This is a genomic window from Paenibacillus sophorae, from assembly GCF_018966525.1.
Classification (GTDB): domain Bacteria; phylum Bacillota; class Bacilli; order Paenibacillales; family Paenibacillaceae; genus Paenibacillus_AQ; species Paenibacillus_AQ sophorae.
This window is the reverse complement of sequence record NZ_CP076607.1, coordinates 2,815,966-2,873,636: the sequence shown is the minus strand read 5'-3', so window position 1 is coordinate 2,873,636 and position 57,671 is coordinate 2,815,966. Positions and strand designations below refer to the sequence as shown.

Genomic DNA, 57,671 nt, shown 5'->3' with positions numbered 1-57,671 from the left:
GATAATGACGACTTTGCGTGAAGCTCCGTTCATGGCCGTCCTGCCTTCAGTTCGCCAGCCCGGTCCCGCACCACGTCGCTCAGCACCGCCATAAAAGATGGGTCGTTGTTCAGCGATTCAATCCGCATCAGACGCATATCCAACTCGGCAGCAACGCTTTGGGCTTCAATATCCAGATCGTACAGTACCTCGAGATGGTCGGATACGAATCCGATCGGGGCGGACAGCACGTATTCCACCTGTTCCTTGCTCAGCTCGCGGAGCGTATCGAGAATATCCGGCCCAAGCCAGGGCTCCGCCGTTCTTCCGGCGCTTTGCCAAGTGAACTGCCACGAAGTAACCCCGGTTTGCTCCGCAACGGCCTTTGAAGTCTCGAGCAGCTGATCCCGGTATGGATCGCCCATGGAGAGAATTCGCTCCGGCAGGCTGTGGGCGCTGAAAAGCACCCGAACGTCCTCCCGGTTCGCGCCCGCTTCCTCGTACTGGTCCAGCCTTGCGGATACGCGCCGGCTAAGCGCTTCGATAAGCTGCGGATGAAGATGGTAGCTTTGCACAAATGTCATTTGGATGCCGCTGCTTTCCGCTTTTTCTTTGGCCCGTTTGATGTAGCCACCGACACTCATGACCGAATAATGCGGAGCGAGCACGATGCCCACCGCCTGGTTGATGCCGCTCTCCGCCATTCGCTCCACTCCATCCTCAATGAAAGGACGAGCGTGCTTTAGGCCCTGAAAGCAAATATATTCGACATCCTTGTCCTTATTATCTCGGTTTAGCGCTTCCTGCAGCGCCTTTACCTGACGGTCCGTATTTTCCCGCAGCGGGAACACTCCGCCTACTATGGCTTCATAGCGGTCCTTCAGATCTTTCAGCTGTTCCGCCGATGGCGGATTGCCGCGCCGGATATGCGTATAATAGGACTTAACACCCTCCAGGCTTTCAGGAGTGCCGTAGGACATAACGAGAACGCCGATTTGTGTTGTCACGTGGGGATCACCTCTTTGCGATTAATTATGAGCGATTTTCAGGAGCGAAGCCTTGAGGCTTCCTTGAGCGCCAGCGCTTCCTTGGAATAGTCGTGGACGTACTCCGTCAATTCACGCAGCTTGTCCAGCGACGCCTCGGGGAACAGACCGTGCCCCAGGTTGAACACAAAGCCGGGCTTACGAATGCCTTCATCAATTAGGGCTTTCGCGCGATCCTTGATAAGTTCCATCGGAGCGGTCAGGATGTAAGGATCAAGATTGCCCTGCATCGCAAAATTCCCGTCGGTTCTGCGCCGGCCTTCGTCCAGCGACACCCGCCAGTCGAGACCAATCACATCCGCTTGAAGTCCCGTAAGGGTGGACAGCAGTTCGCCGGAGCTCACGCCGGGAAAATAGATTTTGGGCACATCTAAATCGGATAATTCGGCAAAAATACGGGAGACCGTCGGCAGAACAAAGACTTCAAAATCCTGCGGCGACAAGGCCCCCACCCAGCTGTCGAATAATTGAAACGCCTTGCCTCCACTGCGGACATGAGCCCGCAGATAAGCGATAACCATGTCGCCGAGCTTGTCCATCAGCATCTCCCAGACACTGGGCTGCGTGTACATCAGCTCTTTAGTGCGAATATAGCTCTTGGATGGGCGGCCTTCTATTAGATAGCTGGCAATCGTAAAGGGAGCGCCGGCAAATGTAATCAGCGGCACCTTCAGTTCTTTATCCAGAATTGCGATCGTTTCCAAAATATGGCCGAGATCGCCTTCCACATCCACCGGCTTCAGCCTCTCTACGTCGGTTCCGCTGCGGATCGGATGCTCAATCACAGGCCCGATATTTTGCACAATGTCGAATTCCACCCCGATAGAGGCAACCGGATTCATGATGTCTGAATATAGAATGGCCGCATCAACGCCCAGTTTACGCACCGGCATCATCGTAATTTCCGCCGCCAATTCAGGCTGCCGGCTGATTTCAAGCAGTGAATACTTTTCCTTGATCTTCCGGTATTCGGGATCGTAGCGGCCTGCTTGCCGCATATACCACACAGGGATATGCTCCGTCTCCTGCTTCTTGCAGGCCCGGATAAAAGTATCGTTATAGGTCATGATAAGATCTCCATAAGTTTAGATAAAATTTTCTCAAATTATATTATGCCCTTTTTAAAAGAATGTAACAACCGTCACACCTTACAAGCCATGACAATTACTTGACAAAGGACGGAATGCGTCTCCGGTTCCAAAGAAAATTATGGTATACTACTAGAATGTCATCTTTGTGAACTGTTTGAATTTTGAAAGGATGTGAAAGCACATTGAAAAAGTGGAAAACTTGGGAGACTTGGCAGATCAATCTCTATGTGCTTTGGTTTGGACAATTTCTGGTGAATGCCGGGATGACGATGATTACCCCGTTTCTGTCGCTCTATCTGGCCAAGGACCTCGGCGTCCGTGGGGATGCCGTCGGGATTTGGGCCGGTATTATTTTTTCCGCCAACTTTATGACTTCGTTTCTGTTTCAGCCGCTGTGGGGCTCGCTTTCCGACAAATATGGCCGTAAAATCATGCTGCTGCGATCCGGTTTTGGCATGGCAATCGTCATCACGATGATGGGCTTTGCGCAGACGCCCTGGCAGCTGCTCCTTCTCCGGCTGCTCAACGGCACCATCTCCGGATTCAATCCCGCTTCCATCTCGCTCGTCTCGGGGACGACGCCGAAGCATCGGATGGGCTTCTCTATGGGCCTTATGCAGTCCGGCTCCGTGGCCGGAACGATTCTCGGACCGCTGATCGGCGGACTGCTGGCGGACTGGATCGGATTCCGTCCGATTTTTTACGTGATTGGCCTGCTGCTGTCCATCGCCACTCTGCTCGCCATGTTCCTGGTTAAAGAGAATTTCAACCGCGAGGAAGCCGCTCACAAGCCGCAGGTATCCACGTTTGAAGGATTAAAAGACCTCATCAAGGTTCCGCAGCTTCCGGCGCTGTTCGCCGTCACGTTCCTGATCCAGTTCGCCATGATCAGCCCGATGGCCTTGCTGCCCTTATATGTCGAGAGGCTGCATGGGACCGCTGTCAATATCGCGTTCTGGGCAGGTGTGGTCACCGCCGTGACAGGGGTCTCGAATATGATTGCCTCGCCGGTACTCGGCAAACTCAGCGATAAGGTCGGCGCCCACCGGATTCTGACCTACGCTCTGATCGGCGCTGCCCTGTTTGTTATTCCGCAGGCGTTCGTCGGCAGCGTCTGGCAGCTCATATTCGTCCGCTTTCTAATGGGCGTCTTCATGGGCGGACTTCTTCCGAGCGTAAACGCCCTGATCCGTTCTTATACACCGGATGGCAAGGAGAGCCGGGCTTTCGGCTTCAACAGCAGCACGCTGGCCCTCGGCAACATGTTGGGATCGCTGATCGGCGGCTTCCTGGCTGGGTATATAGGCATCGAAGGCCTGTTCATCGTCTCTGGCGCCATGCTGCTGCTCAATACGATATGGGTCCGTTTCATGCTGTACAAGGCTGCCCCGCTGAGGCTGTTTCGTTAACTAACTACTAAAATTTCCGGCCCGCTCCGCCTTTATTTCACTATCGCAAGAGCGAGTCCGTCATAAGCGGGCAGCAGCGTGCTGGCAAGCCGGCTGTCACCCGCGATCATTTCGTTAAAACGGCGCATCGCCTGCACCGCAGGTCCGTTCTTGTCCGTATTCAGGGTACGTCCGCGCAGGAAGATATTATCGCCCGCGATGACCGCTCCCGGCTTCGCCAGCAGTATCGCGTATTCCAGATAGTTCGGATAGTTCTCCTTGTCGGCGTCGATAAAAAAGAAATCGAACGTTCTTCCTTCCTCCGCCAGCCGGGCAAGACTGTCCAGAGCGGGGCCTGTCCGATATTCGGCCATGCCGCCGAACCCGGCAAGTTCCAGATGGCGGCGTGCCATCTCGGCATATTCCGGCTTCAGTTCCAAAGAGGTTAGCGTTCCTCCCGAAGCCAGGCCTCTAGCGAGGCAAATGCCGCTGTATCCGCCAAGCGCTCCAATCTCCAGCACGCTGGATGCGCGGGATAGCGAAACGAGCATGCTCAGCAGCCTTCCGTAACCCGGCGCAATCGACACTTCGGGCATGCCGCCTGCACGGATGGCCTTTTTTACCGACAGCAGAAGTTCATCCTCCGTATATAGCTGCTCACTGTATATCTCTTGATTAAAGTATTGTTCTTGATTAAGCATATCTGATCTCCTTTTTGTTCACATTCTACATATGTAGGGAAGCAATGCCGTCCCCCGGGCAATCGGGACGTTGTGGTGCGTCCTTCCTTCGCCTATACTTGAAATATTAAGTATAACTGTCTACGAGATGCAGGTCTGCCCCTAAAGGGAGGCACCGGACGTTTCTACTTGATTGTACTGGCTTTACTCACATACCTACAAGCAACGGAGTTGAGATTCTTGAGCAAACTGCAGTTGATTGCCACCGCCCCAATGGGACTGGAGGCTGTCGTCGCACGCGAATTAAATGAATTGGGTTATGAAACGACTACCGAGAACGGCCGTGTTCTCTTCAGCGGAGATATTATCGATATTTGCCGCTGCAACCTGTGGCTGCGCACCTCGGACCGGGTCCTGATCAAAATGGGGCAATTTCCGGCTAAAACTTTTGACGAGCTGTTCGAAGGGGTCAAAGCGCTACCCTGGCAGGATTGGATTCCCGAGCATGGCGAATTCCCCGTAGAGGGACGCTCGCACAAGTCGCAGCTCACCAGCGTCCCGGCCGCGCAGGGCATTGTCAAAAAAGCGGTCGTCGAAAAAATGAAGCAGTATTACCGCACCGACTGGTTTCCCGAGAACGGTCCGCGGTACGTCATCGAGGTTACGCTGCTGAATGATATCGCATTGATTACGCTGGACACTACCGGCCCTGCGCTGCATAAGCGCGGCTACCGCAAGCTGGTTACAGAAGCGCCGATCAAAGAAACAATGGCCGCCGCGCTGCTGAAGCTCAGCCGCTGGAACGGCAGCCGCCCTCTCTATGACCCCTGCTGCGGCTCGGGCACATTTCTGATCGAAGCGGCCATGATGGCCTGGAATATCGCTCCGGGGCTCCGGCGCTCTTTCCCGTCCGAGCACTGGCCGGCGATTCCGCCGGAAGCGTGGCAGACCGCCCGCGAAGAAGCGTTCGACGCCGTCCGCGACGATTCTCCGCTGCAGTTGACCGGCAGCGACATTGATCCGAAGGCGATTGAAATCGCGCAGGCCGCCGCCAAGAGCGCGGGCCTGTCCGGTGAAATCACCTTCTCCGTCCTGCCCGCCTCCAAAGCAAGGCCGGAAGGCGAATATGGCTGTATCATCACCAATCCGCCTTACGGGGAGCGGCTGAGCGACGACAAGGAAGTGGAGAAGCTCACACGCCAGTTTGGGCAGATGATGCTGCACCTGCCTACCTGGTCGTTCTTCGCCATCAGTCCGGCCAAGCAGTTCGAGCATTATTTTGGCAGAAAAGCGGACAAACGGCGCAAGCTTTATAACGGACGGATCGAGTGCCAGTATTATCAGTACCTTGGTCCCCTGCCGCCAAGAGCGCCAAAGAAGGAGACGGATTCGCAGTAGTTGAACGCGCTAAGACCGGATCGGACTATCATCTCCGGCAGTGCTGTATACGCTGAACGAAATACAGGCAGGCTGCGGTCCCCCGCGGCCTGCCTGTTTCCTTTAAATAGTCAGTCGGTTAATCTTCCACAAATGCCGACAGTTCCGGCTTCTTAGAACACCAACTCGTCCGGATGCCTGCCGATTCGTTCCCCAGTATCCAGAGTATCGATAGCGTCCATTTCCTCCTGGGATAACTCGAAATCGAAAATCTCACTATTCTCCTTAATACGGGAAGACGTTACGGATTTCGGAATAATGACGATGTCATGCTGCAATTCCCAGCGGAGAATGACCTGTGAGACCGATTTGCCGTGCAAACGCGCAATGGATGTCAGCGTTCCGTTATCCTGCAGCTGCCCCTTCATAAGCGGCGCCCAGGCTTCGATCTGGATATTGTTCAGCAAGCAGAAATCATGCAGCGGCCGCTGTCTTAGACGGGGATGCAGCTCAACCTGGTTCACCGCCGGAACAGTGTTGCTGTCATTCATCAGCGACTCCAGATGGTGAATCTGGAAATTGCTGACGCCGATTGCGCGGACACTGCCTTCCTCATACAGACGCTCCAGCGCGCGCCACGTCTCCTTGTATTTGTTCAGTCCCGGCCAATGAATCAGGTACAAGTCGATCACTTCAAGACCCAGGGCTTCGCGGCTCTTCTCAAAAGCAGCCAACGCCTGGTCATAGCCCTGATCGTCATTCCATATCTTGGTCGTGACGAACAGGTCTTCCCTCCGCAGACCGCTGGCCCGAATTGCCCGTCCCACTTCATGCTCGTTCCCGTACAGGGACGCCGTATCGATGCTCCGGTAGCCCAGTTCAAGCGCCGCCGTCACCGCATTTTCCACCTCATTGCCCTCGGCCTTATACGTTCCCAACCCGAAGCACGGCATGGCAACTCCGTTATTCAGTAAAATGGTATCCGATAATTGTCTCATTGGATCACCCGCTCCTCTATGTACTCGGTCGATTTCAATCTATCCAGTCTATTATATCACGTCGCCCTATTCTGCCAAATCTCAGTCCCGAGTCATAAGAGAATAGAAAAGGCCACTCTTGCAGCTAACCTGCAAAAATGGCCTAATGGGACGCGCTCTCCGATGTCCGGTAAAGCGCAGATCCATTTTTTGAGTCCTATCTATTTCTTTACTGCGGGCTGCTTTATGAAAGGCTCCACTTTCTTCAGCACCTCGTCCTCGGTCGGAGCGCTGACATATCGACCGTTGATGTAGACGAAAGCGCGCTTGCCGCATGGGCCGCAGTAGGACTTGCAGCCGATTTTGATCTCGGCGTCAGGCGCCATTTTGCGGAGCTTCGGCAGTACGCTTTTGATGCTCATATGATTGCATTTATCACAAATGCGTATATCGTTAGCCATTGCTGTTCCCTTCTTTACCGTCCAGACAGCTTCAGCCTGCAAAAGCCGAATAAGCTTAGTGGTCTCCGTGGTTACCCTGGGACGGATTCGTAATAACAAACCCTTCTTCCGGAAAATACAGATAGTCGACCTTTACGCCGTCAAGAAGCGGCTGCCCCTTCTCCAGAATAACGTCGATGTCCTTATCCGTCGGAATGATTTCATCGTTCTCCTTGGGCGTGTCCAAATCAAGACCGTAGTGGGCATGGTCACCATGCGAATGGGTAATCAGAACGCGCAGCTTCAGATCCTTATTTTCTTCCAGATCCATCTGTTTCTTTATAACTTTAGCCGCGTTGCGGGTAATTTTGACTTTCATAGTCCGTCCATCTCCTGACAACTGGATTTCTATACTCTAGTGATCTATTTTAAAGGAAAACTGCCGGATAATGCAACCAAACTTTAAATTTTATCTGCTCCCGTCGTTCAGCCTCAATCTTTTCGCGCCATTCAGCGCCGGGTATTTACGGTCCATTCTGGAAACGAACCAGGCCATCAGCATCATCGACACACCAATATCGTCAATCGGCATAAAAGGCATAACATCGGGCAGCACCCAATACAGCGCCACCGGAATCGCGAACAACAGTTTGTCCCCTAGCGCGACATGCGGAGAGACGACGTATTGCCATGTGCTTCGCAGCACTTGAGACCATCCTTTAAGCGACAGCAGCTTCTTTAGTTTCATCTTTGGTCTCCTTCCTCCAAGCTCTATATTTCATCCATACCCCTTTGGCCAGCATTTAAGCAGATCGAAGCAATCAGACACCGGATTCAGTAAAAAGGGTACGGCCGTGCAACGGCTTTTAGCGAAGTATACGGCGGTACCCTCTGTATATAGATTACGCATCTGTGCTGAAAATGTTTCACTTACTTTCATTGGGATAGAATAGAAGCCAGAATCTGCCCCGTCTCCAAAGTTAAATCTTCAAAATCCTCAAGCGGGAGCGGATTTCTGCCCAGACCCAGTTCCACGGTGAACCCCGGCTTCCCGAATTTCATAATGAACCAGTCCTTAAATCCCGCGTCACTTTCCGTCAAAGCAACGGCGCGGTAGCCGCCGGCCAGCGCCAGACGTTCTGCGATTTCCCGGCTCTCCGGAGGCTCATATCCGCGATAGTTCCAGTAGATCTCCTGGCCTTGACTGTGCAGCGACACCGCCATGTCCGCAGGCGCCTTCTCGCACAGCGAGACCAGCGCAGCAGCCTCCGGCTCGCTGAGCGGCGATGGGCCGCCATAATCCCTGGGAGAAGGTCCGCTCATGCCCCGGCGCGATTGTTCCTCTTCCCAAAAGGCAGGGAACTGGTCCCCAAGGTCCACGCCCCGGATATTGGCTTTCCAGTGGCGGAAGCTGCGGCGCCCGCCGTTCCATTCCACAAGCTCCCGCCTGTAAGGATGCCAGGGACCGGCTCCTTCCTGCACGAGCTCAACACCGTCGGGGTTCGCCATCGGAACGGCCCATACCGTCCAGTTGTTGAACCAGTCTTCCGGGCTGTGACCGTTCCATTTCCGGCCTTTCGCATAAGCTTCGGCATACTGCTCCAGAAATGCCAGAAGACATGGCGAGGTCAGCCACTCATTGGCATGCAGCGCCGCATTCACATGCAGTCTGCGTCGGCCGCTGCCGATCCGCAGCAAATGCAGCGGTTTGCCAAGGACACTGGAGCCTATCGTGCCTGCCGAGATAAAAGGATATTTATTTGTCAGAAGGCTGATATCTGCCTCCAGTTCCGAATGCCCGTACTCGCCGCGCAGGTGCACGACCGCCGACTGCTCGGACATCGGAATCACCAAGGTTTTTCCAGGTGTGCAGAACCCGTCCGGAGATATACCGGGATTTAGCTGTTCCAGCGCTTCCAGGCTGACCCCGTAGAGTGCCGCCACATCCCTCATGCGTTCCCCTTCCTGCGCAGTATATCGTCTGCGCTGGACGGAAGGTAGAAACAGCACCTGCCCCGGAAAGAGGTACGGCTGATCCGCCGTCCAGGGATTCCCCTGTATTACATGCCCTGGAGTAAGTCCGTAGGCGGCGGCTATCCGCCTCACGGTATCTCCCTTGCGGACAATATATTGAAGCATACACCTCATCCTCTCCGCTGCGTTTTTTACAGTAGCTGTGACGACTTTGTTAATTGTATGCGAATTCTCTTGTCCTACATGCGCAAAGAACGGCCGGGCTCACGCCGCCCGGCCGTTATGAATGCGAATATTATTTTGACATCGAATGAAAGAGTTGTTGCAGGTTACACTCAGACGTCCGTAGGTTCGAGCGATGATACCTGCCAAACAACCGGCGTGCGTTTGATCTGCTCTCCAAGCCAGTCCATGGCGATTCTTTGGAATATGCCGGCGTCGCCGCTGCAGAAGAACTGATGCACCGGACTGTCGTCTCCCCTCGCCAGCTTTCCCTTGTCGTACAAAATGGTGCTGATCTCGCGCGCCGTCTCGTCCGCGGAACTGATCAGCTTGACTCCAGGACCCATTGCCCGGCCGATCGGATCAACAAGAAACGGGTAATGTGTACACCCGAGTATCAGGGTATCAATCGGTTCATGCTTGATTCCGTTCAGCGAATCACGCACCGCAAGATCGCACTCCTCCGAGCGGAACATCCCCTGTTCGACCAGCGGGACAAGCGCCGGACATGCCTGACTGATCACCTCAACATATGGGGACAGCTGTTTCAGCGCTGCCGTGTAAGCACCGCTGCCGATCGTTCCTACGGTGCCGATAACGCCTACCCGTCCGGTCTTTGTCGCGCTGATGGCGGCGCGGGCGCCGGGATGAATGACGCCAATGACCGGAATCTCCACTTTCGCCGATATATAATCGAGGGCGGCCGCAGTCGCCGTGTTGCAAGCGATCACGATCACTTTAGGATTGAATTGAATAAGATAATCGACAATTTGCTCGGTAAAAAGTTTTACTTCTTCGGACGAACGGGGTCCGTACGGGGCGCGGGCGGTGTCTCCGAAATAAATGATTTTCTCCCTCGGGAGCTGCCTCATTACTTCCTTGGCAACCGTCAATCCTCCTACGCCCGAGTCTAGTATAGCGATAGCTTGCTGCACGAACACACGCTTCCTTCATCTTGTTTTGAATAGCTTATGTAAGGCGGAAGCAAAGTGTACCGGGCTTCCTGTCCCAATTGCAGATAATACTCCATTTATCTCCCCAGTTCAAGAGAAGAAACTGCCCCTCGGCCTTAATCCTGCACATTGAAGCCTCTTGCCCCAGCCCGTAGGAATTTTCCATAGACCCGCAAAAGATTAAATGCCCTTGAAGGAGCGCCTGTTCGCAGTGAGCGATACAACGGCCTTTCAAGGGCATATCGTACAGCTGTGGAAGCAATGGCTTGCCGGTTTCATCCGTCTGCGCGATCTGACCGGCAGGCTGCCGTCTAAGCTGCTGCCGGCGTGACAGCCGTCACGCCTTTTCCCCTGTGTCATCCGCGGCTGATGAGTCAATTTCATCCCCAGGGCCGGAGCTGCCGGCTGCCGAATCAATATCGGCAGCCGAAATGACTGCGGCTTCATCCTCTGCCTTTGTGAACTGTTTGCTCCAGTCCGTTACCTCTTGAATCACCTGCTCCACCGAATCCTTGGCTTTGCCGTACCATTCCACGGTCTTGTCTGAGGCCTGATGAACAAGTTCCTGCGCTTTATCCACTGTTGCCGCAGCGCCGTCCGAGATATCCTTGCGCAGCTCTTTTCCGGATTTGGGCGCCAGCAGCAGAGCGGTCACTGAACCGACGGCGCCCCCGGCAACGATTCCCCACAGCAAGCTTTTCGTGTTCTTCTTCATCTTTCATTTCTCCTTTACGGGCGAATGCCTAGTTCCTGCTAATATCATAAGCAAAGAGGGTCTGTCCCGTGACTGGTGAAGAAGTTTTTTTGCTGCCTATCATTTGCCGGTTTCCTTACGAATGGTTTACCGGTTTAATCGAGTACCTGCAGCACTGCCCGCCCTCGGCCATGCAGTCACTTCGCGAAACTCTCGCATTCAGCAATTCCTCGAACAAATTCTGCTCACACTCGCAGGCCTTGCGGTACTGGACGGCAACCTGGCGGATGGGGCAGTTGTACTCCCGGAGCACGAAAGATCCGTCCTCTTCCCGGTCCCATTCTGCCATGTAACCACCGGAATTCTGGATGGCGGACAGTTCCGCCACTCTCTCTTCGAGATTTCTCCGCTCCATCATGGGGCTGTACTGAGCCAGCAGCCTGCGCCTCCGCCCCTCGAACAGGACGTTCACGGCGTCGGTCCCGCTGTTGTGGTCCAATTCGCGCAGAAGCTCCAGCGTAAGGTTGTGATAATTTTTTGGAAAATAGTCTTCGGCTCTTTCCGTCAGCGAATACATATGCATGGGCCGGCCCATGGCCTGCCGCACAATCTTGTTTCTAGCCAGGCCTTCCCGCTCAAGCTGCAGAACATGGCGTCTTACTCCCATTTCCGTAATGCCGAGTTCCTCGGCCAGTGCTCCGATGGTCAACGGTCCTTTCATTTTTAGAAGCGTCATGATGATGTGTCTGGTCGAACCGTTTTCCTGCCCTCTCTTCATCTCGGTCCCCCCCTTCTGCTCACATATTTCCACAGGCTGCGGCGGATCTTAGCTCTCCGGCAGGGCGGTGCCCAGTTCCTGATTCAGATAGTTTCTGACCTCGGCGGCAAAGCGGGGCAGCAGTTCCGGAAGCACAGCCGCCAGCGGATGCAGCCGCTCCCGCTCCCAGGCGTAATATTCCTGTACAAGAGGCTTGCGCAGCGACACCAGCTCGATAAGCCGGTCATACATCTCTTTATCGCGAAATACCGACTCCTCATGAATGATGGTGATGATATCCTCGTAACTGCCGGCGTCACGCATTATAAAACCGTCAATGAGGCAGCTGCCGACATCGGTGACGACCTCGATCGAGAGATGAAGGCAGCGTTCCTGCACCAGTCCCCAAATCTTTCCTCCGTCCCAGGAAGCCGCCGCCATTCGCAGCCCGTCCGCAATATCGGGAATTTGTCCTAAAATGTATTCAATTTGTTCGCGGTTTACATAGTACATTTCAGGTACTCCTTTGCTATTTGCGGCGTTTGCCTCGGCGCTTCAGCCAAAAAAGCATAATAAAGCAGGCCGCAAAAAATACCACAAGATACGTTAACGCTTCCATCGGGTATTCCAGCTCACTCATCCCGGTCACCGCTTTCCGTCATCAGATGGCCGTGCTTATGGCAGATAAATACCGCTTAAATTTCGTAATCCACAACGAAGGAAAGCTCTTTAACCTCGGTAATATGAGCGATAACTTCCTTGTGGGCAGGATGTACCTGGTAAGCGTCGAGATCTTCAAGATTGGCAAAAACCGCCGTCAAAACGATATCGAATGAGCGCTCGGTGCGCAGAATGTCGGCTCCGATTTCGAGCGAGATCAGCTGAGGGATTTTCCCTTCCATATTGCGCAGTACGGCGACGGTCTTGGCCACGCTGGCCTCCGAACCATCCTTTAGTTTGAAAAATACAACATGCTTTATCATTTTCTTTTCGCTCCCTGTTATTGGATTGTAATGGTGTTACAAGTTTAATAAAAATATATCATAACCCCCCGTTTTCCGAAAGGAAAGCTATCGCCGGCAGGGAATGTGTAAGGAATATCCATTGCCTTGAAACGGACAAATATTGTAGTATATTTTCAAAAAGAAACGCTGCGCGTCCCGCTTAGAGGCGGCACCGTTTCTCGTCGAAATATTAGGTCAAGGATAAGCGTAAAGCTTATTCTTTCTTATATTTCAAGAAATCGGAGGTAGTATGCCTACAAATCAGTCAGAGCCTTATAAAATTCAGGCGTGGTCTCTGGTTAACCGCAAATATCTGGGGAAGGGTGTCCGGATAAAGAGATTCCGCCGTCCTCAGAGAAGCCAGATCCGCAACCGCGTGCTGCTCGCCGTGCTGATGTCCCGCGATATCAAGCTGTCAAGGTTTGCGGAAGAACTTTCCGTATCTTCCAGGAGCGTCAGCGCCTGGGTGTATGAAAGCCGCATTCCGTCCAGGACCAATATGGACAAAGCCTGCCGCTATCTCGGTTATCCCCAGCATGTCTTGTTTAATGAAGCGCTGCTTCGGCAGAGTCCGATTCTGTGCCAGCCGGCTCCTTCGAGGTACATGAAGCGGAGCAAGGCGTATCCCCGCCGCAGCGACATTCTGACCGGGCTGTGCATGGTGCATGATCTTTCCGTCACCGATGCCGGTCATTGGATCGGAGTCCATCCCGGCACCTTTCGCAAATGGCTGCACAATAGCCAGCTCCCGTCTCCTTCCCTGCAGGAAAAGGCGGAAGCGTTCTTCCGGATACCCCGGGCGATTTTGTTCGCCGATTGCGTCCGAGAGGGCAAATATAATTAGTTCTGCCAATCCCGCTGTTTTCACTTCTTCGATACCAGGTTAATGAAGATTGAGTAACCTATATTGCAGGTATTGCAGGGAACTCACAATGTCTCTCGGGTTCATGGCGGGAACGGTGCTGGGCAACAGTCTGGCGTATTATTCGGCTGGTAGAACCCGGTTTCATTGGAGTTTGCCTTGTTCGGCGGAATCGCGGGAATCTTCTTCGGCGCCGCGCGGTTCTTCCGGTGCGATGACGATTCTTCCTGGTGCGATTAATGATTATTACAAGCGGCGGTGACTTCGGAGATTCCGGCTTAGCCTTTTTTCCCGGCGGCGATCGTTCTCAAAATATACTCATGCTGCCCCTCGCCCGGCCCGCCAAGCATCTCCTTCAAGGTACCGATTTCCAATATTTCCATTCCTGGGAAATGCGCCTTGAGATCGTCCTCGCTGAAAAAGTGGGCGAACTTCCCCTCTTTATAACGGTAGGTTCCCGGTTCAAGCCGCTCACCGCAACCGTTATTGGGATCTTCGTCGGAGAAGCAAGTAAAATAGACGAGGCCCCCGGGCCGCAATCGGTTCAGGCAGGCAGTCACCAGCTTACGGCGGTCCGGCTCCAGGAACAAATGCAGCACATCATAACAGTATATCGCATCATAGCATTCGCCCTGCTCCGGGTTATCCAGCGCGGAGCTGCATGTGATCCGGCTGTCCGGGTCCCACTTCTCCGCTATCTTCACGGCGGCCTCGCTTAATTCCGCCCCTTCCACCTCGAACCTTTGTGAGAAAGCTTTCGTATTGCGGCCATACCCGGCGCCGGGCACGAATACCGTCCGGACACCTTTGGACAGGAACAGATCTCTCGCCATATAGGCGGTCGGACTGGGCTCCGTTCCCCAAATCATGCCTTCCTTCCCGAATCTTCGGTTCCAATATTGTTCGTGGCTTTGCATACTGTCCCCCGTTCGTTTCTCTCATTTCTCTTGCTTTTCACAACTATTCGCTTCAATAGATTCCAAATCCTTCCTCAGCGCAAAAAAACAAGCTCGCATCGAATATGCCAAAAAGGCCGGTCCCCACCTTGCGGTAAGAGAGTCGGCCTCGAGCCTTTCAATATTTCGATTTAGCGCCAGCCAGCTTGATTTACGCTGCGCCGGGATTGCCTTCAGCGCCAGTTTAAGTTAATTTCCGGCAGGCATTAATTCCTCCTCGGACGGCCAAGGAAGCGGATTGTTGAACGTGCTCCAGTCCTGCTTCATCTCCTCATCGGTCAACAAGCAGCGATCCAGCCTCGCTTCGATATCGGCGCGGTTCATGTCCATTCCGATGAACACGATCTCCGTCATCCGGTCCCCCCATTGCTCGTCCCATTTTTCTTTGATCTCCGGCTCGTTTTCCAATACCTCAAGCTGCTGCTGCTTTGGCAGCGATGCCAGCCAGTAACCGGCAGGTCCGAACTGGATAGAAGGTCCCGCTTGGCTCAGTGAAGCGGCAATGTCGCCGCGCGTCCCCATCCACGCGAAGCCCTTGGCACGCACAACTTCAACCGGCCAATTGTTGAAAAAGAAACTCAGCCGCTGCGGATGCAAAGGTCTTCTGCGGCGATACACGAAGGAAGCGATGCCGTATTCTTCCGTCTCCGGCGCATGGCTGTCTTTGTTAAGCTCGGAGATCCATCCCGAGGACATGCTCGTTCTTTCAAAATCAAACAGACCGGTATTCAGGATTTCCTTCGGATCGACGACGCCCTTGACCGTCCGAATGATCTTGGCCGACGGCTGAAGCTTGCGGAGAACCGCTTCCAGCTTGTTCAGCTCCTCTTCCGCCACCAGATCGCATTTGTTCAGCAGCAGCACGTCACAGGTCTCAATCTGGTCGATCAGCAGATCGACGATATCCCGGGTATCGTCCTCGCCCATTTCCTGATTGCGGTCAAGAAGACTGTCGCCCGAGCCAAAGTCATGCCAGAAACGGTTCGCATCTACAACGGTCACCATGGTGTCCAGACGGGCCAGCTCCGTCAGATCGACATCCAGATCGGGACTCGCATACGTGAACGTCTGCGCGACCGGAACCGGCTCGCTGATCCCCGAGGATTCGATCAAAATATAGTCGAACCGGTCCTCCTGAGCCAGCTTCTTCACCTCTAGCAGCAGGTCGTCGCGCAGCGTGCAGCAGATACAGCCGTTGGACATTTCCACCAGCTTCTCTTCAGTCCGGGATAGCGTATTTCCCGACTTGACCAGATTGGCATCCACATTCACTTCGCTCATGTCGTTGACGATAACGGCCACTTTCAGGCCGTCCCGGTTGTGCAAAATATGATTCAGCAGCGTCGTTTTGCCTGAACCGAGATATCCGCTAAGCACGGTAACGGGTATTTTTTTCATGGATCGGATTACACTCCTTATTATCTATTTGTCCGCTTAGGCATGGCTGTTACCTGGTTTCACGGTGCAGTGTATGTCTTTTAAGACGGGGGCAGTATTTGCGCATTTCGATCCGCCCCGGATGTGTCTTCTTGTTCTTGATCGTCGTGTAATTGCGATCTCCTGTTTCGGTACAGGCCAAAGTAACGATCACTCTCACTGTATCCCACTCCTTTAATCGTAATATTTACGATTTAAACATTTTAATTCTCCTATGTCAACTATAACGCAGCAAAATGCCGCCCCCTCTATTCGGACAGACGCAAGAAAATCGGTCTTTATATGGTGCCGGACACGTATAGATAGAATTGAGAATATAGCAATCTTAACGGAGAGTCGGAGAATCGGAGGAGAGAGAATGAGAATACCGGTAATTATTCTGAGCGGATTTCTGGGAAGCGGCAAAACGACCCTGCTGCTGTCCCTGCTAAAAGAGAGCTATGAACGTGGGCTGCAGCCGGGAGTCCTGATGAACGAGCTTGGCAAGCAGGATGTGGACGGGTACATCTTGGAGGAGCAGACCGGTGCTGCGGTTGAGAAGCTGCTGGACGGCTGCGTGTGCTGCAGCCGCAGGGAAGAACTCGGAGACAGTCTGGAGGTGCTGATCAAGCGGCGTCCCGACGTGATATTCATAGAGCTTACCGGCGTAGCCGATCCCGATGAAATCGCCCGGTCCCTTCATGAGCCGTACCTAGCAACCCGCCTGTCAGCGCATGCTGTGGTTACACTGGTTGATGCTGAAAATATGCTCGACTATAACAGCCGGCTGTCCTCGGATAAACAGCTCGTGCGTACGCTGCGGAGCCAACTGTCTTCAGCGAATCTCATTATTGTGAACAAAAGCGATCTCGTAACGCCGGAAATTCTAACCAAGATTGAAAAAGCGATCCGCAAGCGGAATGCCAATGCGAAGATTGAATTCACGGCCTACAGCCGGATTCAGGTGCAGCCCCTGCTGGCCGGAATTGTCCCGAAAGAGGCGAAGCCGCTGCCCATTCGGGCACCGCTCAGCTTCCAAGGAAGCACGCTCCGGAAAACGGCAGCGGGACGGAGTGAAGCCGTACCGGACAACGCGCCCGGGGAGCACGCCGCCTCGTTCACGCAGGTTGGCGCGGTAACGCTGGCTTTTCCGCAAGGCAAGACGCTGCCAAAGGCGGTGCTTGAAGAGTTTTTCCGGGAATGGGCGGACAGGCTGCTGCGCGCTAAAGGGCATGTGCAGCTCCCCGGCGGAAAGCCGGTGCAGTTGGTTCAGCATGCCGGTTCCCGGACAACATGGGAAGATTCCCGTTATCCCGGTTCACCTTATCTCGTATTCATCGGCACGAATATCAACGGGGAACAGTTGGCTGAGCGCTGGTCCGCCCTGTTCCGCTGACAGAAAGGGGAAGCCGCATGACCTCCTTTTCGCCATTCAAAATGCTGCCGCTGCTCCTGCCTGCGGCTTTTCTGATCATCCCCGTCGTTCTTTGGTTTCCGCAGCACCGCGAGCTGCTGGACAGCGCTTATCTCTATACGTTCAAGACGGGCTTTATCGGCGTTTTGCTGGAGGCTCTTCCTTTCGTTCTGGCCGGTGCGCTGCTGTCCTCGGTGATCGGCGTCTTCGTCCCCGATGAGACAATTACCCGCTGGATTCCGCGGCGGGTGCTTCCGGCGCTGCTGTTCGCCTGTCTTCTGGGCGTTATCTTCCCCATCTGCGAATGCGGGATGATTCCTCTCGTCCGGCGGCTGCTCCGCAAAGGAATGCCGCTTCATGTCGGGATTGCGTTCATCTTGTCGGGCCCCATCCTTAATCCGATCGTCTTCAGCGCCACACTGACCGCCTTCCGCAGTCACCCCGGCCTGGCTTACGCCCGGATGGGCCTTGCCTTCGCCGTTTCACTTATCATCGGGCTTATCGTTTACACCACCGTCAAGCGCTCGCCGCTCCGTCTATCGATGCAGCGCGGCGATGAAGAACTGCATCATGAAGGATTGAACGGTGGCAAGCTCGCGGCCGTGTTCACGCATGCTGCGGATGATTTTTTTGAAATGGGAAAATATTTGATATTCGGCTGTCTGCTTACTTCCCTCATCCAGACATTCGTCGTTCAGAGCAGCCTTGCTTCCATCGGCGGCAGACCGCTTGGCTCTTATCTCTTCATGATGGGCTTCGCCTTCATCCTGTCGCTCTGTTCCACCTCCGACGCCTTCGTAGCCTCGTCATTTGCACATTCATTCCCATCCGGATCGCTGCTGGCATTTATGGTACTCGGTCCGATGCTCGACTTCAAAAATGCCATGATGCTGATGTCGCTGTTCAAGACAAGGTTTGCGCTCTATTTGTTCTTTCTGATTGCTTCCACTGTGTTTACCGGCGCGATTCTGCTGTCCGGATGGCTGTGATCCGCATAACTTACCCTATGCTCCGCAAAACTTTTAGGAGGAGACGTATTATGTATAGTTCCGGCAGCGTCAAACGCCATTACATATTCCGGGCGGCCGTTCTGCTGGCATTCGCCGTCTATATCGAACACCTGGCACGGCATGATGCGCTCCACTATTATGTCACGCCAAGGCTCGCGGTCTGGGTCAGGCTCTGCCCGGTTCCGCTCTCATTAATGGCGCTCAGCCTGGCTATCCAGGCCTTGTTCGGCGGAAAAAGCGCTATATGCGGCTGCGGCCATCAGCTTCCGCGTTCACGTGCCGGGAGCGCCGCGATGTACGGCGTCTTCCTGCTCCCTCTGCTGCTCGGATTCGCTCTGCCGAACCGCGCGCTCGGGAGCGCCGCCGCAGCCCATAAGGGAATGTCGTTAAACTACACTTCGCTTGCGGCCAAAGAATCCTCCCGGTTCCAGACCAAAGATCCATTCGCCGCGGAGTTCGCGGCCTTGGCGAAGAAGCTGTACACCCAGCCGGTCATTCCTGTATATCCGCAAATATTTTCAGAAACCTTGGGAACGCTCGATATGTTCAAGCATGATTTCAAGGGAAAAGAGGTCGTAGTCAACGGCTTTTTGTACCACGAGAATACCGGCTCCATGGGTGGCCGCTTCGTGGTAAGCCGTTTTCTTGTGCAGTGCTGCACCGCGGATGCAACACCGCTCGGTATTCTAGTAGATGCGAAGCAGCAAAAAAGCCTGCCCGCGGATACCTGGATCAAGGTTCGGGGCAAGCTTCAAGTTGTTGTTTACAAGGGCAAGGAAACGCTGCAAATAGACGCGGATTCCGTGACGCCGGTGGAGCAATCTTCCACTCCATACGTATATACCAGCCCTGATTCCGTAGAGGAATGGAACCAACTGCAGACTGCGGCGAAATAGCGGAATTCAGACGGATCATCTGTCTCAATCGCTCTCGCTCACCATTGTTTTGCCGGTTAATGCGCTCCCCGGCCCCCACTGCTTCAGCACCCTGTCCAGATCATCCCCTTGGATCGGCTTGGAAATGAAATCCTGCATTCCCGCTTTGATGCACATCTCCCTGTCTTCTTTTCTGGCGAAAGCCGTTACCGCGATAATGATTGGGCGGGGGCCGTGCTTTTCCCTGATCAGAGCGGTCGCTTCAAGGCCGTCCATTAACGGCATCTGGATATCCATGAATATTAGATCATAGTCTTTTAAGTGCGCGGCCCGTACAGCCTGTTCACCGTCCTCCGCGATATCCGGATAATATCCCCGTTTCTGCAAAAAGGTCTTCATCAAATAACGGTTGACCGGATGATCTTCAGCGATCAGGATGGATAAGGGACCGTACCGGCCTTCGGCATATGATTCCGGTCCAAGCGATTCACCCGCCGTTTCCGCCTCCGCCTCCGCTTCGGAGGGCGCCGCTCCGCCCGGAAGTACGGCTTCCACCGTAAAGTAGAAAGACGAACCCTCGCCTTCCCGGCTGTCCACACCGATCGTGCCTCCGAGAAGCTCGGCCAGTTTTTTACTGATTGCAAGCCCAAGGCCCGTTCCGCCGTATTTTCGGTTAATGGATGGATGAAGCTGCGTAAAGGACTGGAACAACTGTCCCTGTCTGTCCTCAGGAATGCCTATACCGGTATCTTTTACCGTGAACAGCACGATGATCCGGGAAGGATTCCGGACCGCGCCCAGCTTCACTTCAATGTCAATGCTGCCGCTATTCGTGAACTTAACGGCGTTGCCCACCAGATTCACAAGAATCTGCCGCAGTCTGGCCTCGTCGGTGATCAGCATATCCGGGAGATCCGGATCAATGTCGTAGCTGAGATTTAGTCTTTTATCCGCCACCTTTGGATAGAACAGATCACTTACGCCCTGCAGCACACTTCGCAAGTCCACCTCTTTCAGTTCGAGGGTCATCATGCCCGCTTCGATTTTGCTGAAATCGAGCACCTCGTTCAGAATGTGCAGCAGCGATTCGCCGCTCTGGCTGATGATCTCGGCATATCCGCGCTGCTCCTCGTTAAGCTCCGTATCCTTGAGCAGATCCGTCATACCGATTATGCCGTTCATCGGCGTGCGCAGTTCATGGCTAATAATCGCCAGAAACTCAGATTTGGCGCGGTCCGCCTGCTCGGCGGATTCTTTGGCCCGCCTGATCTCCTTCTCTTCCGTAATGTCCCGGAATACGACGACGGTTCCCTTTCTTACCCCCTTGTCATACAGCGGAGACATGCGGTAATTGACCAGGAAGCTCGAACCGTCCTGCCGCCAGAAGACGCCCTCCCGCTCGTCGTGCATTCCGCTCTCCGAGAACATTCGAAGCAGGCTCATTTGTTCGCCCGCATATTCGCCGCTCAGCCGCATCAGCTGAATCGGATCTTCATGGCTGCGGCCCGTCCACTCCCCCGGTCCGTATCCGAGCAGATCGGCTGCCGCCGGGTTAATGAACATCGTCCGGCCTTCTATATCGATGCCGAATATTCCCTCGGATACCGAGTTCAGGATCAGCGCATGCTCGTAGCTCAGCTTTTCGATTTGATTGAGATGGCGCTTATGTTCCGTAATGTCGCTTGTAATGCTGAACACACCTACAACATCGCCATCCACCAGTATGGGCACGAAAATCATGCTGGCCTCCACGATATGACCGTCCCGGTGAACGATTCGGCTCTCAAAGGTCTGGGCAATGCCTTCGGCAGCGCGCCGGTAACGTTCGCTCACATAGTCCAATTCATCCGAATCAATCACCTCGGTGAAATGGGACATGAGAAGATCGGAGCGGGCATAGCCGGTCATATATTCCATGCTTGAATTCACAGACAGAGTCCGGCCGAGCAAATCCATGACGCTGATGGCGGAAGGATTATACTCGAACAGAGATTTGTACCGGGTCTGGCTCTCCTCCAGCCTCATTTCATACTGTTTGCGGCCCCCGGCATCCCGCGAGACCGCGATAATCTCATAGTCCTGCTTATCTTCGGAATACACGTGGCGGATCGTTGTCTCAGTCCACATATAGGTTCCGTCCTTACGCAGAAAGCGGAACAGAATCGGAAGATTCTCCTTGCCCCTTATGCAGTCTTTCAGGTAATTCTTTACCATGCCCAAATCATCGGGATGGATATAATCAAGCGCCCGGGTGCCGGTCATCTCTTCCGGAGTATAGCCGTACATCGGCAGGCAGATCGACGAGGCGTACAGATAAGTGGCAAATCCGTCGACCGCGTTTCGCGAGATAAAGTCCAGCGAATTCTCGGAGATCAGGCGATAGTTCCGCTCGCTGTCCCGCAGCTTCTCTTCGGCCTGCTTGCGATTGGTGATATCGGTCATTTCGATAACCAGACAATGAGGCTCGTCTTCCGGTTGTTCCCGAATCAATATCAGATGAAGCTTCGCCCACAGCAGCCCGCCGTCTTTGCGGGTGAACCGTTTTTCTTTGTAACATTCCTCACCGGGCTGGGCCAGCATAAATGTAAGAATGGAGGAGGGATCAGAGGTGCAAACTTCACCAGGCATCACAAGCTCGCCATAACGAAATGCCATCAGTTCTTGCTCGGTATAGCCGAACATTCGGCAGAGAGCCGGATTGCAGCGAATCATCGTTCCATCCTGCAGGGAAATCATGGCAATTCCGCTGGATGAACGAAGATAGATCTGCTCAAATATTAAATCGGACACAAAGGAGCCCTCCTCAGCAAGCATGTAACAATTTATTAAAGCTCTATAGATTCAAGTATAGCGGGTTTCGAAAAAATAATCTAAGCGCTTGCCGCAAAAAAAGAAGCGGATAGGCGGGATTGTAGCTCCAATGCAGCTTGGCATTTTAACAAAAACAAACCGCCGGGAAAGAATTCTTCCCCGGCGGATGCATCATTCATGTCAACAAGTCAAATATGCTGACAAAAGAATCATTCCCCTATCTCATCCCTATCACTCTTTAAGTTTTTTCTTAAACCAATCTATAATTTCTGGATAAACCTCATCCAGGTAGTCCATTGTACAGTGTTCAGCCTGCTCATAGTATTGCAGCGTCTTTTCTCCCTTCGCCCATCTCATCACCTTATCTGCGTGGAGCTTGGGTGAAGGCATAACCTCATCCTTCCCTGCATGATAGAATAGCAAAGGTACATTTAAGCCGGGATCACGCTCAATATCCCAGTCAAATTGAGCTACCGCCTGTTCAAGCGTCTCACATCCGGTCATATATGTGACGCCCCGCTGCCATAATGGATTAAGCTTCTTCAGCCCTTCTAATCCGCCGATAAATACAAGTCCGCTATTCCCAACCACACATTTTACCCGCTTATCATATGCCGCACACATCGGCGCCAGATATCCACCCAAGCTGAAACCTATAAGGCCGATTCTTCCCATGTCCATTCCGTAGATCTGATGCTGTTCGAACCAGTCGATGATCGCCGTTACTGCTTTATGATATTCTTTTACATCGAATTTCATATCTTTCCACAGTTCGCCTTGACCTGGCCCGTCGAATGTAAAATAGTTAAACCCATTCTGTTTAAATAAATTTCCCTGTGAGTTCCCTTCAGCCTCTTTAATGTTATCCATCCCGTTTACAAATATAATAAGCGGGCTGTCGGGCACTGTCGAAAGCCTCAAATATCCCGGAATTTTCACACCGTTAAAAGGCACATCAATGCGTATGGGCCTTTCCTTTTCATTGTATAGGCTTATTGCTCTTTGATAGCTTTTTCTGGCTTTTTCCTGTGTTTTTTCCTTTTGACTGCTGTCAATAAAAAACACGTGCTGACCGGCATGGTAGCAGCCGACGGCTTCATGGAACAATGCCCGTGCCTTCACACTATTTCCTTTATCTAATGCTTCCTCAGCCATTTTAACAAGCGCATCGCCTTCTTTAGTCCATTGCCCGCACCAATTCAGCCAGTTATGCACCCTTGCCACTACTCTTCTCAATCTCCCATAATCTATTCCGAAGGATAAAAATCTTCCATACCATCGGTGATAAACCCTGCCCTCACTAAAAATAAACTTAAATGCAAATTTCTCCTTTAAAGTTAAATGAACCATTGCTCTCCCTCCCCCGCATCAACGTTAGTACGTTTGTACTAAATTGCATTTTGATATTAGCACGATTGTACTAATCCGTCAAGTATGGTATGCTGCTATGGAAATTTTTATTTTCGGAGGGATCTCATGACTACCAAAAAAGTGATTTTGGATAAGGCCATAGAATTATTTAATAAAAATGGATATGCCACCGTCTCGATGCGTGATATTGCCGATGCAGCCAATAAGAGTGTGGGGAATATAACCTACCATTACAAAAAAAAATCCGATTTAATCTTTGCTATCGTTGAACTCCAATATGAAGATTTACAATCCTTGGATTTGCAAACGGAGGTTGACATAGAGGGTTTAAATGAGCAATTGAAAATGATGCTTGACTTTCAAAAGAAATACTATTTCTATTTTGGCAATATGATTGAATTGCGCAAAACCTATCATGAAATATTAGAATTCCAATTAAAAATAAGAGAAGAGCTTACGCTGCATTTCATCAGAATTATTGAGAATTTTGAGAAAAAAGAAATATTCAGGGCATCCCCAAATAAAGAGCTCCATGCGTGTTTGGCAAAAGGAATTGTATTATTGATGATGTCGTGGATACAACAAACTTCACTGGGGGAAACAGAACAACATGAGGAGCTTTTAAATATTGTCTGGGGCATCCTGTATTTTAACTTAACAGAAAAGGGTATCGGCTTTTATAACCAGATTTTTAACAAAAATTTACACTAAAAAAGGTTTACAAAACTGCTGCGGTAGCAATTTCATAAACCCGCTGAATTTCAGCTGCTAAGTAGGGTCAAAAAAGATCCTTTTTTGTAATGCCATAATACACTCTATCATCGTATTCATCCGTATCGCTGTAGTAGAAGCTCTGTCTTAAAGTTCCTTCATACTTCATTTGAGCTTTTTGCAAAACCTTTGCCGAAGGGACATTTCTGCCCCGATGAAAAGCTTGAAGCCTGTTTAACCCGGTTTGCTTAAATGTAAACTCGATTACCGCTGCCAACGCCTCGCTGGCGTATCCTTTGTTCTGGTATGACTTTCCGATGCAGTACTCAATATCTGCAAAATGATGCTGTTCATCAACGCTGCAAAAGGCAATTTGTGCAATGCACTCCTCATCGTCTCTAAGGATAATAGCCCACCTGTAAAACTCGCTTCGAGAGTAGGATGCAATCCATTGCTGCAGCAATTCTTTTACCGAGTCGACATCTTCATAAGCTGGTTCACCGTAGTTCCACTGTACTTCCTGGTCGCTAATCCAGTTTTTATGCATACTGCCGGCATCCTGCAAAACAAATGGCCTTAACGTAAGCCTATCCGTTTCAATGATTTGAGTTCCAACACGCAAGTCTCTCCCCCCTTTTAAAATCATATTTTTATCAACGACGACTCATGGTTCTCTTCTTGTGTTTCCTAGTTTGTCTAATTCTATCAAATATTTGGAAATCCAGATACCACATGCACACATTTTTCATACTTTTCATAACCTGAATTATCAATTTAACTCAAGGAAGCGCAGGGGGAGAACATTGGACAAAATATCTATTGTAACGCCTTGCTATAATGCTGAAAAGTATATTATGGAGACCGTTCAATCGGTAATTACGCAGACGGCCGTGGACTCGGGACGAGTTGAATTGGAATATATCATCTGTGATGGCGGCTCAACGGATCGAACGATTGAACTGATAAATAGTGTAAACAGCGGATTCATAAAGATCATATCCGAGCCTGATGCGGGGATGTATCATGCTTTATCCAAAGGCTTCCAGCTCGCGACTGGCGACATTTGCGCTTATCTTAATGCCGGGGATTATTACTCCAGGCACGCTTTCGATGTTGTTCTGGATCTGTTCGAAACGAAACCGGTAAAGTGGCTTACAGGATTGAATGTCAGCTACAATGACCGTTCACAGTTTGTTTCGTCCTTTCTGCCTTTTAAATACAGAAAAAACCTGCTTGGCTGCGGGTATTACGGCATGAAGCTCCCCTTTCTACAGCAGGAATCTACGTTTTGGAGCAGGAAACTGAATAAGTTAATTGATTATGATTTTTGGCCGACGTTCAAGTATGCCGGAGATTATTATTTGTGGCGGCGATTCTCGGAGGTCACTGAGCTGAAGATCGTCGATGCTTATTTGGGAGGATTTCGGTTTCACAAGGGCCAGCTTTCCGAGAACCTTGAAGCGTATTTCGCCGAAATGCGTTCCATTGGAACCAAACCCGGGATAAAGGAATTTATTACCCTTCAATTCGACCGGCTGATCTGGATGGGAGATGCGAAGTTAAAGAAGCGGCTGAACCGAGACGGCCTGTTTCAGTATAATCACCAGCTGCAGAAGTGGGAATGAAGACGGGAGGTGGTCGCAATTAAATATATACCCGTTCAAGGTCTTGACAAGTCATGTTCACAATTGGTTATAGGGACAGCCGATTTTTCCCGGAAGCGTTTGGATGCCGTTTTTGAAATGCTTGACGCTTATGCCCTGCGCGGTGGAAACACAATCGATACGGCGAATGTCTACGGAGATGGCGAAAGCGAGCTGGCGGTCGGCCAGTGGTTAACATCGAGACAGTGCCGGCAAAATGTCATCATCATCGACAAGGGCGGCCATTATCATGTGGATGCCGGGCAAGCCATTGTAAACAGACTGACCCCTCATGCTATTGCAGAGGATCTGGAGCGCAGTTTGGAGAGACTTCAGACCGATTATATTGATATTTACTTGCTTCACCGTGACGACCCTTCTGTTCCGGTGCACGAGATTATGGATTTTCTTCAGGAGCATATAGACTCCGGTCTAATTAAAGCTGTTGGCGCCTCCAATTGGTCGGTTCAAAGAATAGACGAGGCGAATCGATATGCGGACAAAAAGGGCTATAAACGCCTGGTAGTCAATAGTCCTTCATTAAGCCTGGCCGCAATCAATGAGCCGCGTTGGCCTGGAACGGTGTATGTAGATCAAGCTTATCATGACTGGCACAAGCAAACGCAGCTTCCATTATTCGCGTGGTCGTCTCAAGCGGGCGGTTTCTTCTCGGGGCGCTACTCCCCCGGCGTTCGCGTGAGCGAGGACATGGTCCGGGTATATTACAGCGATGATAACTGGGAACGGTTAAACCGTGCCAGCAGATTGGCCGCTCACAAGGGAAAGGGCATTACGGCAAATCACATTGCGTTAGCTTATGTGTTAAACCAGCCCTTTCCTGTTTGTGCGGTCATTGGCCCTGAGTGCGTCGATCAATTAATCTCCAGCTTCATAGCGCTGGATTTAGGTTTGACTGATGAGGAACGGCTGTGGCTTAACCTGGAACAATGGTAGCTTCGCCCACCGTCTGAAGCCTATTTTCGTGCCTGCTTCCTCACATCCTTTTTCCGCAGCAGCTTTGCTCACAGAGCATATTTCCAGGGATATGCCAAGCTAAAGCCCTCATAAGATGATGTAATGGAATCGATGTGAGGAGGCGGAGCATAACATGACAAGCAGGTGGGTTGTATTTTCACCCGATGGCAACATTCAGGCGGAACTTTTTCTTAGGAACGGCATTCCGTATTATAGTGTGAACTATTGCCATACCCCCCTTATCAGACATTCGAAGCTCGGCCTCACATTTGAACATGCCAAGCCGCTTAACCGGAATTTCAGAGTCGCCAGCGGCAAGTATGACAGCTTCGATGAGACGTGGACACAGCCTTGGGGAGAAGTCAAGGAAATACGCAATCATTACAATGAACTCCGCGTGGAGCTTGAAGAGACAACCCCGTCTCCGCGCCGAATGTCGATCATTTTTCGCGTATACAATGACGGCCTGGGCTTTCGTTACGAGCTGCCTGAGCAGGACAATCTCTCCCATTTTGAAATCAAGAGCGAAGATACGGAATTTGCCCTGACCGATGTGGATCACGCCTGGTGGATGCCCGCCTATCAGAAACTGTATACCGAACTCCTGTACAATGTGACTCCCCTTCATTCCATTCCTTATCGTGCCGTCCATACCCCTTTAACAATGAAAATGGCTGATGGATTGTACATAAGCATTCACGAAGCCGATTTATCCAACTATTCCTCCATGACCCTAATGCCCACACAGAATAACACACTTGCCATCGACCTGATTCCTTGGTCCGACGGTGTTAAAGTCAAAGGCTCCACTCCCTTAAAAACTCCTTGGCGAACGATCCAGATCGCGGAAAAACCCGGGGATTTGATTACATCCTACTTGATTCTTAATCTCAATGAACCGAACAGGCTGGGAGATGTGTCGTGGGTAAAACCGGGCAAGTATATCGGCATATGGTGGGGCATGCATCTTGGCTTATACACATGGGGCTCTGGCCCCAGACATGGCGCAACGACCGAGAATGCCAAAAGGTACATTGATTTTGCCGCCAAATACGGCATTCCGATGGTGCTCATTGAGGGCTGGAATATCGGATGGGACAACGATTGGACCAAGCATGGCGAAAACTTCAGTTTTACAACCCCTTATCCGGATTATGACCTTGTGGAAGTCACTTCGTATGCCGCCAGCAAGGGTGTGAAAATTATGGGCCACATGGAAACGGCCGGAGCTATTCAGAATCTGGAGCGTCAAATGGAAGAGGCGTTTGCTTTATATAAAAAACTGGGGATAGACGTTGTAAAAACAGGCTATGTCTCCCCTGACCCTGCGCTTAAGCGCTTTGATGACAGAGGGAATCTGATAAGTATGGAGTGGCTTGGCGGTCAATATAACGTGGATCATCATCGAAAAGTAATCGAAACCGCGGCTAGGTATCAGATCAGCCTGATCGCCCATGAGCCGGTTAAAGATACGGGTGAAAGACGGACCTATCCGAATATGATGACCCGTGAAGGCGCTCGCGGACAAGAGTTCGATGCCTCCGCTGAATATGTCGGGAACCCTCCAGACCACACCACCATCATTCCTTTTACCCGAATGCTTGCCGGTCCCTTCGATTATACGCCAGGGATTGTAAAGCTTATTTATAAGGAATACAGACCGGGCAACAGAGTGCGGGGGACGCTAGCCAAACAGTTGGCGCTTTATGTGGTTCTGTACAGCCCTCTGCAAATGGCTGCAGACCTGCCGGAAAATTACGAACAGCAGCGCGCGGCTTTTCAATTTATTCTGGATGTTCCTACCGATTGGCAGGATACCAAGGTGCTGGGTGGAGAGATCGCAGATTATGTTACGATTGTCCGCAAAGACAGAAACAGCGAGGAATGGTATCTGGGCAGCATTACCGATGAGCACGGACGCACGCTTGCAGCACCGCTCGCTTTTCTTGATCCGGGCAAAATGTATGTGGCTGAAATCTATGCCGATGGCCCCTATGCCGACTGGAGGATCAATCCTTATCCCATGACCATATCCAAGGTACTTGTCGACAGAAGCACAACCTTGCAATTGAAGCTCGCCCCGGGAGGCGGGCAGGCTATTCGCATACGGCCGTCTTCCGCAGACGAAATCAAGTCCCTCCCGGTTGAAAGAACTTCCTTTACAAGCGCCTGAGCTTCAGGCGTTTTTACTTTGGCATATCAAACACAGCGTACCGCTCGGGCCGATTATACTTTGCAAAGTACAGCCACCGCCTATTCAGTCTGTTTTAATTCCTTCAAACGCAGCGGTTACTAAATTTTGCACATAAGTATCGTCCAACTTTTCACCGACTACTAACAATCTATAGAAAATCGGTCCATAAATCAGGTCAATGCTTAATTCGATATCGAGATCTCTCTTTAATTCCCCCCGCTGAACCCCCTGTTCCAATAGATGTCTCGCCTCAAGCCGGCGCGGATAGAAATATCTAATCCGGTATGCCTCTGCCAGCCCTGAATCGAACTGCCCTTCACCTATTATCTCCGTTATGATTTTACCTTCCCGGCTTGTCAAGAATCGGGTTAAATTAGTGGCGTGTATGAGTAGATTATTGAATACTGAGCCAGTGTCGGGCAGCGGCAGTCTTGCTGCGGCGGCAGAAAGGAAGCCATCCATAACAACAGCAGCCTTATTGGGCCACCATTTATAAATGGTGGCTTTACTCACCCCGGCACGCTCAGCAATTTTCTCAACAGTGACCGCTCCAAAGCCATTCTCCAACAACAAGTCATATGAGGCTGCAAGGATGGACTTTTCAGTTTCAGTGTTACGCGGGCGCCCTCTTTTGTTATTCACGGAAATCCCCTCCAAATAAAAAACTATACGTTCATTATACATAATATCCGGCAAAAGAAAAAATAAAAACTGACTATTTACAAAACTGTACGTTCAGTATATTATAAAGACATGAATTAGCGAACTATACGTTCAGTATTTATTTTACGAGGAGGATTATTATGCAAACAGAACAAGTAATGGAGGGTAAACGTATTTCGAGTTGGATCACGTTGCTGTTAGCATCCGCATGCGGCCTTATCGTCGCCAATCTGTATTATGCTCAAACACTGGTAGGACCGATCAGCGCCGCTACGGGTCTTTCTTCCGACGCAGCAGGATTAATTGTCACTTTAACTCAAATCGGTTATGTCGTAGGGCTGCTGTTTATCGTACCGCTTAGTGACATTATTGAAAATCGGCGTCTTGCGGTCTTATCGCTACTTGTTGTTGTATGTGCTTTGATTGCGGCAACATTCACACCTAATGCGTTATTGTTCCTCACTGCGTCCCTATTCATTGGACTCGGATCAGTGGTGGCCCAAATACTGGTACCTTATGCTACCTATTTATCGTCTGAAGAACAGCGAGGACGTGTGGTTGGGAACGTGATGAGCGGACTCTTGCTCGGAATCATGTTAGCCCGGCCGGTAGCAAGCTTTATAGCCAGCCTTTGGGGATGGCACGCAGTATTTGCATTGTCGGCGGTTATTATAGCTCTTTTATCGCTTCTGTTGTCGCGCATTCTTCCTGAGCGCAAGCCTTCACCTACGATGAATTATGGCGAATTAATCGTTTCATTGGGTGCTCTATTAAAACAAACTCCTGTATTACGCCGCAGGGGTATTTATCAAGCCTGCCTATTCAGTGCCTTTAGTCTTTTTTGGACTACGGCTCCTTTACGCTTGGCGGATGATTTCGGATTATCCCAGCAGGGCATTGCATGGTTTGCTTTAGCCGGTGTTGGTGGCGCAGTAGCAGCACCGATTGCCGGAAGACTGGCGGACAAAGGCTGGACCCGACTTTTGACCGGACTGGCGATGATCATCGCCGCCTTGTCTTTTTTGCTGGCATACCTTTTTCAAGGCAATTCAACAACAGCTTTAGGACTGCTCGTTGTTGCCGCTATCACGCTGGACATGGCAGTTTCGGGAAATCTTGTGCTTGGACAGCGTGCGATTTATTCATTGGGGAGTGAAGCGCGGGGGCGTCTAAACGGACTGTTCATGTCCATTTTCTTTGTGGGCGGAGCAATTGGATCGTCTTTAGGCGGCTGGTCTTATGCCCACGGCGGCTGGAACTTAACATCCCTGATAGGAATTGTCCTGCCGGTTCTAGCTTTACTTTACTTTCTTACGGAAAAAAGAGATTAAATATTTGATCCAGATTTCCCCGGACGTGGTCAACATTTCTCTTACAGTTCAAAAGAGTTCTTCGGCCCAGGTCATGGGCAATAAGTTTGAACCTTTAAAGCATATAAAAACAGGCTTCCAATCCGCATGAGCAAATCAGAAACCTGATGTAATAAAAGCGATGCGGCTGAGAGGACCCAATCCCGTTAGCATGATGCGCTGTCAAGCGTACAAAAGGCCATTTCGGACTGAATCCGAAATGGCCTTGGAGTTTCGCAGGGTCTTGCCCCCCGGCACTCGGCATGAAGTCAGATCAGCGTGGCAAGAGCCTCCCGCGTGAACGGCTCCAGCTCTTCGGTGCGATCGTCGCGGATCTTGGCCGCCCAGGCCGGATCGCTCAGCAGCGCGCGACCGACGGCGACGAGGTCGAACTCCCCGCGCTCCAGACGCTCGATCAGATTGTCGATGCTGGCAGCCTGCCCGCCCTTACCCTCCTCGAACAGGCTGGTGAAGTCCGAGTCCAGGCCGACCGAACCGACGGTAATAGTCGGCTTGCCTGTCAGCTTCTGCGTCCAGCCCGCCAGGTTAAGATCTGAGCCCTCGAACTCGGGCTCCCAGAATCGGCGCGTGGAGGCATGGAAGATATCGACGCCTGCCTCAGACAGCGGTGTGAGGAAGCGCTCCAACTCCTCTGGATTCGCTGCCAGTTTGACGCCGTAGTCAACCGGCTTCCATTGGGAGAAGCGGAAGATAATCGGGAAGTCGGGGCCGACCGCGGCTCGCACCGCCTCGATAACCTCCACCGCGAATCGGGTGCGGCCAACGAGATCGCCGCCATACTTATCCGTACGCTTGTTGGTGAAGTTCCAGAAGAACTGGTCAATGAGGTAGCCGTGCGCACCATGTATCTCTACCGCATCAAAGCCGATGCGCTTCGCGTCGGCAGCGGCTTGGGCATATGCCTGCACGAGACCGTGAATCTCCTCAACCGTCAACGGCTCGGATACCGGTTCGCCAGTCAGGCTGAGGCCAGACGGCCCGATCGGGTCGGCATTCGATTCCGGGAATTTCTCCCTCTCGCGGGCCGTACCGGTATGCCAAATCTGCGGAGCGATTTTCCCGCCGGCTTCATGCACTTCGCGGACGACACGCGCCCATCCTTGCAGAGCTTCCTCCCCGTAAAAATGCGGCACGCCGAGATCAGCAGCCGCAGCCGGATGGTTAATGACTGTTCCTTCAGTGATGATGAGGCCGACGCCGTTTTCGGCCCTCCGCCGGTAATATCCGGCCACGTCGGGACCTGGAACGCCTGCCGGTGAAAAACCACGGGTCATTGGCGCCATGACAATACGATTTTCAAGATTTAGCCGTCCGCCTTCAAAAGGCTTGAACAGAGCCGCTGCTGATTTGGATATGGTCATTTTATTTTCTCCTCACTGTAGGGTTGTTGATTAATCTATAATTATAAATATATGGATTAACAAATGAAAATGCAAGCCCTTCGGAGAAAACTCTTGAAACTACTTCTTCTTGGCCTGCAGTCCCGCCTCAAAGTCCTCCAAAAAAGCGGCGATCGCCTCCTCATTGCGTCTATAATAAGTCCATTGACCATAGCGGCGGGACTCCAGCAGTCCGGTCTTCTGCATAGAGGACAGGTACGAGGAGATGACCGACTGCGCCAGACCGGATTTTTCCTGAATGCTTCCCACGCAGACACCGCCCGGGAACTCTTCTTTAATGAGGCTCGGCAGATTCTCATTCATCTTTTCCGGCTCCCGCAGCCAGCAAAGGATATTGAGACGGGTTTCATTAGACAGAGCCTTCAGCACCGCAAGCATATCTTCATTATTCATTCTTGACACCCATTCTTGGTTGGTTTGTTCCCAGTATACCAAAAGTTCCGCTCATGAGAAAAATATAAAAAGAAAAACCCTTCTATTCAGAAGAGTTTGGTTTGAGGGTATAATGCGGTCGAGAGGACTCGAACCTCCACGGGGGGTTAGCCCACACGGACCTGAACCGTGCGCGTCTGCCAATTCCGCCACGACCGCATAATATGTAGATACAGCTGCATTCGCTATATTTAAGAATTCCCCAGATGAAAAGCAACCTATTTTTCGCTCTTTTTTAACAGCCGGCAAAGAGGTATCACTGAGGAATGATAGCATGAAGAACTGATTCCACCGGACACACAACGAAGGGCTGTCCCCTAAATCCGAAAGCACTTTTCCCTTTATTCTTTCACTCACAAAAGTCGTAAACTATAGTTTCACAGTGAATGGAAGTTTTCTTAAATCGTCTCCCGTACAATTTGCCTATCATCCCAACATCAAAAGCCCTGTTCTCGTCGGACTGCTGAAGCCCACCAATTACCAGCAAAGCTGTTATTACCCAAAATTAGTCATGAAATTTGATGTTGCTGAGCCGTTCCACGTTTTCAGGATCGTGAAGAGATAGGATTAAGCTCTCTTTGGTATCTAACGTAGCAATCTTCTCCATATCTTCCCCACTTAATTCAAAGTCAAAGATGTTGAAGTTCTCAACGATCCTTTCCTTATGAACAGACTTTGGAATCGCAACAATTCCTCTTTGTGTCAACCAACGTAAAGTCACTTGAGCCGCAGACTTATGATGTTTTTCAGCTATTGATACCAATATTTCATTTTTGAAGATGTTATTTTTCCCTTCAGCAAATGGCCCCCATGACTCAATCTGAACATGGTGATCCTTCATAAATTGAGTATTTTCTACTTGTTGTGTAAATACATGCGTTTCAACCTGGTTTACGGCAGGAACGATTTCATGATGAACGATTAGATCCATCAGGCGGTCATTTAGGAAGTTACTTACCCCGATTGCCCTGATCTTACCCTCATGATATAACTCCTCCATCACACGCCATGAATCATGGACATCTCCAAACGGCATATGAATGAGATACAGATCCAGATAATCCAGTTGCAGTTTTTTCAGTGATGTTTCGAAATGCTCTCTTTGCACTCTTATAACCTGCATCCTGAATCCAAAGCTTTGTTGTAACAAAGATCTCCTCTCTAGGCACGCCACTCCGCTTGATGGCAAGGCCGACTGCTTCTTCATTTTCATAGACAGCAGCGGTATCAATCAAGCGATAACCTTCCATTAGGGCGTTATAAACCGATTCTTCGCATACATCTGTATCATTAATTTGATAAACCCCAAATCCGAGTATCGGTATCTCAACACCATTGTTCAGTGTAACATTTTGCATATGAAATCCTCCTTTTTTTAAAATTTCATACAACAAAGATGGCCAGCAGACTCAAGAGTCCAATACCCCAGAAGATAGTTGCCCTGCTGCCGACACCGATACCCCGGCGGAAGCAGCTACTTTATCCAACATGCCAACAATACTGAATTAATTTTCGGGAATAATTTCATTGACGCAATTTAATGCGTTCAGTGCTCTTGGGAAGCCCATATAGGGAAGACAGTGGGTGATGGCAGCGATCAATGTTTCCTTGTCATTGCCCACATTTTTGTTGCCTTGCACATGTGCCTTAACTTGACCTTCAGCACCACCCAACGCACTTATGATACAGAGTGTCAACAACTCCCGCGTTTTCAAATCAAGTCCGCCACGGGTGTAGAAGTCCCCAAAGCAAAAAGAGGAAAGATAATCCTGTATATGCTTTTGATTGGATGGGGCGCCCTCGCGCATTTTGGCAATTACATCACCAAAAATCTCTATCTGCACGGCAAGCCCTTTATTAAATCGATTCTCTTCTTCAACTTGGTTTTGGCTTTCGAGAGGTAATGCTATATTTCTATCTTTGAAAACTTCATTAATCTCCGCGATGGCATTTAGCGTTTTAGGGAATCCAATGTACGGAGCACATTGGTAAACTGCCTCCTTGATTTCTACCGGTGTTAGTCTAACGTTCAGCGCGGCATGAGCATGTGCCTTGAGCTGAGGCAACGTTTGGTTCGTTGCAAGCACCACCAGAGTGATAAGCTCACGTTGCTTATCATCCAGATTACCTTGATAAAAAACTTCCCCAAAAATGAAGCGGCTCAGGATGTCCTGAAAATCAGGATCGGTAGCGTATGCCGCTGACACTCCATTGCCAAATAGCTTTTTAAACGTTTCTTGGCTCTTTTCAATTCGATTCATAATAGCTAAGCCTCCTGTTTTGTTTTCGGCTAAATGATACCGCAGCAAGAATTACGGAAATTGCGACGGGGATGGTAACTAAGGTTGGTTTGGCCATACTCAATAAACATTACAATGCACCCACAACCCGGTGAGGTATATACGGCTCTTCCAGCGAGGCCATCTCCTCCGTCGTGAGCTTTACCGCAAGAGCTGCTGTAGCGTCATCGAGATGCGAAATTTTAGTGGCACCTACTATAGGAGCCGTAACCGGTTCTTTTTCCAGCAGCCAGGCAAGTGCAACTTGTACACGGGGAACGCCCCACTCTTTCGCAATGGATGCAAGCCGCTCCACAATCACCCGATCGGCATTGGCAGTGGCATCATACTTGGATTTCTGAGCCTGATCTGTTTCAGAACGATACGTCGTTTCCGACCAATCTCGTGTCAATCGTCCCGATGCAAGCGGGCTGTACGGGATCACGCCGATTTTTTCAGCTTTACACAGAGGCATCATTTCACGCTCTTCTTCACGGTAAATGAGGTTATAATGGTTCTGCATCGAAACGAATCGGGTCCAGCCATTATTCTCAGCTACATGCTGCGCCTTTAGAAACTGCCATGCGAACATGGCGGACGCTCCGATGTAGCGAGCTTTTCCGGCTCTTACCACATCATGCAGTGCCTCCATCGTTTCTTCGATTGGCGTTTCATAATCCCATCTATGAATTTGGTACAGATCGATATACTCGGTACCCAGGCGCTTGAGACTCTTATCGATTTCACTCATGATTGCCTTCCGGGATAGCCCCCTGCCGTTTGGACCTTCGTGCATACTGAAGTAAGCCTTTGTTGCTAGTACGATTTCATCGCGGTTCGCATAATCCTTCAACGCGCGGCCGACAATTTCCTCACTTGTACCGTCTGAATATACATTCGCTGTATCGAAAAAATTGATACCGAGCTCCAATGCCTTTTTAATAATGGGTCGGCTGTTTTCTTCATTCAGCACCCACGGATGCATCCACCGCTCAGCTACACCAAAGCCCATGCATCCAAGGCAGAGACGAGATACGTCAAGTCCAGTATTTCCAAGTTTAATATAATCCATCTACCCAACCTCCATTTCCAACTTTATTAGATAATGCCGGGCTCCGCTTTATATATTAAAGTTCGGCAACGATTGGTTACGTATTGGATTCCAAACTGTTTTTGTTGCCAGATAATTTTTTTACCCCTTTAACGAGAACGATATAGGTAATGATGGATAACAGACTGGTCGAAAAAATAATGATTCCAAAAGGTATAGCGGAATTTTCGCCCGCGATTCCCACAAGAGGGGACGTAACGGCTCCAAGCGCAAACTGAAGGGTGCCGAGCACTGCTGAAGCGCTCCCTGCGATGTGACCCTGCGACTCCATCGCTAATGTAAAAGAAATGGGTCCAATGATCCCAATGGATACAGCAAATAAGAAGATGAATATAAACATGGCGGATAATGGTCCATGTGACAACACTACAAATAAGATCGCAGCGGAAGATATAAAGGCTATAGTTAATCCGATCAAAAATAGACGACGTTCCGTCACCCGACCTGCAAGAAGTTTGACGAGTTGAGATCCCAAAATAATGGCAAGGCCATTCAACGCAAAGAGGATCGAAAACATTTGCGGCGACACGCCGTAAATGTTCTGATAGATAAACGGAGTACCCGCAACATAGGCAAATACACCTGCGAACAATATGCCATTGACGAGGGCAAATCCCATAAACGACCGCTCTCGAAACAAGCTGCTATAGTTTCTCATTAACGTCGTGAGGTTACTTGGCACACGTTGCTGTACAGGTAAGCTTTCCTTTAATCCCCATGTTGTCATCCCCGTTAATATTAGGCCTAGCAGCCCTAAAAAAATAAATACACCTACCCATGAGCTATAGGAAACGACCGTACTTCCAGCCGTAGGAGAAATTAACGGAGCCACATTGCTAATCATCGTTAGGAGCGATATAAACTTAGTCATCTCAACCCCGCTAAACCGATCGCGAACGATAGCGCGCGAAATAACGAGTCCGGCGGACGCCGCAACCCCTTGAACAAATCTTAAAGCAATAAACCATTCTATGCTTGGAGCAAAAGCGCATCCAATCGAGGAAAGAATATACAATAGCATGGAAATCAGCAAAGGCCGGCGTCTTCCATAAAAGTCGCTTAAAGGCCCCATTATCAACTGTCCTAAGCCTAATCCTAACAGGCTAGTGGTCAAACTCGCTTGAACCGCAGATGCCCCTGTTCCAAAAAAAACGACTATTTGCGGAAGTGATGCAAGATACATATCGACGGTAAATGGCCCCAACGCAGAAAATGTTGCCAAAATTAGGGCAAAACCGAGAGTATTTCTTTTGGCCTTATATTCCATTTCCCTATAGCTCCTATGACTAATAAATGTGTCTTCAAGCTAACGCATTTTCAATGACATTAAACTTCTTCAATTTGCCCAAAGAAATTCTAATTTTTTACAATTATTTGTTAGGTTAATGCATCGGTTTTTCCCACGAACCTCTGACCTCAACCCCGGTCTCTTTTGCAGCTGCTTCAAGATCACGGATCTCCTGCGCTGTCAGATTGACCTCGGCCGCTTTTATAGCATCCTCAATATGGGTCGTTTTCGTAACGCCGATAATGGGTACGGTTCCTTTTGCAATGGACCAAGCGATTGCAATTTGTGCAGTGGACACATTGTACTTGCTGCCGATGTCTCTCATTACGTGAATTAATCCTTCCAGCTTGGCGAGCACGTCCGAATTAAAGGCTTCGCCTCTTCTAGTGCCGCTCGGAAAAGGATGTTGCGCACTGTATTTGTCGGTTAATGCGCCTTGTTCCAATACCATATAAGAAAAGAAGACGATACCATTCTCCTTGCAGTAATCAATAATACCTGCTTCTTCAGATGAACGGTACAGCAAGCTGTAGTGGTTTTGTACAGCTGAAATTTTCAGACCTTCTTCCGCCAAGATGCTAGCTGCCAATTTAATTTCTTCCAGATTATGATTGGAGACACCTACATATTTTACTTTTCCGCTTTTCATTGAAGGAATCAGTTTTGGCGTCCATCTTTTCACATCTGCCGGGTTGTGTATCCAATAAATATCCGCATGGTCCACGCCAAGTCGTTTTAAGCTCCCATCTAAAAGTTCCTCCACAGCGTTATCTTTTTCCCCCGCAATTTGTGGAGTGAATTTCGTTGAGATCAGCACATCATTACGGTCTTTGGTAAAGCTCCCCAGAATCGTTTCTGAGGCGCCCATCCCATATACAGCCGCTGTATCCCACAAATTGAATCCAGCATCTATTGCCGCGTCAAAAACCGGCTTTAAGTCGGCTGCTGTAAGAAAATTCCCGAAAACAGCATCCCCGCCAGCTTCACCGGTGCCCCATGACCAGGTACCCAGAGCAATTGAAGGGATTTTTTCATTTTGCAGTTTAACGCTTTTCATTGTTTCACACCTTTCAAAATGATTGTTATCGTACGGCAAGCTACGCAAGTTCAGGGTTCAATGCATAAGCCACGTAATCCTTAGCACTTTCCTCAAGCTCCTCGTCTGACAGGTGTTGCATTACACCGTACAATACATATGGTGTCAAATAGCGTGTGCCAATCAAGTTACTGGTTGCCTGAAGAGGTCGCAGCAGCTCTGGAACAGTGTATTTAAAATTGCCGTCTGGCGAATAGTTTTCTTTAGCGGCGCCGGTAGAAACGGCAATCAGCAGCTCTTTTCCGTGCAGCTTATCTCCTTTGCTTCCAAAAGCCCAACCATAGGTAAGAACTGCATCCTCCCATTTTTTCAACAATGAAGGCGTACTGTACCAGTAGAAAGGGAATTGCAAAACGATGCGATCATGCTGCTCCAATAGCCTCTGTTCGGCTGCGACATCGATCTTCTCATCGGGGTAAGCCTCATAGACGCGGTGAGCGGTAACGCCCGCTTGCTTCTCCATTTCTTCCGTCAAGCGTCGATTAACACGGGAAGCAGTTAAATCAGGGTGAAAAACTAGAACGAGTGTTTTCATTGCAAAATCTCTCCTTCAAGAATAATTTGTTGTTTATAAAGTGTTTTCATCTCTGTCAGCTAAAAGCTGCCCTGCAACACCTATATTTTCTCTTTCATTTTCCTTTACGAAAACAAAGAATGCTTGTTCAGGTATGTTCATGATATTTGAAGCTGATGCGGTAAGTTCATTTACTAACATTCTTTTTTGCTCATTAGTTAATTTAGCTGCTTCAATTGTTATCACAGGCATAATTTTATCCTCCTTTTTTACTTAAAAATGACCAACGACTCGGTGCGGGACATACGGTTCTTCTAAAAACGTAATTTCTTCAGGTGCTAACTTAATGGAAAGAGCAGCTTCCGCATCTTCGAGATGGGAAATTTTCGTAGCACCGACGATGGGGGCGGTTACCGGCTCTTTGTGAAAAAGCCACGCAAGTGCGATGTGAACGCGGCGAACGCCATATTTCTCCGCGAGACTCGCAACCCGGTCTACCACCAGTTGATCCGCATTTGCTGTTGCATCATATTTTTGTTTTGCAATTTGATCGGTTTCGGCACGATAGGTTGTTGCCTCCCGAGCCAATCTTCCTCCCGCGAGCGGGCTGTAAGGAATGACTCCGATTTTTTCTTCCTTACAAAGCGGCAGCATCTCTCGCTCCTCTTCACGGTAAATGAGATTTAAATGATTCTGCATAGATACAAATCGTGTCCATCCATTTTTCTCAGCAACATGTAACGCCTTCTGAAACTGCCATGCCCACATGGCAGAAGCACCTATGTACCTTGCCTTACCAGCCTTGACTACGTCATGAAGTGCCTCCATAGTTTCTTCAATTGGAGTGTGATAATCCCATCGATGGATTTGGTACAAATCGACGTAGTCGGTTCCTAATCTCTTAAGGCTCTTATCAATTTCGCTAATGATCGCTTTACGGGAAAGTCCGGCACCGTTTGGTCCTTGATGCATGCGATTATACACCTTGGTTGCCAGGACAATCTTATCTCGATTGGCATAATCCTTTAGAGCTGCTCCAACAATTTCCTCACTTGTTCCGTCAGCATACACATTCGCAGTATCAAAAAAATTGATTCCAAGTTCCAAAGCTTTTTTTATGATTGGACGAGCATGCTCTTCATCAAGCACCCAACGATGATGCCCCTTCTCTGCGTCGCCGAAGCCCATACAGCCGAGACAAATCCGAGATACATCCAAACCGGTATTCCCAAGTTTCACATATTCCATTTGCGGATTTCCCTCCCTTTCTTTCCTTAAATAATGCTCAAATGGGCGACATAATTGTTGTACATCAGGTGTAGCTCCAAACAAAATGAACATTGATTGTTTAATCAGCTAACGTTTATAATTTTAAACAGAAACAACATGCTTGCAATAATCAATACCTCGCGATGTGTGCGTTACTCAACACACCATCAATAATTGCCGATTATCTAGGAAGGGTGGCTTTAGAATGAATAAAGTGGATAGAAGGGTACTCAAATCTCAAGAAGCAATCAAGAAAGCAATTCTTGAACTGATGGCTGAAAAAAACTTCGATGACATTACAATCCGGGATATTTCTAACAGGGCAAATGTTAATCGTGGTACAATTTATCTCCACTACATGGATAAATATGACTTGCTTGATAAGATTATCGAAGAACACATAAGCAATCTCCGTGAACTTTGCCATTCTGCATCTGAAATGACTTTTCAAGAAGGAAATTATGTCTGGTTCGAATACTTTGCGGACAATCATTTGTTCTTTTCAACCATGCTAAACACGAAAAGTGCAGCTTATTTTCGTAGTCGATTCCTTGATTTAGTCGTCCAAGAGTATAAGGTTGAAGTCGATGTAACCGAAGGAAAAAATCAAGGCTTAAGTGAAGAGGTTATTCTTCAATTCTTTGGGGCAGCTGTCGTGGGGGCAGTGGAATGGTGGTTTAAGAATGGAATGCCACTTCCACCTCGTGTTATGGCTGAACAGACAGGGGTCTTGTTGGATAGGAATTTTTAACCCTCCGTCTCCACACTATTCCATCTTATTCGTATACCTTGGCTAGGCATGGGTCGCGTCACAGCTGGTCGAGGGTGATTCTACCATCAACGAGCTGTGACTGTATCAAATCAAAGGATTTCCATGCGATTCAGTTTGCGCTTACTTGACGGGTCTAATCTAAATCTTCTCCATTGCTGCTAATTACTTTCTTATACCAATTAAAGGACTTTTTCCTGCTACGGTTTAACGTGCCATTTCCCTGGTCATCTTTATCCACGTAGATGAAACCATATCTTTTGCTCATCTCTCCAGAGCTTGAGCTTACTAAATCAATGCAGCCCCAGGTTGTATAGCCTAGCAACTCCACACCATCTTCTGCTACAGCTGCTTTAAATGCCCGGATATGTTCACGAAGATACTCGATTCTATAATCATCCTCGATATATCCATTTTCATCAGGCTTATCAACAGCTCCCAACCCATTTTCGACAATCAATAATGGCTTTTGATAGCGATCATACAATGCATTCAATGTAATTCTTAGTCCGAGTGGGTCAATTTGCCAGCCCCATTCACTTCTTTTTAAGTGGGGATTTCGTAATGTCGGAAAGAGATTGGCAGCGGTTTGAGTATTTACTGCTGGGTCAGCGCTCGTTAATCGCGAACCATAGTAACTAAATGAAACAAAGTCAACTGTATTATTTTTCAGAAGCTCCTCATCACCATCTTCCATTTTAAGATGTATATTCATTCTTTCGAACATTTTTTTGGCATAATTCGGGTATTCCCCGCGGGATTGCACATCCACAAAGAAGTAATGCTCTCGATCCCTTGTCATGGCTCTCCATATATCCTCGGGAGCACAAGTATAAGGATAAGTGCTGGCACCCGCCAACATACACCCAATCTTGAATTCGGGATTTATTTTGCGGGCGATTTCAGTTGCTTTTGCACTTGCGACCAATTGGTGATGTGCTGCTTGATACTTCACAGCTTCTTCATTTTCATCTTCTTCAAACACCAACCCTGAGCTGCCGAATGGCAGATGTAATAACATGTTGATTTCATTAAAAGTAAGCCAATACTTTACTTTATCTTTGTAGCGAGTGAAAAGTGTTTCGCATAGTCTTTCATAATAATCGACCATTTTACGGCTTCTCCAAGAACCGATCGTGTTTACCAAATGTATAGGCACATCAAAATGAGTGATGGTTACTAATGGTTCTATACCATATTTTAGACACTCATCAAAAACATCATCGTAGAATTTCAAACCTTCTTCATTGGGTAATGTATCATCCCCATGCGGGAAGATTCGTGTCCATGCCATCGATAAGCGGAAGCATTTGAAACCCATTTCTGCGAATAAAGCGATGTCTTCCTTATAACGATGATAAAAGTCGATAGCTTCGTGGCTCGGATAAAAATGCTCATCATCACATTCCAGCATTTTCATCTTGCCTTTCAATACAGAAACGCGATCCTTTCCTGCGGGTATAACATCAACGGTTGACAACCCCTTATTCCCTTCCAAATATCCACCTTCACATTGGTTAGCAGCAGTTGCTCCTCCCCATAGAAACTCTTTGCTTAGAGCCATTTACAATCCACTCCTTGAATTTAATATGGTTATACTTTTAGGACTAGCAACTCATGGTTAAAATCAGTGATTGCAATACTGTTATTGGTTATCACATCAGCATAACTATAGGTATTCGTAACGATCACCGGGGTCTGAGTAACATATCCTTCCTCTCTGATTTTCTCCAAATCAAACGTGATTAGCGTCTGGCCTTTGGTCATTCTCTGCCCCTCTACAACATGAGCTTCATAATACTTCCCATTCAGTCTAACGGTGTTCAATCCGATATGGATGAGTATTTCAATCCCATCATCGGAGAGTAAACCGATTGCGTGCTTCTTGGGAAATAGCGAAACAATTTTCCCATCAAAAGGAGCGACCACTTTTCCTTCGCTTGGCTCAATGGCAATTCCCTTTCCCATTGCTTCCGAGGCAAAGGCTTCATCTTTTACATCCTTTAGCGGAATTACATTCCCTTTGATCGGACTGGTAATGACAGTATTTTTAAGTGTGATGATTTCATCTTTCGTGCTGACTTTATTCTGCTCAGGTGTTTCTTTTTCATATTTCAGGCTTAAAAAATAGGTAACCACCGCAGTTACAACAGCAGTAATTACTAATGCGATTAATATATTATATAAATGCCAAATGTTTTCTCCGATGTAAAGCGGAATGGCCGGAATTCCTGAGGCCCCTGTCGCATAACGTATAACTCCCATTAATCCTGCGTAAAGCCCTCCACAGGCACCACCAATCATAGCAGCAATAAGAGGATATTTTTTAGGTAAGGAAACACCATAAAGTGCTGGTTCTGTAATTCCCATCAAGCCTGTAATTCCACTGGTATTTGCGATTTGTTTAAATGATGAATCTTTCGTTCTCCACCCTACAACCAATGCAGCAACACCTTGAGAAATATTTGAAATGATTGCACCAGGACCTATAATATTTTCGTATCCTAATGTTGTTATTTGCGCCAATGATAACGGAACAATACTATGGTGAATACCGAACATAACAAGTATTGGCCAAAGGGTTGCAACTAAGAAAACAATCAACCAACCCCCATAAGATCCTAACAACTCAAATCCCGCTGCCATATAGCCTCCGACAAAAGATCCAAGTGGTCCTAATACAGTTAAACCTATGATTCCAGTGACGATAATGGTAAACATCGGAACAAAAATAATTTTTATAGAGTCAGGAATGATTCTTTTAAACAGTCGTTCAATGTAAGATTGCGCCCAAACAATTAAGAGGATTGGAACAACAGATGAACCATAGTTAACAAGCTGCATCGGAATTGCGAAAACTTCAACAGCTTTCCCATCCGTTCGCAATTGAATCAAGCTCGGATGGAGTAAAATTCCAGCAAGCACCATTGCCATAGCAGGAGTACACTTTAATTTACTAGCAGCCGAATATGCCAATAAAAACGGTAAGAAGTAAAAAGCGGCATCAGCTATGAAGCTCACTACATAATAGGTCTGTGACTCTCTTGACACCAGACCAAACAAAAGAAGTAAAGCCAAAAGAGCTTTAATCATTCCTGCGCCCGCAATAGCCGGAACGAGTGGACTAAATGTTCCGGAAACAAAATCGATTAATTTGTCCAAGCGACCTACTTTATCCCTTTTAGACGATTTAACATCTGAATTTCCTAAAGGTTTGAGATGCTTGACAACTTCTTCGTAAACTTCTTCAACATGTGTTCCGATGACAACCTGAAATTGTCCTCCACTTTCGATAACATTAATAACACCATCTAAGGCTTTAATACCTTCTTGATCAGCTTTTATATTATCGTTTAGTGCGAATCTAAGCCTTGTCATACAATGAGTTAGTGTTGATACATTTTCACTGCCACCAATTTTTTCTACGATATCCTGAGCTAATTTTTCATATTTTTTGCTCATACAATTAGTGCCCCCTCTTTTTATTTGAAAGCGCTTTAAATAAATTAAATAGTTGACCCTGTTGAGCTTTGGGCATAGCCCATGATCAGTAATTTCCTCTTACCGCTTGTTCACCTCCAAAAAATAACTATTCAAATAACTTTTTTACAAAATGACGGATTGTCAAGCTAAGTGCGACATCTCGTCCATGAAGGCTTCGTGAGCCGACTTCCAGCCCAGAGATTTACGTGGCCGGAAATTGATGAGGCGGACAGCCTGAGCGAGTTCTTGGTCGGTAACCGTGGCGAAGTCGTGGCCTTTTGGGAAAAACTCTCTCAGAAGACCATTGCCGTTTTCATTGGAGCCGCGTTGCCAGGAGGAATACGGGTCCGCGAAGTATACCTTCATCTGGAGGTAATGCTCCAACGAGCTGTAGCAGGCAAATTCCTTTCCTCGGTCAACTGTGGCACTTTGGAAAGCGGAATGCGGATACTGGCTGGCTACAACGCCGCAGGCGACTTCCATGGAGTAGGCGGTACGATCCGGCATCTTAACGGCCAAATACAGGCGCGTTTTGCGCTCGATGAAGGTGGCGACACAGGCCTTGCTCTTGCCTCGGCTGGAGACAACGGTATCGAGTTCCCAGTGTCCAAAAGTACTCCGTTTACGAATCTCATGCGGCCTTTGACTGATCGGTGTCCCCACGAGAAAGCGTCCACGGGTTTCGACCGGCCCACGGCGCTTGCCCTTGTGCCGGAGCACCTGCACCTTTCCTGCGGCAAGGCGGCCGGAATAAATCCAGCGATAAATGGTTTTGAAGCAAACGAAGGTCTTCCCCTCCACGCGTCGTTTTTCCGCAATCTGCTCTGGCGACCATGTCTGGTCGAGTCTGGCTTCAAGCTCTTTTGCCAGTTGAACCGTGAACTTGCCATGCGGACGGCTCGCCCTCCTTCTGTCTTCATAAGCTTTCTGAGAGGATGCCGCTTCATATGCCTGCTTGGCTTGAGCGCCACGATTCAGTTCGCGGGCGATGGTGGAAGGATGTCGGCAGAGCTGGCGGGCAATGGCCCTCACGGACCACCCCAGACTGCGTAACGTCTCTAGTTGTCCACGCTCAATTATGCTAAGATGGGAGTAGCTCATGGTTGGGTTCTCCTGTAAATGGTGTTGTGGTGACTTCCATTTTACACGAAACCGACATGGGCCTTTTTGTTTTCTTAGCTGTCGCACTTCATTTTACAATCCGTCAAATAAAAAAGTTATTTATCGGCAATAATTTAAGGCTGCATTTGTTTGCGTTTACATCCTTATATTATCACCACATAAATAACTACATCCAATACCTATGATCTATGTTTTATTATGCCTGTAAGGCATGGTTAATAAATTGAATAAAGCGATTAGTAGCTTCACTAAAAATCTTGTGCTTTTTCCAAACGATTACACATCCGAATTTGAGTTCAGGATAAAATGGTCTAAAACAAAGATGGTTAGAATCCTTCATCGCAAGAATACCCTCAATACATATTGCAGTTCCCATACCATTTTCTACAAGATTAACTATATTCGAAATTAAGTTATAGGTAGCTGCAAAATGTAAATGATCATATTCATCACCAAACCAATTGGCAATTTCATTTTGTACTACAAGTCGACTGGAAATGAACAGGGGCACTCCAATAAGATCCTTGGGAGTCACATGTTCTTTCTGTGCAAGAGGAGATGTTGCCTGAGTAAAAATTCCCCATCGTTCCTTTTGTGGCAGTCTGATAAAATTGTATTTTTCAATATTTATAGGCTCTAATAACATTCCGACCTCAAGTAATCCTTTATCTATTTTTTCCTTTATATCATCCCCTGTTCCGCTAAAAATATGATAATTTACCTGTGGATATTCAGCGGAAAATTCTTTTAATAACTTAGACAAAACTTGCGATGTCAGTGATTCAACACTTCCTATAGATATTGTTCCTCCTACTAGGTTTTTCTGATCTTTAAATTCTTTCTCTGTCTTATCCGCAATCGTCAGGATTTCCTCTGCTCTCTGAAGCAAAAGCATACCAGCATCCGTTAATGATACCTTTCTTTTTCCGCGTATAAGTAGTTGAGTTCCTAACTCTTTTTCTAAATCCGCCAATTGTCTGCTTAACGTGGGCTGTGTTACATGTAGTATATCAGCCGCATGAGTAATACTTTCTACACGTGCAACTGTCAGAAAATATCGAAGAACTCTTAGCTCCATGTCCCCTCCTGAAACATCCTTTTATTACCTGATTTTTTCCAATTGTACTTTCACAAACCCGATATATACCGAAAATCCTTATAAAAAATTACCGAATTTCCCCAACTTTCTCTTTTCATGATTGACACGGTTCACTTCCATTTTAATTATGTGTTAATTTTATGTATAATCGCTGAATTGTAAAGAAGATATTTTGTCGACAGAAAAAAGAGGCTGTCCCATAGTCGAAAATGACCAGGAGACAGCCCTTTGCCCATCCTAGATTTTAAATTTCTCCATTAATTCCTGAAGCTCACGCGCGCTCTTCGTATTCTCGTCCGCCATATCAGCTTCCTTATACGTCTTCTCCACGATATCGGAGGTCTTCTCGGCTATGTCTTGAACACCCGCAGCGCTTTCCGAAATCGTCGCGGCGACCTCGTTAATTGCAATCGTAATTGCAGAAACCGTCTCGCTCAAATGACTGGCTGAATTTTCAAAATCATGCATCAGATTGCTTACCAGCTCAGCATCCTGCTTGTACTGCTCACCTACCTCTTTCAGCTTATCGTAGTCGCTCAGCACCGTCCCGTCGATGAAGGACAGCAGATCCTCCGAGCTGTCCTTCAACTGACCGACAGAAGTATGGACTCCTTTCACGATATCCTGAATGCCCGACGCGGTCTCCGACGACTTCTCCGCCAGCTTGCGGATTTCCCCGGCCACAACGGCAAAGCCTCTTCCCGCTTCTCCAGCCCGGGCCGCTTCAATCGCCGCATTAAGCGCGAGCAGATTCGTCTGGCTCGTTATATCCATAATCGTCTTCGCCAGTTCGTTGATCTGGGTAATTGTGCCGGACTCTTCAATCGCCTTCTCCATCTTAACGCGAACTGAATCGTAAATCCCCTTGGCATACACTGTGGACTCGTTCATACCCTGCCTCAGGGCCAAGGCACGGTCAGTAATGTCGGCAGAAACTCTGCCGCCTTCCTTGGCCTTTTGGGCCATTTCGCTGACATTACTGTCGATCTCATGAATCGCGGCAGTCATCTCCTCAGAGGATGCGGCGGTTTCTTCCATACCTGCGGACAGTTCCTGTGTCGTCGCTCCGTTGTCATGGGCGTTCTCTCTGACTTCAACGGCCAACCGTTCGAGCATCTCTGCATTGTTCAGGACTTGGCTGGAGATGTTCATCATACTGCCCGCCATCTCCCGCAGCACGCTGCGGGTCCGGATCGTCGCTTTGGCGATGACGCCGGTCTCGTCTTTATTTTTCAATAGATATTCGTATGTGCCATCGTATCTCAGGTCCAGTTCGGCCGTCTTATTAATTAGTTCGGTAAGCTTGGTTATTGGAACAGCTATTCTGTGGGAGGTGAACAGACCGATTATCAGGGTCAGCACCAGACTGATAAGACCGAGCAGCACGATGAAGGTCGTCATTTCATTGACCGGCTGCATGATCTCGCCGACGTCCCCTGTCAGCACCAATGTCCATTTGGTCTCTGGCAGTACGGTATAAGCCGCCTTCTTGGCCCTGCCATTGAAATCATAATCAATGATCGCATCAGCCGGCTGTTCCCCTTTCTGAACGCGGGCTACAATCGCTTTAACCGCAACGTTCTCCACCGGCTGCCCGATCTTTTCCTTGGTCGGGTGATAGAGCATCATCCCTTTTTCATCAACCAAGTATGCATAGCTTGATTTGCTGCTCATTACTTTCGCGTCGCCCAAATAGGTTGTCAGGCTGTCCGCATAGACGGCGGATACCGCAAATCCTACCATCACTCCATTAGCTTTAATCGGGTTGACAAATGCGAGGACATACGCGCCGGTCGCCTTGGACTTCAGCGTCTCACTGATAACTGGCTCTCCGGTCTCGATTACCTTCTTCGCATAAGCACGGTCGGCGAAACTTTTGCCCAGCAGTGAAGGATCACTGTCGGCAATAGCGGTGCCGTTCATATCGGCGATAAGCAAGTGCTCAAGGTTGCCCGCATCCTTAACCACACCCTGCAGCCTGGTAATTACGGAGGCGCGAAGGTCATTATCGGCAGCTCCGTTTTTCGCCTGAACAAGCACCTGGGCTATGTCATGTTCACCGGCAATCAGGGCCAGATTTCTTTGCTCTTTCTCGATCATGGCGGCAATCGTATCCGACTTGCTCGAATTCAGATGCAGCATCGATGCACTTGTCATGGATGCCAAAGTACTGGATGATTTGGAGTAGCTGAAAATTCCCATTACAATGGTGGAGAACAAGCTGACAGCGAGAATCATCAGAGAAAGCTTTGTACGGATTTTCATTTTTTACACCCTTTCGGCACATTCGGTACTTATGTCGGTAACCGCCGCTCTTAGCACAGAGATTACTAATGCTCTTATCGGTTTTTATTTCGAAAATGAAAAGAGCATTCGACAAATTTCGCGAAATTTACTGAAAAATTTTATTATTTACGTTCGAATGAAATAATCAAGTCATAAAACAGCAAAAATCCGCCGAGACGAAAATGAGTTCGCCTGGCGGATTTTTTATTCATTCCTATGCTTACAAAGCTTAATTTTTATTCACATTCTGGTAGCTGGCTGTTCCCCCAAACACGTTGAGGCCGAAATAACCGCTGGTGAACGTGGCGTCGTTTACATCTATGACCGGTGTTGAAGCGCCGTCGAAATACACCTTAATATTCGTCCCGGAGGTCACGACTTTAACATGATAGGCCGTACCGGATATAATCGCCGCCGGAACGCCCGCGAGCATCTGACTGGAGGAGAAACCGCCATTCAGCTTGTAAAACAGTCGCAGTGCCTTGATATTAGGATCGATGTTAAAATAATAACCGCTTGAGCCGTCGGCATTGGCCCGGAAAATCATCGAACCCGCTCCTCCGGCCCGGTCCAGCTTCACATCCGCTTCGTAAGTAAAGTCGGTGCCGCTTACGCCGGACATGTAATTGCTGTCTTTATCGAACGTGCCGGAGACGCCGTCTCCCGTGACCGTCCAGGAGTCCGCGGGCGTACTGTTCCAGCCCGTCAAATTTGTCGTGAAAGAGCCCACCTCGACGACTGTCGATGAGACAATTCCGCCTGCCTGCGTCGTGGCGGTTATGACGGCCCTGCCCTGCGCCACCGCCGTGACGTCCGTGCTGACTGAATCGGTCTGAGCTACCGACGCTACCGCCGGATTGCTGGAGCTCCACACCAGCGTTTTATTACTTGCCGAGCGTGGAAGCACATCCGCGTACAGCCGGTAGATGGAGCCTGCCGCCAGTTGAACACGGGTCTGGTCCATGACCACCTTTTGCGGCGTTGAGCCGGAGGCTGGTTCGGACCGCCAGACATTGTCCAGCGGATAAGCATTCAGCGAGACGATTTTGACATCGCCGCCAGATGTATAAAAGCTGAGGCTGGTCCGTGCCGATCCGGGGAAAATCATATCCGAGAAGACCGCTTTGCCGTCGTTGCCGAATGCCTCGACAGAAGATTGATCAACGTAAATACGCATCTTGACTCTGCCATTTTCCAGCGGAAGAACCGTGCTCTGTACAGGATGGAAGTTGGCCGTGAATCCGTCTGCTCCAGCGGATGAGCGATCCACGAACATTTCCGACGAACCGGTCTTATAGCCCACGACCGTCTTCTGGCCTCCTCCTTCCCGCAGATGGAAGCCGAATTCGGATGCCGTGCTGCCGGTTGGCAGCTCCAGCACCGCATCGATCTCATAGGCCGTGCCTGTGACCGTCGCAAGCGGATTGGCGCTGGAAGGTGTCACGGTGACATTGTTGATCGAGGTTGCCGCGCCCCGAAGGGCGTCCATTTCGGCTACGGGCGTCTCCGTCAGGCGGATGCCGGTCCCGGCGATGTCGGTCAGCTTCAGCTCCCGCGGTACGGACATCTGCCCGTTCCACGGGGAGGTCGGGAAGCTGAAAGGATAATCCCAGTTCGACATCCAGCCGATGGAGATCCGGCGCCCGTCGGCCGCAGGGATTCCGTCGAAGGTCATCGCCGCATACATATCCTTCCCCTGCTCGGTCCGCAGCACGGTTGCCGCCGGATTGTCGCTGGTAAAGGTCGTGCCGTCAAAGCTGCCGACGAAATACTCCGACGCCGAACCGTGCGTAGCCGGGACTGCCCCGGTGCTCAGTACCAGCACCCATTTCTTGTTCGCCGCATTGCCGTCGACCGGGAGCTGGAACAGGTCAGGGCATTCCATGATGCCTCCATGCAGATAAGCGCCATACCCGAACGCACTGGCATACGTCCAGTTTAGAAGATTGGTCGATGTATAGAACCGGACATTGTCGTTCCCCGATACAACCATTACCCACTTCGAGTGATCGGCATCCCAGACAATCTTCGGATCGCGGAAATCCCAGCCCCCGTTGCTTCCTCCGGGATTCTCCACCACGGGATTGTTCGCGTAATCCGTCCAGGTGCGTCCTTTGTCACTGCTGTACGCGATGTGTATCTTTTGGTTGCCGTTAGGCTTCTCCGGGTTAAATGAAGTGTAATAAGCGATGATGCCGGAGCCGCCGGGGAACAGGCCAGAGACATTATTCAAATCCGCCACAGCCCCGCCCGACCATGCATCCCCGGCGTCATTTCTTGGAATGGCGAGCGGCAGATGCTTCCAGTGGACCAGATCGGTACTCACCGCATGAGCCCATTCCCCGTCCTGCTGATGAAACATATGATATTCTCCCTGGTAGTAGACCAAGCCGTTCGGGTCGCTCGACCGGTTTCTTGTTTCTGTAAAATGGTACTGCGGCCGGTACGTTTCGTTATAATATTGGCTTAAATCCGCAGCATAGATATTTTGAAAGTAAGCCGTGCCGTTGAATGCATTCAACCCGATAACGCCGGACGTATAGGCCGAATCTGTCGCGGAGATAAGCGGAGTCACCCCGCCGTCCACATAGACCTTGATGCTGGAACCGCTTACGATAATTTCAATATGATAGACCCGCCCGGTATCGATGTTCATATTGGCCGTGGCGATCGTGCTTCCCCCGCTGCGGTTGAACAGACGGACACGGTCCAGATTCGGGTCGATGTTCAGCACATATCCCCCGCTTGATGCGGAAGCGGCGCGGAACACAAGGCCCGCTGTGCCGTGCGATGTTCCGTTATCGACCGAAAGATCGCCTTCCAATACAAAATCGGACATCCCAGCCCCCACCACATTATAGGTGTCCGAGCTTCCGGAGCTTGTCCCCTTGAACCCACCGAGCTGCGGAATCCAACTGCCGCCTCCTGAAGCCGTCCAGCCCTCCAGATTCGTCTTCAGGGTGCTGATCAGAATATTTTGAAATACCGCCGAACCGTTGTATACGCCTATTCCCGCAAAGCCCTGCGTATAAGAAGTGTCCGTGACCGTGAGCAGCGGGTTATATCCGGTGGGATTTAAAAAATCATACTGCCAATATATTTTGATTGAGGAACCCTGGGCCTTGATCCGGACATGATAGACTTTGCCGGAATCCACCTGCGTATCCACCTGCGCCAACGTGACATTTCCATCCGTCTTATACAACCTTAAGCGGTCCTGGTTTGGATCGATTTGCAGTCCGTAAGCCTGCGTCCCGTCCGCATTCGAACGGAACAGCAGCGTTCCCAGGGCATACGGATCGGTGATCTGCACATCCGATTCATAACTGAAATCATTCGAGCTTGTGGCAGAGATGGCCGTAATGTTCTGATTGGAAGCTGCCGTACCCTTCCAGCCCTGTGAAGTCAGGTTCCATGTACCCGAGGCGTTCCAGCCCGTCACATTCGTATTGAGTACGTTAACGTAGACGTTCTGGAAATAGGCGGTTCCATTATATACATGAAAGCCGGTAAGCCCAGAGCTGTACTTGGTATCGCTTACACTAAATGCCTGCGCACTGTCTGCATATACCTTAAGCGAGCTCCCGTCCGCCGCGATCTTCAGATGATAAGAGCTGCCGTCGCTCATCGTCTTGGAAAAAGGCGTAGCCAAATCGGTTCCCGTAGCATAATCAAACAGACGAATGCGGTCCAGGTTCGGGTCCAGGCTGAGTACATAACCTTTCGAACCGTCCGCGCTCGCCCGGAAGACCAGCGATGCCACGCCATGCGGTGAAGAAGCGTCCACTTTCACGTCAGCTTCATATACGAAGTTCGTTCCCACCGACGTCGTCGACATATTAAACGCATTGTCCGAGCCCGAACTGACCCCGCGCAGGCCGTTCGTTCCATCCTGCGTCCACGTTCCCGACACAGGCAAATAGCCGGGCGTATTGCCGGCCCAGCCTGCCGCCAGAGCGGACCCGGAAGAATACAGACCCGACAGCCCCAATGCAAGCGCTAACAAAAATGCTGTTAATTTAAAGCTTGATCTTTTCATACATTCGCTCCCTTAATATCAAATGAGCAAGACCGGACGTTCACCGCCTCGGCCTTGCATTATTGCCTTGTTATAAATTTGGACGGCATGTTTTCCGTATGCAGCCGCCAGGGCGAGCCGCAGCGATGGATTACTCTGTGACCGGCGCTCCCTTAACCAGTTCCTCAATCTCCTCGTGAGAGGCGAGTGAAGCAATGGCTCCGAGGCGCGTCGTCGCCAGAGCGCCCCCCGCATTCGCATAAGCCAATGCCTTCCGCAGCTCCCCGTCGGCCCACTCCCATGCCGGCCTGCCGTTCTCCAGCATAGTACCGATAAACGCGCCCATGAAGCCGTCTCCGGCTGCGGTCGTGTCCACCGGAACAACCGGATAGGAGGCTGCTCTGCCCCCGATCTTCCGGGTCCGGTAATAGGAACCTTCCGCACCGAGCGTCACAAGCAGAAGCTTCACCGGGAACCGCTCCAGCAGTTCCTCCGCCCCGGCCTCCAGCTCGCTCCTTCCGGTGAGAAAGAATAGCTCCTCCTCCGACACCTTGACGACATCCGCCTCCTCAAGACCTTCCTCCATCGCCTTCTTGGCATGCTGGTTATCCTGCCACAGCGCCGGACGCCAATTCGGATCAAAAGTGATCCAGGCCCCCCGTGCTTTGGCCTCCCTGACAGCGGACAATGTGGCGCCGCGGGACGGCTCGGAGGTCATGGAAACCGAGCCGAAATGGAACACCTTGGCGCTGCCGAGAAGCGAAGGGTCAATTTCCTCGAAGGCAAGACCTTCGTCCGCTCCGGGCTGCCGGCAGAAGTGAAACGACCGCTCCCCGCCTTCGCCCAGATGAACGAAAGCCATCGTTGTATGCGCGTGGTCCGTGAACACCAGGCCTTTGTCATCAATGCCTTCCTGTCTCAGCGTGTCCTGAAGAAAATGTCCGAAAGGATCATTGCCCACCTTGCCGATAAACGCCGTTCTCTTGCTGAGCCGGGCAAGAGCGGCCAGCACATTCACCGGCGCTCCTCCCGCATTGCGCTCGAACAGTGGGTTGCCCGCCGGAGAAATGCCTCCAGGTGTGAAATCGATTAAAAATTCGCCGATCGCTACCGCATCGTAAGTCATCATCTAACGCTCCTATCTATGAGTTAGTAATATGGGGCCACATTAGCCTTTGACGCCCGACATCGTAATGCCCTGGATGTAATAACGTTGAAGGAACAAGAATATAACCAGAATCGGCACGGTGGAGATTGTGCTCGCCGCAAGAATCTTCGACCAGTCCGTTCCCTCTGCCGACGAGAATGCGGCTATGGCAACCTGAATCATCTGCTTCTTGTCATCGTTGATGACGATCAGCGGCCACAAATAGGAATCCCAGTTGCCAAGGAAAGTCATAAGTCCCAGCGTGATCATAGGAGGTACAGCCGCAGGCAGAACAATTCGGAGAAAGGTGCGCGGCATGGACGCTCCGTCGATTTTGGCAGCCTCCAGAATTTCGTCCGGAACCTCCGCGAAGAACTGCCGCAGCAGGAAAATGCCGAATACGGACAGCATCGAAGGAATAATCAATGCTTTGTAAGAATCAAGCCAGCCGAAGTTATGCATGAGCAGATAGTTAGGCACGAGCGTTACTTCCCCGGGAATAATCATGGCTGACATGAACAGTGCGAACACCACTCCCTTGCCCCGGAAATGCAGCTTGGCAAAAGCGAAAGCGGACATGGCATTGATTAGCAGCACAAGCAGCGTAACGATGGAAGCCACGAACAGCGTGTTGCCGATGTAAGTAAGGAACGGATTGCGTTCGTTGAAAATGACATCTTTAAAGTTCTGCAGCGTAGGATGCACCGGCACGAACAAATGGATATTGAAGCTGTTCGAGTATTTGAACAATTCCTCGTAGGGACGGGACGCCCCCGATATCATCCAGAAGATCGGAATGATCGACACGATGGCAAGGATGATCATTATGATATATTTGACAAAGCTTGCAATACGGTTCATCTCTTTCCCTCCTAGTAATCCTGATTCCGGAACAGTCTCATTTGCACCAGCGAAATGACAAGTACGATCGCGAACAGGATGAACGCTGCCGCTGTTCCGTATCCCATTTGCATTTGCTTGAATGCCATTTGATAAATATAGAAGACTGCGGTTTCAGTCGCTCCGTTCGGCCCGCCGTTGGTAAGAACGAATACCAGACCGGAAATCTTGATGGCGTCGATTGTAGTAATGATGACTACAAAAGCCGTGGTGCGGTTAAGCAGCGGAAGTGTAATCCGGAAGAACTGCTGGATTTTGCTTGCGCCGTCGACTTTAGACGCTTCGTATAAATCCTGGGGAATGTTGTTCAGGCCCGCCAGGAAGATGATCATGAAGAACCCGACGGCTTTCCACATGCCGAGCATGATGACACCGTTCATCGCCGTGTCCGGATTGGACAGGAAATTCGTCGTTGGCAGATGCACAAGCTCCAGGAAATTGTTCAGTAGACCGTATTCCTTGTTGTAGATCAGCTTAAAGACCGTCGCGGCCACCGCTGTCGAGACGACAACCGGGATAAAGTAGATCGTCCGGAACAGGCCGGTTGTGGCCACCTTTTTCTGGATCAGAAGCGCCATCCCAAGCGAAATAGATGTCTGAATCGGGATGACTATGACGGCAAAATAGAACGAATGTCTAAGGCTGGCGAGGAATGACTGATCCGTCATCAGCGTTCTGTAATTGTCCAGACCGACAAAGCTTCGGGTGCCGCCGACCAGATTATAATTTTGAAAGCTGATAATGAACGCCTGCAGCATGGGGTAGAACACGAAGATCAGCAGCAGGGCGAACGAAGGAAGCACGAACCACCAGGCTGTCATCTCTTCGCCTTTCAAAAAGGAATTCCGGCGTTTTTTCGGTAAAGTATTCGCCGCAGGTTTACCGGCTGTTGTGGTACTTGCCATAGGTTACCTCATCTCCAATCCTTCCGCCGCTTCGGGTTCGCTGCCCGCGACTTGCAGGCAAGTATTCCCGTGCGGCGGATTATTTTTATTAACTCAAGCAATTTACTTAACCGGCTAAGGCTTGTAAACGAATGCGCGGAGCACGGAAAAGACTTTGCCGTCCGGAGTCCGCGCCTTGATCTCCGCCTGTCCTTCCTTGATTCCCTTGATGACGGCTGTCGTTCCACCGTCGCTCAGAACCTTCGCAACCGTCTCGTCTGACGATTCCCAGACCAGCTTCTGCGGCGCGGTATACGGCAGCACTCCCGCGATTGCCTGCGCACTCCCGCCGGCCGGCACATCTAAGCTGGCTTTATTCAGCACAACCCGCAGCGGATTTGCTCCATCGGGCGCTTCGTCCCGCCATACGGACTTCAAGGGATAGAACGTTGCGCTTTCCAGTTTGGCGCTGCCTTTGGAGAGATACAGCTCCAGGCCGCTGCTCGTGGCGCTCGGGAAGATAATGCTGGAGATTACCGTTGTACCGTCTCCCGAGAACACCTCCAGCGTGGATTCATCTACATAGAGCCGCAGCTTGACCGTCCCGTTCTCCGGCTTCAGCGGAGCTTCCACCTTCTCGGCAAAGCCCGGTTCAAACGAGCTCTCACCCGATTTGCTTCGGTCGACCGTCAGGGTGGAGGAAGCGGCATTATAAGAAATGACCGTCTCCTGGCCGCCTCCTTTTCTTACCTTGATACCAAATTCCGCCTCGGCTCCGACACCAAAAGCTGCATCCAGTTCATACGACGCACCCAGCAGCCCGGAGAAGGGATTGGAGCCCGCAGCCAGCTCCTGCGCCGGTATCTCCACCGGCTTGCCGCGAAGAGCTTCCAGTTCTTTGGCCGGCTGCTGCGCAAGCCTCAACCCTTCTCCCGGAACTTCTTTGAGCGTCAGTACGCGCGGCACGGACATATTGCCCTTCCACGGATCTGTCGGCATATTGAAGGGATAGCGCCAGTTGGACATCCAGCCTGTATAAATCCTCCGGCCATCGCTTTCAGGAATGTCGGAGTAGGAGACGGCGGCGTAAAAATCCTTCCCGTAATCGGTCCAGAGCACCTTGGAGGGCTCGTTCTCATTCGTGAAGTTCTTGCCGTCAAATGAACCGACGAAATACTGCGCGGTGGAGCCTTTGGTCGCTGCGTTATTGCCGATGCTCACGGCCAGCACCCACTTCTTCTCCTTCGTGCCTTCTACCGGAAGCTCGAACAGGTCCGGACATTCCCATACCGCGGCATGCGAGCCCTGATCTGCTCCGAACTCGCCGGTCATCTCCCACTTTTTCAGATCAGGCGAGGAATAGAACCTGACTTTGTTGTCCACAGAGACGACCATCGTCCATGATTTGGAAGGCTCATACCAGAACACCTTTGGGTCTCTGAAATCTTTGAGGCCGGGGTTCGGGATGACGGGATTCCCTTCATACTTGGTCCACGTCCGGCCTTTGTCGTAGCTGTAAGCGATGCTCTGCGACTGTAATCCGCCCTTGAAATGGGTGAATATTGCAACCAGGCCCGGCTTGCCGTCAAAAAAACCGCTCGTATCCTTCCAATCCACCACCGCGCTGCCCGACCAAATCTCTCCGAGTGAATCGCGCAGCAGCGCTGCCGGCAGATGCTGCCAATGAATAAGATCCGCGCTTACCGCATGCCCCCACTGTC

At 50.0% G+C, this 57,671-nt stretch carries 53 protein-coding genes, 1 tRNA gene and 1 pseudogene (2 of these 55 only partly in view); 13 read left to right on the top strand and 42 right to left on the bottom strand.

All coding sequences use genetic code 11. From position 1 onward, the window contains the following. The 3 genes in view from hemG to hemE are tightly spaced (at most 38 nt apart) and all read right to left on the bottom strand, a layout consistent with a single transcriptional unit that may run on beyond the window. A protein-coding gene (hemG, locus tag KP014_RS13455) for a protoporphyrinogen oxidase (RefSeq protein WP_036594900.1) crosses the window boundary here: on the bottom strand, positions 1-33 show its 5' portion. The gene continues 1,461 nt to the left of window position 1, outside the view; the window shows 33 of its 1,494 coding nt (coding positions 1-33); the start codon lies at positions 31-33; the stop codon falls past the left edge of the window. Then, positions 30-986, bottom strand: a complete 957-nt coding sequence (gene hemH / locus KP014_RS13450) for a ferrochelatase (protein ID WP_036594903.1) — start codon at positions 984-986, stop codon at positions 30-32. Before hemH ends, hemG begins: the two co-directional genes overlap by 4 nt. Before the next feature lie 38 nt (positions 987-1,024). After that, entirely contained in the window at positions 1,025-2,092 is a 1,068-nt protein-coding gene (hemE, locus tag KP014_RS13445; protein WP_090834551.1) for a uroporphyrinogen decarboxylase, read from the bottom strand. 206 nt (positions 2,093-2,298) lie between these two features. Between hemE and KP014_RS13440 the strand changes: the two genes are divergently transcribed. Beyond that, complete coding sequence (locus KP014_RS13440) at positions 2,299-3,525, top strand: MFS transporter (RefSeq protein ID WP_036605090.1); 1,227 nt, start codon at positions 2,299-2,301, stop codon at positions 3,523-3,525. Between the two features lie 32 nt (positions 3,526-3,557). On the opposite strand, the gene KP014_RS13435 is transcribed toward KP014_RS13440, so the two are convergent. Continuing rightward, the gene (locus tag KP014_RS13435) at positions 3,558-4,205 is read right to left on the bottom strand and encodes an O-methyltransferase (RefSeq protein ID WP_036605092.1); all 648 of its coding nucleotides are present in this window, start codon (positions 4,203-4,205) and stop codon (positions 3,558-3,560) included. Positions 4,206-4,424: 219 nt separating this feature from the next. Here KP014_RS13435 and KP014_RS13430 point away from each other — a divergent pair, with 219 nt between their 5' ends. Further along, entirely contained in the window at positions 4,425-5,582 is a 1,158-nt protein-coding gene (locus tag KP014_RS13430) for a THUMP domain-containing class I SAM-dependent RNA methyltransferase (RefSeq protein WP_090834550.1), read from the top strand. Positions 5,583-5,734: 152 nt separating this feature from the next. Here the strand turns inward: KP014_RS13430 and KP014_RS13425 are convergent, their stop codons facing one another. The 10 genes from KP014_RS13425 to KP014_RS13380 form a co-directional block, all read right to left on the bottom strand. Then, on the bottom strand, positions 5,735-6,559 hold the full coding sequence (locus tag KP014_RS13425; RefSeq protein ID WP_036602377.1) for an aldo/keto reductase: 825 nt from the start codon (positions 6,557-6,559) through the stop codon (positions 5,735-5,737). Positions 6,560-6,759: 200 nt separating this feature from the next. Continuing rightward, positions 6,760-6,999 carry a YuzB family protein gene (locus KP014_RS13420; protein ID WP_025695807.1) on the bottom strand — a complete coding sequence of 80 codons (240 nt, stop codon included), beginning with the start codon at positions 6,997-6,999 and terminating at the stop codon, positions 6,760-6,762. A 55-nt stretch (positions 7,000-7,054) separates the two neighbouring features. Continuing rightward, positions 7,055-7,357 carry a HesB/IscA family protein gene (locus KP014_RS13415; protein ID WP_036602378.1) on the bottom strand — a complete coding sequence of 101 codons (303 nt, stop codon included), beginning with the start codon at positions 7,355-7,357 and terminating at the stop codon, positions 7,055-7,057. A gap of 90 nt (positions 7,358-7,447) precedes the next feature. Then, positions 7,448-7,726, bottom strand: coding sequence for a hypothetical protein (locus KP014_RS13410; RefSeq protein WP_036602380.1), 279 nt, complete (start codon positions 7,724-7,726; stop codon positions 7,448-7,450). A gap of 188 nt (positions 7,727-7,914) precedes the next feature. Continuing rightward, entirely contained in the window at positions 7,915-9,117 is a 1,203-nt protein-coding gene (locus KP014_RS13405) for a M14 family zinc carboxypeptidase (protein ID WP_090834549.1), read from the bottom strand. A 170-nt stretch (positions 9,118-9,287) separates the two neighbouring features. Further along, positions 9,288-10,109: a glutamate racemase gene (racE, locus tag KP014_RS13400; protein WP_036600579.1), complete on the bottom strand. Its 822-nt coding sequence runs from the start codon at positions 10,107-10,109 to the stop codon at positions 9,288-9,290. Positions 10,110-10,464: 355 nt separating this feature from the next. Next, positions 10,465-10,842, bottom strand: coding sequence for a YtxH domain-containing protein (locus KP014_RS13395; RefSeq protein ID WP_090834548.1), 378 nt, complete (start codon positions 10,840-10,842; stop codon positions 10,465-10,467). Positions 10,843-10,957: 115 nt separating this feature from the next. After that, positions 10,958-11,599 (bottom strand): helix-turn-helix transcriptional regulator, encoded by a 642-nt coding sequence (locus KP014_RS13390; protein ID WP_036600323.1) that lies wholly within the window; start codon positions 11,597-11,599, stop codon positions 10,958-10,960. A 48-nt stretch (positions 11,600-11,647) separates the two neighbouring features. Then, positions 11,648-12,091 carry a DUF86 domain-containing protein gene (locus tag KP014_RS13385; RefSeq protein ID WP_036600324.1) on the bottom strand — a complete coding sequence of 148 codons (444 nt, stop codon included), beginning with the start codon at positions 12,089-12,091 and terminating at the stop codon, positions 11,648-11,650. Positions 12,092-12,273: 182 nt separating this feature from the next. Beyond that, positions 12,274-12,561 (bottom strand): Dabb family protein, encoded by a 288-nt coding sequence (locus KP014_RS13380; RefSeq protein ID WP_036600325.1) that lies wholly within the window; start codon positions 12,559-12,561, stop codon positions 12,274-12,276. A 271-nt stretch (positions 12,562-12,832) separates the two neighbouring features. On the opposite strand from KP014_RS13380, the gene KP014_RS13375 reads away from it, so the two are divergent. Both KP014_RS13375 and KP014_RS13370 read left to right on the top strand, forming a co-directional pair. Beyond that, positions 12,833-13,426, top strand: coding sequence for a helix-turn-helix domain-containing protein (locus KP014_RS13375; RefSeq protein WP_036600326.1), 594 nt, complete (start codon positions 12,833-12,835; stop codon positions 13,424-13,426). Between the two features lie 88 nt (positions 13,427-13,514). After that, positions 13,515-13,706, top strand: a complete 192-nt coding sequence (locus KP014_RS13370; RefSeq protein ID WP_036600327.1) for a hypothetical protein — start codon at positions 13,515-13,517, stop codon at positions 13,704-13,706. Between the two features lie 16 nt (positions 13,707-13,722). Here the strand turns inward: KP014_RS13370 and KP014_RS13365 are convergent, their stop codons facing one another. From KP014_RS13365 to rpmG, 3 genes are all read right to left on the bottom strand, one after another. After that, entirely contained in the window at positions 13,723-14,361 is a 639-nt protein-coding gene (locus tag KP014_RS13365; RefSeq protein ID WP_036600328.1) for a class I SAM-dependent methyltransferase, read from the bottom strand. Between the two features lie 228 nt (positions 14,362-14,589). Beyond that, positions 14,590-15,798 carry a GTP-binding protein gene (locus KP014_RS13360; protein ID WP_175491930.1) on the bottom strand — a complete coding sequence of 403 codons (1,209 nt, stop codon included), beginning with the start codon at positions 15,796-15,798 and terminating at the stop codon, positions 14,590-14,592. Between the two features lie 49 nt (positions 15,799-15,847). Then, positions 15,848-15,997 carry a 50S ribosomal protein L33 gene (rpmG, locus tag KP014_RS13355; RefSeq protein WP_090834547.1) on the bottom strand — a complete coding sequence of 50 codons (150 nt, stop codon included), beginning with the start codon at positions 15,995-15,997 and terminating at the stop codon, positions 15,848-15,850. A gap of 198 nt (positions 15,998-16,195) precedes the next feature. On the opposite strand from rpmG, the gene KP014_RS13350 reads away from it, so the two are divergent. From KP014_RS13350 to KP014_RS13340, 3 genes are read left to right on the top strand one after another with little or no spacing between them, the layout of a single operon-like run. After that, positions 16,196-17,212 carry a CobW family GTP-binding protein gene (locus tag KP014_RS13350; protein WP_036600331.1) on the top strand — a complete coding sequence of 339 codons (1,017 nt, stop codon included), beginning with the start codon at positions 16,196-16,198 and terminating at the stop codon, positions 17,210-17,212. 17 nt (positions 17,213-17,229) lie between these two features. After that, complete coding sequence (locus KP014_RS13345; protein ID WP_036600333.1) at positions 17,230-18,219, top strand: permease; 990 nt, start codon at positions 17,230-17,232, stop codon at positions 18,217-18,219. Positions 18,220-18,269: 50 nt separating this feature from the next. After that, positions 18,270-19,136, top strand: coding sequence for a TIGR03943 family putative permease subunit (locus KP014_RS13340; RefSeq protein ID WP_036600335.1), 867 nt, complete (start codon positions 18,270-18,272; stop codon positions 19,134-19,136). Positions 19,137-19,160: 24 nt separating this feature from the next. On the opposite strand, the gene KP014_RS13335 is transcribed toward KP014_RS13340, so the two are convergent. Together KP014_RS13335 and KP014_RS13330 are read right to left on the bottom strand one after the other, a co-directional pair. Beyond that, positions 19,161-21,905, bottom strand: coding sequence for a PAS domain-containing hybrid sensor histidine kinase/response regulator (locus KP014_RS13335; protein ID WP_051500426.1), 2,745 nt, complete (start codon positions 21,903-21,905; stop codon positions 19,161-19,163). A gap of 252 nt (positions 21,906-22,157) precedes the next feature. After that, positions 22,158-23,276 carry an alpha/beta hydrolase family protein gene (locus tag KP014_RS13330; protein WP_036600338.1) on the bottom strand — a complete coding sequence of 373 codons (1,119 nt, stop codon included), beginning with the start codon at positions 23,274-23,276 and terminating at the stop codon, positions 22,158-22,160. Between the two features lie 126 nt (positions 23,277-23,402). Between KP014_RS13330 and KP014_RS13325 the strand changes: the two genes are divergently transcribed. Then, complete coding sequence (locus KP014_RS13325; protein WP_036600341.1) at positions 23,403-24,008, top strand: TetR/AcrR family transcriptional regulator; 606 nt, start codon at positions 23,403-23,405, stop codon at positions 24,006-24,008. 67 nt (positions 24,009-24,075) lie between these two features. On the opposite strand, the gene KP014_RS13320 is transcribed toward KP014_RS13325, so the two are convergent. Continuing rightward, positions 24,076-24,630: a GNAT family N-acetyltransferase gene (locus KP014_RS13320; protein ID WP_216700500.1), complete on the bottom strand. Its 555-nt coding sequence runs from the start codon at positions 24,628-24,630 to the stop codon at positions 24,076-24,078. 181 nt (positions 24,631-24,811) lie between these two features. On the opposite strand from KP014_RS13320, the gene KP014_RS13315 reads away from it, so the two are divergent. The 3 genes from KP014_RS13315 to KP014_RS13305 all read left to right on the top strand — a co-directional run bounded on the left by KP014_RS13315 (position 24,812) and on the right by KP014_RS13305 (position 28,799). Then, on the top strand, positions 24,812-25,633 hold the full coding sequence (locus tag KP014_RS13315) for a glycosyltransferase (protein ID WP_051500427.1): 822 nt from the start codon (positions 24,812-24,814) through the stop codon (positions 25,631-25,633). A 9-nt stretch (positions 25,634-25,642) separates the two neighbouring features. After that, entirely contained in the window at positions 25,643-26,605 is a 963-nt protein-coding gene (locus KP014_RS13310) for an aldo/keto reductase (RefSeq protein ID WP_254776482.1), read from the top strand. Between the two features lie 154 nt (positions 26,606-26,759). Then, positions 26,760-28,799, top strand: a complete 2,040-nt coding sequence (locus KP014_RS13305; RefSeq protein ID WP_063619522.1) for a glycoside hydrolase family 97 protein — start codon at positions 26,760-26,762, stop codon at positions 28,797-28,799. 84 nt (positions 28,800-28,883) lie between these two features. On the opposite strand, the gene KP014_RS13300 is transcribed toward KP014_RS13305, so the two are convergent. Further along, positions 28,884-29,462 carry a TetR/AcrR family transcriptional regulator gene (locus KP014_RS13300; RefSeq protein WP_036600345.1) on the bottom strand — a complete coding sequence of 193 codons (579 nt, stop codon included), beginning with the start codon at positions 29,460-29,462 and terminating at the stop codon, positions 28,884-28,886. Positions 29,463-29,623: 161 nt separating this feature from the next. On the opposite strand from KP014_RS13300, the gene KP014_RS13295 reads away from it, so the two are divergent. After that, a complete protein-coding gene (locus tag KP014_RS13295; RefSeq protein WP_425517273.1) occupies positions 29,624-30,814 on the top strand; it encodes an MFS transporter in 1,191 nt (396 codons plus the stop codon). Between the two features lie 287 nt (positions 30,815-31,101). Here the strand turns inward: KP014_RS13295 and KP014_RS13290 are convergent, their stop codons facing one another. The 11 genes and pseudogenes from KP014_RS13290 to KP014_RS13240 form a co-directional block, all read right to left on the bottom strand. Continuing rightward, on the bottom strand, positions 31,102-32,214 hold the full coding sequence (locus KP014_RS13290) for an NADH:flavin oxidoreductase (protein WP_090834544.1): 1,113 nt from the start codon (positions 32,212-32,214) through the stop codon (positions 31,102-31,104). A 99-nt stretch (positions 32,215-32,313) separates the two neighbouring features. Continuing rightward, positions 32,314-32,646 carry an ArsR/SmtB family transcription factor gene (locus KP014_RS13285; RefSeq protein ID WP_051499793.1) on the bottom strand — a complete coding sequence of 111 codons (333 nt, stop codon included), beginning with the start codon at positions 32,644-32,646 and terminating at the stop codon, positions 32,314-32,316. A 113-nt stretch (positions 32,647-32,759) separates the two neighbouring features. Continuing rightward, a tRNA-Leu gene (locus KP014_RS13280) sits at positions 32,760-32,844 on the bottom strand. A gap of 346 nt (positions 32,845-33,190) precedes the next feature. Continuing rightward, positions 33,191-34,043 (bottom strand): annotated as a pseudogene (locus KP014_RS13275) (aldo/keto reductase). 147 nt (positions 34,044-34,190) lie between these two features. Beyond that, on the bottom strand, positions 34,191-34,946 hold the full coding sequence (locus KP014_RS13270) for a carboxymuconolactone decarboxylase family protein (RefSeq protein ID WP_036593297.1): 756 nt from the start codon (positions 34,944-34,946) through the stop codon (positions 34,191-34,193). Positions 34,947-35,055: 109 nt separating this feature from the next. Then, entirely contained in the window at positions 35,056-36,036 is a 981-nt protein-coding gene (locus KP014_RS13265) for an aldo/keto reductase (RefSeq protein ID WP_036593298.1), read from the bottom strand. 76 nt (positions 36,037-36,112) lie between these two features. Further along, the gene (locus KP014_RS13260) at positions 36,113-37,342 is read right to left on the bottom strand and encodes a multidrug effflux MFS transporter (protein WP_036593301.1); all 1,230 of its coding nucleotides are present in this window, start codon (positions 37,340-37,342) and stop codon (positions 36,113-36,115) included. 115 nt (positions 37,343-37,457) lie between these two features. After that, a complete protein-coding gene (locus tag KP014_RS13255) occupies positions 37,458-38,420 on the bottom strand; it encodes an aldo/keto reductase (RefSeq protein WP_090834543.1) in 963 nt (320 codons plus the stop codon). A 40-nt stretch (positions 38,421-38,460) separates the two neighbouring features. After that, positions 38,461-38,994 (bottom strand): NAD(P)H-dependent oxidoreductase, encoded by a 534-nt coding sequence (locus tag KP014_RS13250; protein WP_036593303.1) that lies wholly within the window; start codon positions 38,992-38,994, stop codon positions 38,461-38,463. Between the two features lie 33 nt (positions 38,995-39,027). Continuing rightward, positions 39,028-39,225 (bottom strand): 4-oxalocrotonate tautomerase DmpI, encoded by a 198-nt coding sequence (gene dmpI / locus KP014_RS13245; RefSeq protein WP_036593305.1) that lies wholly within the window; start codon positions 39,223-39,225, stop codon positions 39,028-39,030. 21 nt (positions 39,226-39,246) lie between these two features. Continuing rightward, a complete protein-coding gene (locus tag KP014_RS13240) occupies positions 39,247-40,221 on the bottom strand; it encodes an aldo/keto reductase (RefSeq protein ID WP_036593306.1) in 975 nt (324 codons plus the stop codon). Positions 40,222-40,447: 226 nt separating this feature from the next. Between KP014_RS13240 and KP014_RS13235 the strand changes: the two genes are divergently transcribed. Then, positions 40,448-40,993, top strand: coding sequence for a TetR/AcrR family transcriptional regulator (locus KP014_RS13235; protein ID WP_036593308.1), 546 nt, complete (start codon positions 40,448-40,450; stop codon positions 40,991-40,993). A 154-nt stretch (positions 40,994-41,147) separates the two neighbouring features. Here KP014_RS13235 and KP014_RS13230 read toward each other — a convergent pair whose 3' ends face one another. The 10 genes from KP014_RS13230 to KP014_RS13185 all read right to left on the bottom strand — a co-directional run. Next, positions 41,148-42,575: a 6-phospho-beta-glucosidase gene (locus tag KP014_RS13230; RefSeq protein ID WP_036593310.1), complete on the bottom strand. Its 1,428-nt coding sequence runs from the start codon at positions 42,573-42,575 to the stop codon at positions 41,148-41,150. Between the two features lie 29 nt (positions 42,576-42,604). Next, entirely contained in the window at positions 42,605-44,473 is a 1,869-nt protein-coding gene (locus KP014_RS13225) for a beta-glucoside-specific PTS transporter subunit IIABC (RefSeq protein ID WP_036593312.1), read from the bottom strand. A 162-nt stretch (positions 44,474-44,635) separates the two neighbouring features. Further along, positions 44,636-45,595 carry an IS30 family transposase gene (locus KP014_RS13220; RefSeq protein ID WP_036593802.1) on the bottom strand — a complete coding sequence of 320 codons (960 nt, stop codon included), beginning with the start codon at positions 45,593-45,595 and terminating at the stop codon, positions 44,636-44,638. 217 nt (positions 45,596-45,812) lie between these two features. Beyond that, positions 45,813-46,694: a LysR family transcriptional regulator gene (locus KP014_RS13215; protein ID WP_036596589.1), complete on the bottom strand. Its 882-nt coding sequence runs from the start codon at positions 46,692-46,694 to the stop codon at positions 45,813-45,815. Between the two features lie 258 nt (positions 46,695-46,952). Next, positions 46,953-48,980, bottom strand: coding sequence for a methyl-accepting chemotaxis protein (locus tag KP014_RS13210; protein WP_036596593.1), 2,028 nt, complete (start codon positions 48,978-48,980; stop codon positions 46,953-46,955). Between the two features lie 250 nt (positions 48,981-49,230). After that, positions 49,231-53,040 carry a GH32 C-terminal domain-containing protein gene (locus KP014_RS13205; protein WP_090834584.1) on the bottom strand — a complete coding sequence of 1,270 codons (3,810 nt, stop codon included), beginning with the start codon at positions 53,038-53,040 and terminating at the stop codon, positions 49,231-49,233. Positions 53,041-53,170: 130 nt separating this feature from the next. Continuing rightward, positions 53,171-54,148 (bottom strand): carbohydrate kinase family protein, encoded by a 978-nt coding sequence (locus tag KP014_RS13200; protein ID WP_246590717.1) that lies wholly within the window; start codon positions 54,146-54,148, stop codon positions 53,171-53,173. 39 nt (positions 54,149-54,187) lie between these two features. Beyond that, positions 54,188-55,027, bottom strand: coding sequence for a carbohydrate ABC transporter permease (locus KP014_RS13195; protein ID WP_036602985.1), 840 nt, complete (start codon positions 55,025-55,027; stop codon positions 54,188-54,190). A gap of 11 nt (positions 55,028-55,038) precedes the next feature. Then, positions 55,039-55,971, bottom strand: a complete 933-nt coding sequence (locus KP014_RS13190; protein ID WP_036602986.1) for a carbohydrate ABC transporter permease — start codon at positions 55,969-55,971, stop codon at positions 55,039-55,041. Positions 55,972-56,085: 114 nt separating this feature from the next. Then, a protein-coding gene (locus tag KP014_RS13185; RefSeq protein ID WP_036602988.1) for a glycoside hydrolase family 32 protein crosses the window boundary here: on the bottom strand, positions 56,086-57,671 show its 3' portion. The gene runs 283 nt beyond the window's last position; only the last 1,586 of its 1,869 coding nucleotides appear in the window; its start codon lies beyond the right edge, outside the window — the gene reads right to left on this strand; the stop codon is at positions 56,086-56,088.

Excerpts from the sequence above, each read along its gene's own strand:
- KP014_RS13425 (WP_036602377.1), bottom strand. The coding sequence starts at position 6,559 with ATGAGACAATTATCGGATACCATTTTACTGAATAACGGAGTTGCCATG.
- KP014_RS13325 (WP_036600341.1), top strand. The coding sequence starts at position 23,403 with ATGACTACCAAAAAAGTGATTTTGGATAAGGCCATAGAATTATTTAAT.
- KP014_RS13295 (WP_425517273.1), top strand. The coding sequence starts at position 29,624 with ATGCAAACAGAACAAGTAATGGAGGGTAAACGTATTTCGAGTTGGATC.
- KP014_RS13370 (WP_036600327.1), top strand. The coding sequence starts at position 13,515 with ATGTCTCTCGGGTTCATGGCGGGAACGGTGCTGGGCAACAGTCTGGCG.
- KP014_RS13240 (WP_036593306.1), bottom strand. The coding sequence starts at position 40,221 with ATGGAATATGTGAAACTTGGGAATACCGGTTTGGATGTATCTCGGATT.
- KP014_RS13435 (WP_036605092.1), bottom strand. The coding sequence starts at position 4,205 with ATGCTTAATCAAGAACAATACTTTAATCAAGAGATATACAGTGAGCAG.
- KP014_RS13405 (WP_090834549.1), bottom strand. The coding sequence starts at position 9,117 with ATGCTTCAATATATTGTCCGCAAGGGAGATACCGTGAGGCGGATAGCC.
- KP014_RS13365 (WP_036600328.1), bottom strand. The coding sequence starts at position 14,361 with ATGCAAAGCCACGAACAATATTGGAACCGAAGATTCGGGAAGGAAGGC.
- KP014_RS13345 (WP_036600333.1), top strand. The coding sequence starts at position 17,230 with ATGACCTCCTTTTCGCCATTCAAAATGCTGCCGCTGCTCCTGCCTGCG.
- dmpI (WP_036593305.1), bottom strand. The coding sequence starts at position 39,225 with ATGCCTGTGATAACAATTGAAGCAGCTAAATTAACTAATGAGCAAAAA.
- KP014_RS13395 (WP_090834548.1), bottom strand. The coding sequence starts at position 10,842 with ATGAAGAAGAACACGAAAAGCTTGCTGTGGGGAATCGTTGCCGGGGGC.
- KP014_RS13265 (WP_036593298.1), bottom strand. The coding sequence starts at position 36,036 with ATGGATTATATTAAACTTGGAAATACTGGACTTGACGTATCTCGTCTC.
- KP014_RS13415 (WP_036602378.1), bottom strand. The coding sequence starts at position 7,357 with ATGAAAGTCAAAATTACCCGCAACGCGGCTAAAGTTATAAAGAAACAG.
- KP014_RS13220 (WP_036593802.1), bottom strand. The coding sequence starts at position 45,595 with ATGAGCTACTCCCATCTTAGCATAATTGAGCGTGGACAACTAGAGACG.
- KP014_RS13385 (WP_036600324.1), bottom strand. The coding sequence starts at position 12,091 with ATGTACTATGTAAACCGCGAACAAATTGAATACATTTTAGGACAAATT.
- KP014_RS13190 (WP_036602986.1), bottom strand. The coding sequence starts at position 55,971 with ATGGCAAGTACCACAACAGCCGGTAAACCTGCGGCGAATACTTTACCG.
- KP014_RS13255 (WP_090834543.1), bottom strand. The coding sequence starts at position 38,420 with ATGAAAAGCGTTAAACTGCAAAATGAAAAAATCCCTTCAATTGCTCTG.
- KP014_RS13200 (WP_246590717.1), bottom strand. The coding sequence starts at position 54,148 with ATGATGACTTACGATGCGGTAGCGATCGGCGAATTTTTAATCGATTTC.
- KP014_RS13225 (WP_036593312.1), bottom strand. The coding sequence starts at position 44,473 with ATGAGCAAAAAATATGAAAAATTAGCTCAGGATATCGTAGAAAAAATT.
- KP014_RS13420 (WP_025695807.1), bottom strand. The coding sequence starts at position 6,999 with ATGGCTAACGATATACGCATTTGTGATAAATGCAATCATATGAGCATC.
- KP014_RS13205 (WP_090834584.1), bottom strand. The coding sequence starts at position 53,040 with ATGAAAAGATCAAGCTTTAAATTAACAGCATTTTTGTTAGCGCTTGCA.
- KP014_RS13235 (WP_036593308.1), top strand. The coding sequence starts at position 40,448 with ATGAATAAAGTGGATAGAAGGGTACTCAAATCTCAAGAAGCAATCAAG.
- KP014_RS13305 (WP_063619522.1), top strand. The coding sequence starts at position 26,760 with ATGACAAGCAGGTGGGTTGTATTTTCACCCGATGGCAACATTCAGGCG.
- KP014_RS13360 (WP_175491930.1), bottom strand. The coding sequence starts at position 15,798 with ATGAAAAAAATACCCGTTACCGTGCTTAGCGGATATCTCGGTTCAGGC.
- KP014_RS13340 (WP_036600335.1), top strand. The coding sequence starts at position 18,270 with ATGTATAGTTCCGGCAGCGTCAAACGCCATTACATATTCCGGGCGGCC.
- KP014_RS13380 (WP_036600325.1), bottom strand. The coding sequence starts at position 12,561 with ATGATAAAGCATGTTGTATTTTTCAAACTAAAGGATGGTTCGGAGGCC.
- KP014_RS13195 (WP_036602985.1), bottom strand. The coding sequence starts at position 55,027 with ATGAACCGTATTGCAAGCTTTGTCAAATATATCATAATGATCATCCTT.
- KP014_RS13350 (WP_036600331.1), top strand. The coding sequence starts at position 16,196 with ATGAGAATACCGGTAATTATTCTGAGCGGATTTCTGGGAAGCGGCAAA.
- KP014_RS13290 (WP_090834544.1), bottom strand. The coding sequence starts at position 32,214 with ATGACCATATCCAAATCAGCAGCGGCTCTGTTCAAGCCTTTTGAAGGC.
- KP014_RS13250 (WP_036593303.1), bottom strand. The coding sequence starts at position 38,994 with ATGAAAACACTCGTTCTAGTTTTTCACCCTGATTTAACTGCTTCCCGT.
- KP014_RS13210 (WP_036596593.1), bottom strand. The coding sequence starts at position 48,980 with ATGAAAATCCGTACAAAGCTTTCTCTGATGATTCTCGCTGTCAGCTTG.
- KP014_RS13260 (WP_036593301.1), bottom strand. The coding sequence starts at position 37,342 with ATGGAATATAAGGCCAAAAGAAATACTCTCGGTTTTGCCCTAATTTTG.
- KP014_RS13375 (WP_036600326.1), top strand. The coding sequence starts at position 12,833 with ATGCCTACAAATCAGTCAGAGCCTTATAAAATTCAGGCGTGGTCTCTG.
- KP014_RS13270 (WP_036593297.1), bottom strand. The coding sequence starts at position 34,946 with ATGAATCGAATTGAAAAGAGCCAAGAAACGTTTAAAAAGCTATTTGGC.
- KP014_RS13285 (WP_051499793.1), bottom strand. The coding sequence starts at position 32,646 with ATGAATAATGAAGATATGCTTGCGGTGCTGAAGGCTCTGTCTAATGAA.
- KP014_RS13390 (WP_036600323.1), bottom strand. The coding sequence starts at position 11,599 with ATGAAGAGAGGGCAGGAAAACGGTTCGACCAGACACATCATCATGACG.
- hemE (WP_090834551.1), bottom strand. The coding sequence starts at position 2,092 with ATGACCTATAACGATACTTTTATCCGGGCCTGCAAGAAGCAGGAGACG.
- KP014_RS13410 (WP_036602380.1), bottom strand. The coding sequence starts at position 7,726 with ATGAAACTAAAGAAGCTGCTGTCGCTTAAAGGATGGTCTCAAGTGCTG.
- KP014_RS13330 (WP_036600338.1), bottom strand. The coding sequence starts at position 23,276 with ATGGTTCATTTAACTTTAAAGGAGAAATTTGCATTTAAGTTTATTTTT.
- KP014_RS13230 (WP_036593310.1), bottom strand. The coding sequence starts at position 42,575 with ATGGCTCTAAGCAAAGAGTTTCTATGGGGAGGAGCAACTGCTGCTAAC.
- KP014_RS13215 (WP_036596589.1), bottom strand. The coding sequence starts at position 46,694 with ATGGAGCTAAGAGTTCTTCGATATTTTCTGACAGTTGCACGTGTAGAA.